Source organism: Pradoshia sp. Z4_20, assembly GCF_058216035.1.
Genome location: NZ_JBZAJD010000002.1, coordinates 173,014 through 230,684 on the forward strand (window position 1 = coordinate 173,014; position 57,671 = coordinate 230,684).

Genomic DNA, 57,671 nt, shown 5'->3' on the forward strand with positions numbered 1-57,671 from the left:
TTTAACAGTAGATGACCTACTGGATTTACTTAATTTCGCAAACGAAGATCATGATGAGCTTTATGCAGAACATATTAAAGATCGCCTTTCTCAAATTTGTTCTTTATTACGATAAAAATTATAAATATGTGGGGATGCTTTTTTAAAAGGCATCCTTTTTAATGCGTACAAATGTTAATTACAATAAAATATCAAAATTGATCAGCAACCATTATAAATAGATTATTTTGCCAAGCGATTACATATAGAAGTATTTCCAACAAAGATGCCATCTAATTACAGGGTATTCCTTCTAATATAGGGAAAATACTACTATATTGTGACAATTGCAATTATTCAGTTCACTACAGTGTAAATCATATAAAGGTATATGTTATTATGGTCCCAACAAAATATTGTGCGATTATTATTTTTTGAGGGGGATTTAAATGAAATCAACGACTAAGGAAATCATAGTATCAGAAATCAGGCAGACAAAAACTGTATATGAAAAGCTATTGATATCATTAACAACTCCAGTCCTACTTACTATTTTCAAACAATTATTCGGCAGAAACGGAGAGTTTTCCTTATCCGATAAAGGATTCGATTGTGTTGTAGAAGAACTTGAGTCTCAGAATCGACTACCAGAAACAAATGGGGAAAAAATCACAGATGCCTTATTGGTAGATATTTTCACTGATTTTTATACCAATCAGAATGAAGATAACCCTCTTAAAGATCAAATGCCTTCTGTTGACGAACAATCAACCCCTCATCTAACACTTGATGATTTATTAGATTTACTTAATATAGCTATGAAACATCATGATATCCTATATGCCAATGAATTAAAAAGACGTTTATTGGTACTTAACAGGAATCATAAAAACAGTATAGAAGCCTCCTGAATATCTACCTTCTAAGCGAATGAAGCACCCTGTTCATTCGCTTTTATTATTGCATCACTAAGGAAAGTTCATGGCTAGATGGTTGGTTAAATTTAAAAAGAACTCTCAGCTTTCTTTATTTCGATCTTCGACCATGTCTTCATTGACGAAATACCTCTGTTTTGGGATACTGAAAAGGCTGACTCTAAGGAAAAAAGGTGTATAACATGGAATTTGAGATTAAATTTTTATCTTTCTTTGTTGTGGAAACAGAAGATAAGGAACAGCCTACAGCTAAGCATTATCAAACACTTGATACAGATGAATATGAGGAAAGTGCTCTTAAAGATTTCCTTGATGGCGAATTCAAGAAAATCGTAAAGCGTAAAGTTGATCGTCATCCCAATTCAGAACAAGTACCAACAAAGCTGGGCCATTTTATAATTGAACCAGGTCATACATTGGATTCAAATCCAAACTACAATGCATTTAACCGTACTCGCTTTGCTGATAATAAAGAAGATTTTAAAGCATTCAGTGAGGAATTCGTTCATGCTTATCTTGATACAAGTGCAGTTCGGGGCGGTGTGTTTGTTATGGCTTCAGCCGTACCGCGGAAATTTTTCGAACATCGATTTTTATTTTTAATGAAATGTGATTTTGAACCAAAGGTCGCTTCTATATCTGATGAAAAAACATTAATTCGCAATGTCGAGATGGCCATCACTACTAAAAATATGAAATCCATTCTATACCCTCATATGCCTGAAGAAGGCATGATTGAGGAAAGCGAATTAAAGATTCATCAATCCTCACATGCCCGATATTTCGAAGATTTTTTAAAATTTGTAGAGTATGGTGAATCTAAACAAGAATTAGTGAAGAATCATGTCATTGACATGGTACAGGAGCATATTGGTGAAGTATATGAGCCCGAAAGTGAGGAACGCCGTCAGTTTGAAGAAGCTATTGAAATCTGGGCTGACAGTCCCAAGCGTGAGCTTCAGGAACGATTAACAACTGAACAAGTTGTAGAAGCAGCCGCTCAAATTGTTGAACAAGAACCGGATATTGAACTAAAGATGAAGCTGGATAATACGAATATTAAAGGATTGCTGGCCGATTTCGGTGAAACCATTCATTTAGCCAAAATTAACAATCGTTATGTATTGGTGATTGAAGCAGAGCAAATTTTATTTGAGAAGGGATTCTCCCCCATCGAATTCCACAAACCTGATGACCTGCATAGGGTAATCGATAAAATAAATAAAAAGACCTATGAAAATAATACTTTTTAAATCATAGGTTAAATTCCATGATTTAAAGAAGGGTTCTGATTTTAAAGCTATAAATCCTGATATATGATAACCTTTAGATTAGATGGTTTTTAGGCTGCCGACTTTGTCGACAGCCTATTTTTTTAAACACTATTTAAGATTGGATATTAAGACAATCCATTTTTTTGCCATTATTGCTAGTAAAAAATTTATCTGCATTCTGACAAAACCGGCTATATAAAATAGCCCAGAACCCCTTTCATTGATCCAGCCATTCTTTGCTACTTTTAGATTATCATTTATAAATTTAAAGTTTAGATTAATGTAGCGGTATCCTCCATTCAGAATTCACACCAGCTTTTGCCCCCCTTCTCTTCTGTTTTGTTTACTTATATAACTAGTAATACAGTTGCTATAATCATATTCAAACAAAATATTAATTATATTTATAAAGATGCATTTTTTACAAAATTTAGGGTATTGTGTTATTGTTGATTTGATCATTACCACTATGAATAATCTCCAGATGCTCTCTTCATTAGGTATCATCTCAATCAGTATAAAAAATTCATTTCCTGATATCAGTCCAATTGTCTACTTAGTTAAGCACTTGCAAACTTGCAATTAATTTATACATATATGACTTTGCTTAATATGCTTTAGAATGTACTTCGTTTTCAGTGAATTCAATATCAAGAAGGAACATATGTTGAAGAAGTCAGTATCTTATTTGGGAAGTATTTTTTTCATTTTATTTTTAACTGCTTGTAATGAGGAAGCTTCACCGGTATCTAAAAATGGCAATGAGGTAGCAAAGGCAGAGGAAACAAAAAATGGTGAATCTGAACTAACAGCCAAGGAAGTCTATAAAAAAATGGTTGAGGCTTCTTCTGAAGTTAAAAGTCTTGGTCTTAAATTAGATATAGATCAAGAAATATCAACTGAAGCTGATGGAATCATTTTGACAACAGAAACAAGGACAGACTCTAAAATGATTCAGGAACCTTTGTCCTTATACCAACAGATTGAAATTTATTATAAAAATCCAGCAACCGGAGAACAGGAAGGTAAAATCGATCAATATTTAACAGATGAAGGATTTTTCATGCACGATATCGAGGGAGATCAGTGGGGAAGATATAATGCAGATTATACTGAGGTGGCGAAAGGGCTTAATTTACAGCCGGGAACGAATCAATTAGATTCTCTGAAAGATTTAGAGTCATTTGCAGACGACTTTACCTTTGAGCAGGAAGCTGATCAATATGTTTTAACTTTAGCAGGCAATGATGAAAAATTAAATGAATACGTAAAAGGATCATTACCTGCTAATATACCTGAATTAGAAACAGCTCTGAAATCTATGACACTACAAGAAGTCGAATATGAAATCTTTATAGACAAAAATACTTTTTTACCATCGGTGATGAATGTAGATATGAATATAGGTATCTCGGAAAACGGAAATTCCCTTGTATTAGAACAAAGTATTGAATCTAGCTACTATGACTATAATAAAATTGATAAGATTGTACTTCCTAAGGAAGCATTGGATAATCCAAACGAAATAAATTTAAATGATACAACCAGTATGTAACTATAAAAAACTAAAGCTCCCAGTCGAGGAGCTTTAGTTTCTTTAGTTTTACTATTTATTCACATACCCATGAGACTCCGATTGTTCCTACTCCTGTATGGACTCCAGCAACAGGAACCAATAGCATTCGCTCAGTAGGAATGGAGTTAAATTCTTCATTTATTTGTTTTTCCAATTTACGCGCATTTTCTTCGTCATCAGCATGGATAACTACTATTTTACTAACTTTACAAACTTTCATATCTTCTCTTAATAAGTCTAAAATATAAGTAATGGCTCTCTTTTCAGTTCTAACTTTTTCTCTAATTTTTGCCCCTTCTGTTTCTACAGAAAGAATAGGCTTAATATTAAACAAGTTAGCAATGAGTCTTTGGCTTCCAGAAACTCGGCCGCTTTTATGGAGCTGATTAAGATTGGACGGGATAAGAAATATCCTTGTATTCATTTTGATTTCTTCGATTTGTTTGACAATTTCTTCGGCATCCATACCCTGTTCGAATAACTCTATACCTTTTTTCACTAAATAAGAATGAGGGTAAGATCCAGTACGCGAATCAATTGCAAACAATTTAAAACCGACTTGCTCAGCAGCCATTACAGATGTTGAATACGTACCTGATAGTTTACTTGAGCAATGGAAAGCTATTCCGTAATCATACTCTTCTTTCAGTTTTTCATATAATTCAACAAATTCACCAATTGATGGTTGTGATGATTGGAAAGTGGCATTTTCACTTGCCATTCTTTCGTAAAATTCTTTTTCTGTAATATCAATTGTTTCTTTGTATGAAACTCCATCGATAACTATTTGTAATGGAATAATATTTATTCGGTTCTTTTTTATAAAATCCTCATTTAATGTGCATGTCGTGTCTGTAATCCAAGCAATTCTTGGTGGTTCTTGTTTCATTCCCTCTTCCCCTTTTAAACAAAATGGTATGACCAATTTTATATTAAAAATAGTATGTAGTAATCATTACTACATACTTAATATAATTTAACTACTTACTATAGTCAAACGTTTTCTTGGAAATTCGACTTTATTATTATTTATTCAACAAATTTTGCAATCAAGGCTCAAATTACCTTAACTTTTTCTTCCTCATTTGAAAGATAAGTTAATGTCTCTATGTCGGAATTAGTCGGTAAAAGATACGTATTTTTATACATTTCATTGCCTTTTCCAGTAATAAAAATCCAGTCGCCATCTTTTGCAATTTTCCAGGCATATTCGATTGCCGACGTTCGATCCGGTATGACTTTCCCTTTACCAGCCGGCTTTAGATCATGGAGCGCTTCTATCATCCCCTCAAAAGATTCCGTCCCTAAATCATCCAGCGTTAAAATACATAGATCACTGTACTTTTCCGAGATTTCAACCATACCACGTCTTTTGGTCACATCGCGATTTCCCCTAAATCCAAATATATGAATGATGCGCTTTGCCCCCATTTCTCTTCCGGTTTTAAGACATTGTGCAAAAGCATCGCAAGTATGAGCATAATCTACAATTAACTGTGCACCCGTCGGATGATTTACTACTTCAAATCTCCCCGGCACGCCAGGGAATGATTGTAGTGCATCTATTATTACTTCACCTGGTACACCCATATTTCTTGCTGTTAGAAATGCAAGCGCCGCATTTTGGATATTATGTTTTCCCTTAATAGAAAGCCTTATAGGATAGATTTCTTTATTTTTATATACAAAATGAATATCACCAGTTTTATTTTGTTGGATATATAAATCAGTTCCTTTATTTCCTACACAAGAAATTTGGTCATTAGTACCGCATAACCGTCTTTCTAGTTTACTGCCCCATTTATTATTCGTATTAATTACAGCAGCACCATCTGGCTTTAATTGAGCAAAAAGCTGTGCTTTTACGGAAAAATAATCTTCCATATCCTTATGATAATCTAAATGGTCATGGTCTAAGTTTGTAAAAAGAGCATAATCATAGCTAATCCCTTTCACTCGATATTGTGACAGTGCGTGTGAAGATACTTCCATTATGACAATATCATCTTGACTTCTTGATAATTCTTTTTGTAATTGCAATGCATCCATGGTTGTATTTACAGAGGGTGTAGATTTTTCACCATTTATATAATTATAAACCGAACCAAATAAAGAACAGGATCTACCATAAGCTTCAAGGATATGCTTCAACATAAACGAAGTAGTAGTTTTTCCATTTGTACCTGTTACTCCAATAATTGTTCTATCTGCTTGCACAGGATAAAAACGTTTAGCTAAATCAGCCAGGATAGCGCGGCTATTTTCAACCCTAATATACGGGACCGATAGATCAGTGATTTCTTTTTCGCCGATTATAACTCTCGCTCCAGCTTCAATTGCCTTTTCAATATACATATGACCATCCACCTGAAATCCTGTAATGGCTACAAATATGAATCCCTCTTTTACCTCTAATGAATTATTAGCAATCCCGGTAATATATATTTCTTTATCCTTATCTGACACTTTTGCGACATCACTCAACAAATTTTTAAGCTTCAAGTCTTAGCAACCCCTTTTGTTCTTCTGCTTCTGTGAAAATATTCAAGATTTTTTGTGGTATTCTATGGTAATTCACTATCTTTTCCGATTTACTATCTGTATAAAAGATAGTTAGTTATATGTTTTGTATTAGCTTTCATATTATACAAACAGAACAACACCTATACCTAAATTCCTCTATTTACAAACTTATAAACCCTTTTTACACTTTTTGATTATTTTTTTACTTTAATATATACATTTATTTCAAAATAATCGGCCTATATACCCAAAAAGAAAACTCCCTATTTCACATAAGGAGTTTTCTTTCTCTATACTTTCACTCTTTTCAGAAATAAAGACAATAATAACCCGGTAATTGAAGCAACCATTATAAGGATATACCCTTTTTTCACACCATAAATGAGAGCCTCCGTTAGAACCTCTGAATTAGGATAACTCCCTGCTTCATTTAAATATGAATTTTGCCCCATTGTCATAAAGGTAATCGCCAATGCAGTTCCGATAGCTCCGGCAATTTGCTGAAGCGTGCTCATGACAGCGGTCCCATCAGGATAATATTTTCTGGGTAATTGATTTAAGCCATTTGTCTGTGAAGGCATCATGATAAAAGCAATGCCAATTGATAAGCAAACATGCATTATGATAATTGTCGATAAAGAAGTATCAGCTGTGATTTGTAAAAATAAAATACTCGCTATACTAGTTAATACAAACCCAATAACCACCAACCATCTCGCCCCATATTTATCCATTAATTTTCCGTTAATTGGAGACATAATCCCATTCATTATCCCACCAGGCAAAAGCGTTAAACCAGCTGTAAATGCCGATAATAGTAGCCCTCCTTTTAAATACATCGGTAATAGAATGGCATTCGATAAAATCATTAACATAGCTAAAAAAACCAATGAGACACCCAGGGAAAACATAGGGTAAGTGAATACGCGCAAATTAATCATAGGATTATCAGTATAAATTTGACGGAAGGAGAACAATATCAAGAAAAATAGACCGATTCCAATAGGGAGTAACACATGTGCTTCTCCCCATCCACCTCCGCCCTCTCCGGCAGCACTAAATCCGTAAACAATCCCGCCAAATCCAATTGAGGAAAGTATTACTGACCTTATATCGATCTTTGGTTTTGTTAGTTTTGTAACATTTTTCATAAAAAATATCCCGGCACCCATGGAAAGCAATAATATCGGCAAACATGTCCAAAAAATCCAATGCCAACTTAATTGGTCTACAATGATTCCAGAGAAGGTAGGGCCAAATGCAGGAGCAGACATGATAACAAGCCCCATTAATCCCATCACTACCCCACGTTTATGCGGAGGAAAAATAATAAGTGTGCAATTAGTCATTAAGGGTAAAAGAATAGCGGTTCCAATGGCCTGGATGACTCGCGCCGACACCAATATAGGAAATGAATGCGCAAGGCCACCAATCAATGTGCCAACAATTCCCATCGCCAGAGAGAAAAAAAACAATTGCCTGGTCGTAAACGTTTGAATTAAGATAGCCGAAACAGGTACCAAAATTCCCAATGTCAATAAATATCCTGTGGTCAGCCATTGTGCTGTTGAAGCTTCTATATTAAAGTCATGCATAATATTGATTAAAGCCAAATTTAAGGCTGTTTCACTGAATAAACCAATGAATGCTGCCACTGCCAAAACTGCCATCATTGGTACAGCCCTGAACTCCTTTTTCTCTTCTAAATCCACTTTTCCAGCATTCAATGAAATACCTCCTGTTAGCTTCACATCAAAAAGTTTCTAATACACTTACAATGAGTTAATCTGCTAGATCGTCTATATCATTTTTCTGATATATCATGCCTTATTTAAAGCAGATTATTAGTGGAATTTTTTTCTTAGTTCTTCTTTTAAAGAAGAGTAAATAAAAAGACAATCAGCTATATAGGTTGTCTAGGTTAAGGACCCAACTAAAATCCCAATAAAACAAGGAGTAATTATAAGTAAAAGTATCATTAACACTTTAACCAGGCATCTTCTCCTTACATATCCAAAGATTCACCTATCGCCAGTCCTCTTCATAGGTATGAATACTATAGACCATCTTTAATATCTATTCATTTATAATTACTTTGATAAAAGGAGATAGGAACATGAATAATCCATATGACATGAATAATATGCACCCCGGTTACCATAATAATTACCAAAATTATGATCGCCAGCTTCCTCCAGTTCAACCAGTAATATTTATTAATTCAGCAGGGGTTGCCAAGGAGCTTATAAATGATGCCTACACCATAACTAACCACATTCAAAACAATCCACAGTTTTCAAGACAAATAATGACGTATGCTCAGCATGGGCAAAAAAATGAAATCTTAGGAATGCTTAACAGTTTACCTTTAAAGCATCGCCCAGAGGTAGTCTTTACACCAGGAGCCATATTAATTAAATTATTCCCAGGTAATCCAAATGACTCCAGCAGTGCCTTAACCATAACTATGCTGTGGCATGAAGCTTTTTAAGTCATCAGCAAATATCAAAAAAGCCGAAGAAATGCTGATTAACAACATTTCTTCGGCTTTTTTGTTATTCATTATCATACTCATAGTAGTTCTATGCTACTATTATTTTATTCCTAAAGGAGAAAGTTTGTATGTTCACTTTTTTCAATAAATGTTCTATTTGCAAAAAGAAAGATAAAGATTTACGCAAATATCAAAATGGTCACGGCAAAAAAAATAAAATATGCAAAGCTTGCACCTTGTATGCCGAAAGAAGGGCGTTCCGCAGAATCTGAAATCATGTATTACAGCTTTTTACGAAATGAGTAACACCATTTATCGTAGCCTAACTTTTCTTCATAGAAGCGGTGAGCATCCGTGCGTGAAAGAGCAGATTCTAATGCTACATAATTCGCACCATTTTCCTTAGCCCATTCATGAATAAAAACAAGCAGCTTTTCTCCATATCCTCTCGAACGTTTACTTTCAGTTGTTACCAAATCATGAACAATGATATGACGTTTATTATAGAAATTCACACGAGAACTAACACCAATTACAGCTACCACTTCTTCACCTAAAAACAATGCAAAAAGCCTGTACCCTTCTTTATGCATTTGATTCATTAATTCTAAATACGAATGCTTATCCAAATCAGTACGTAATTGCTTCATTATTGAATATGCATCATCCCATTGGTCAACCGTAATCAATTCCATAATATTTTCTGTGCTTATCGTCATGTTTTTCCTCCTGAGGCTATAATTAGATCAATTATAACCCTGCAAAATTTTACGGAGTCAGCTCCGTTACCATTATACACCAATCATTCTATTTCGCTATTGTTTTACATATTTATATAAACAAAATGAATGTATATACGGATGTTAACAACTGAAAATTTATAAACATATCACGTTAGAATCAGCAGAAAATCATATATCATATATAAAGTTTGAGTTTTGTTAGAATTAGACTTGATGAAATATATTATTAGCAATCTCATTTAGAATTGACTTAAGCTGTAATCATACTAACTACCTTAAACTTGACGTATTGCAAGGACTTCTTCAATCGCACAGGCAACACCATGTTCTACATTCGTTTTAGTATGATATTGGCAGAGTTCTTTCACCTCATCGGAAGCATTTCCCATAGCTACTCCACGTCCAGCCAGCTGAAGCATGGAAACATCATTTAAATGGTCACCAAGTGCCATAACTTCTTTCATCTCGATATTAAATTGATCAGCCAACATCTTTAATGATGTTCCTTTCTGAGCTTTTGGATGATTAAATTCTATGTTTCCGCGCTCAGAAGAGGTAATGATATACTCGGTTTCACCGGCTAATTCGCTATTTATACGTGCCAATTCATCCATATCAGCTGATAATACTAAAATCTTATAGATAATCAATTCTTCATCCAGGTATATACCTTCAAAGTTATCTACAAAATGGCAGTGTTCGAATTTAAATCGTTCCTCCGCTCTTCTTCTAACATCCTCTAGCATTAGAGCTTCATCAGCGTATGGGAATCTCTCCATTTTTAATTGCATTCTAATGTCAATATACTGTTCCATACTTTTAGAAAAAACTCCAACGTTAGTAAAAAACTCAATATATACGTTTTTATTTTCCAGTACTTTTTGAATTGAGCGGCACCATTCTTTTTTTAGTGGGAGTTTATTTAATACTTCTCCCTGCTCGTCTCTTATTTCAGCTCCGTTTAATGCAATTACAGGACAACACAATCCAGCCAGTTCCAATGGCATCAAGGCATAACTGTATGGTCTTCCTGTAACAATAACTACCTGAATCCCTTCCGCCTGTGCTTTTTCAATTGCGATTATATTCTCCTTACTGATACGACCTTTACCATTCAACAAAGTCCCATCCATGTCTGTTGCAATTAATCTCAACGTCAATCATTCCTTTTACTGTAACTTAAATAAATACCATACTAGTATACTACTATATTCATTAAATTCGTAGAAGCCATTCATTATTTATAATGGTTAAAATAATGATTCTTATTGAATAGTTAAACAACACGCCTCAGAAGAACTAATGCGAGTCTTGGTATAGTTAAATCTTTCATATAACAGACCTGCGTAAACCACAAAAAAACTGATAACCAGTTTCCTTTTCTTAATTAAGATGAATTCAAAAATATCTCATTTAACATGCATACTATAAAAAGGGTGATAAGTAGTTATTAAAACTATATAATGAATTGTCGAAGCAATAATATAGAGTATTAATATTTACATATTAATGATATTGCATTATACTAATGATAATAATTCATATTGTACTAGAAAGAAGGAAATTTAATGAAGGACATTCATGTTTATAGCAAAGGTGAAGAAATCGCAAATGCAGTTACCCATGGCCTGGGTGTTATATTAAGTATAGTAGCGCTGATTTTGCTGGTTTTCCATTCCTCTATATATGGGACCGCTTGGCACATCGTTAGTTTTACTATATTTGGAATAACAATGCTTCTTATGTATCTGTGCTCCACTCTTTTGCACAGCTTACCCCAGGGCAAAGCTAAGAATGTATTTGAAATATTCGACCATTCAGCTATCTATTTTTTTATCGCAGGTACGTACACGCCATTTTGTTTTATTGTATTGGACGGTTGGACACGTTGGACTTTATTCGGTATTGTCTGGGGAATAGCTTTTGGGGGAACAGTTTTTAAATCATTTTTTGTTAAAAAATATATGATCGTATCAACACTTCTTTACATAGTAATGGGTTGGATGATTGTCTTCGCATGGAAACCATTGGTCAACTTCCTTGAGCCAAATGGAATGATTTTATTAGTTACTGGAGGTATTCTATACACGGTAGGTGCTATCTTTTATGTATGGAGAGGCTTCAAATTCCATCATGCCATTTGGCATCTTTTCGTTATCGCCGGAAGTGTTATGCATTTCTTCTGTATTCTCTTCTACTTACTTCCATGGGATAAATAATAACATATTCTTATTACAATTTAAGGCAGCTCTCCCTATCCGGAAGCTGTCTTTTTTATCTTTAACGAATGTTTTATTTAGCCTTTAGTCTCTTCAATTATCCAAATTTACCTCGAAGTTTTTTTAAAACTCTAATGGCCTCATGATTCATTTTACTGATCCTTAATGCCTTATTGCCCAAAACTGTGTACCTTCTGTTTTTTCCTAATTGTTTAGTTACATTCTTAGATGTCATATTTTATGCTCCTAACATGTGCATTTTGTTATAGCTTATGCTATAACACAAAAAAGCAATACAAAAAAAATAACAAAGTCCCATCACTTTGTTATTTTACAGAGTATATATAAGCCAATGCTTTTTTATTCATTTCTTTTACTTTCTTTGTCTGCTTACTGACTGATTTATCAGAGAGATGGGTGATTTTGGGACCTGACTGGGAGTTTTTTGCCATTGCCTCAGCGGAATCGTCAGACTGAATGTTATTTCTCCTACGCCTCATAGCCATCTTACTCCTCTCTTCCTTAACTTTTATACCCTTATTATACCAAAGTTTTACATAAACGAATCATAAATGTGAACTAAATTAGCAATATGAACACCATCCACTTCAATGGGAATGCCCTTATCTTTCTTTAAAACTATAATAAAGTTATACATTTGTAAATGGATAGGAATTAACAAAGCATCGTGGTCTTCAAGGGTGATAACCTCTAAATTGAAAATCGAATCGGTAAAGCTTTGTAAAAGCTGCTGATTAAAATCGAAATTATGTATATGATCAATCCTGATAAGCTTTTGTTTAATTCTCTCCCTGACGGATATATCTAAGTCAATCGAATCGTCAGCTTCGTACTGATTGATATCAACTGACAAACCAAATTCCTCACAATACAGGACAAGATATTTCTTTAACTCTCTCTCATATTCTTCTCCGTTTTCAGGAACAGGCTTTTGCTCAAAATAATAGATAGCATCCTGTACTAATAAGGACATATGCTCTACCTTTGTCACCGTCGCTCGTTGAATTTTTTCATTTTCCTTTATGGTAGCTTCAAGAAATTCAGAACCTGTTATAAACTCTGCCTGCCATATCTTTAAAATGCTTGGTGTTAAAAGAACGGATAAATCGATAAAAACAACGATTGCAGTTAAACTCAATATATATGTCCAGTTGGTTATATTTATTCCGCCTGCAATAATGCCGATTCCGAGGCAAAGCACAAATAACGTATAAAGGCTTCGGCGAAAATTTTTTAAATGCAAGTCAAATATGGAAGGTTTTACGATGGCCATCATACAAGAAACGAGAGAAAAACATACTAGAATAGCAATATAAATTTTTCCAAACATTTCATCCTCCATCGATAATCATTTATATGAATAATCATACCATTTAATTCCAAATTACCATATAGGTATATCTTCTGAATTGTCAGATGACTGTTTGTAATCTATTTCACCTTAAGTTTATAGTGATAGGCAATCTCCTTACCGTTATACATTAGTGCTTTATGATTATTCGTATTTAACGTAACCTTCACCTTGTACACCCCTGGTTTGAGTGTGCCTAAATCATAATATTGACCATAAATTCTATTCTTTTTATCTCCATTCATATATAGATGGGCATGACCTTCATTAATTCGTTGCTCATTCGAACCCAGCTTTTCTGGTTTAAACGAAAAGTTTTTTGTGTTGATTTTCAGCATCCAACACCCTGTTTGATCCTGCTTGATCCATCCATTAATTTCCGGAATTTTCACTTCACTTATATTGCTTATTTCTAATCCATCATGTTGTCCCGTATGCCCAGCATGAGCATCATTGCTGAAATGGCTGCTTTGTTGATGAAAATATAGCATGATGGATACAAACCCAGCGATAACAATAAAGCTAAGTATTCTATACACGAATCTCTTCGCCACCCTTATGCCTGGACGCACTATTTTTCAAATACAAACCAATCAAAAATAAAATAGCTCCAACTATCAGAAACGCTATATCATAGAATAAAGCATTGGGATCACCTGGTTTTACCCTATGAATCTGCAGGATATGATGATTAACAATCCCTTCCAACATATTGAATAAACCTGAGCCAATTAAAAACCAACTAATAATCTGTTTGACACCCTGCTTTTGGTCTGTTGGGTTACCAGCAAGCCATAAAATAAAGCCCCCTGCCACCAAAGCAATCGTCACCGCAAAATGAAAAATCCCATCACTCATGATTTGACCTGAGCGACTCGTTTCCATCACGACACTATGCCATTGTAAAAGCTGATGAAAAATAATCCCATCCATAGCACCCATAAAGCCGAATCCCAACAGAAAGCTTCCTATTACTAATAATTTCTTTTTAGTTTGACTCCTCAATCGAATTCCCCTCCAGCCCCCATTTTTTTACTTAATATCCAATCGGTCTTCATTATAAACAATCCGTTTATCATAATTAGCTGATTTTTTTAACAAAACATGGGTAACTATATACTATATTGGAAAAACCGGAGGGGTTAAAATGAATCAATTACCTAATCAATCGAGTTCATATTGGACGAAGTTCATGCAGAATCAAGAAGAACTGAAATTTAATAAGCTACAAAATGATTTAGAAACAGATGTTGTTATAGTTGGAGCTGGAATAGTCGGTATTTTAACGGCTTATCAATTGGTCAGCAAAGGAGTAAAGGTTGCATTAGTTGAGGCAAGCGAAGTGATGAATGGGACAACAGGCCATACAACAGCAAAAATAACCGCCCAGCATGGATTAATTTATGACAAATTAATTAATTCGGTAGGTGAAGAAAAAGCGAAACTATACTATCAGGCAAATATGGATGGCCTTGAATTTATCCATTCTCTCTACAAAGAAGAAGAGATCGATTGTGATTATGAAGAACAGGAAGCCATCCTTTACGCAGAGACTGAAAAATTTGAAAAGAAAATCAAGTCAGAGTTCGAAGCTTATCAAAAACTGGGCATTCCAGGTAAACTTGTCGAACACCTGCCTTTGCCTTATCCAATCAAAAATGCCATTATTATGCCTAATCAAGCACAATTTCATCCAGTTAAATACTTAGGCCATATTTTAAACCTGATTATAAAAAAAGGCGGACAAGTATTTGAACAATCGCCAGTAGAAGCTATTGAAGATGACGATAAAGGACCTGTTCAAGTTAAAGTGAAGAATGGACATACCATTTATTGCAATAAAGTTGTGATTGCTTCCCACTATCCATTCTATGATATGCAGGGACTCTACTTCTCTCGCCTGAGCCCGAAACGCTCTTACATTGTTGCCGCTGAAATCAAGGAAGACCTACCAGATGGAATGTACATTAGCGCCGAGCAGCCTACCCGCTCAATCCGCCATACAAAAGACGGGGATAAAACCCTGGTATTATTTGGAGGAGAAAGTCATAAAACCGGTCAAAGCGAAAATCCATTTAAGCATTATGAAGCACTAAAGGATTTTGCCGAAAAGTATTACACAGTTAATGACCTTCCATACAGATGGTCAGCACAGGATTTAGAAACATTGGATTATGTCCCTTATATTGGTCCATATTCTTCTATGAAGGATCATATTTTTGTTGCAACTGGTTTTGGGAAATGGGGAATGTCGAACGGAGCTGTCGCTGCTCTAATTTTAAGTGATTTAGTACGTGGAAAAGAAAATCCATATTTTGATCTGTTTACCCCCACTCGTTCAGAAACACATATACAATCTGCCGGTAAATTCATAAAAGAAAATATAAATGTAGCAAAAGAATTAATTAAAGGAAAACTTGCTGATAAAGATATCAGTCCAGATGAACTTAAACCCGATGAAGGCAGTATCGTTACCTTTAATGGTAAAAGAGCCGGTGCCTATCGCGACCATACAGGTAACGTTTGTGTAGTAGATACTACCTGTACCCATATGGGGTGTGAAGTGAAATGGAATAATGGAGAACGTTCCTGGGATTGCCCATGTCATGGATCCCGCTTTGCACCTAACGGGGAAGTCATCGAAGGCCCAGCAGTTAAACCGTTGGAACGTTTGAATTAACAGCTTGAAATGAGATTCCCATATCCCTACTATATATCCTTTGAATCCTAAAACTAAAATACACTTTTTATGCCGGGTAGATAATCTATGTGACATAAGGAGTGTATTTTTTCTTCATGTAAATACAACTCAAGAATCAAGTATTTAAACTTATATGAAACCAAATACCTTTTTAAATGGAATTGAGTTATAGTTAAAGTTAGAAAAAACCAGAGGAACAAACCGATTCTAAGTACATAAATAAGCGAGGATTTTCATGAGCATACTGTTAGCTTTACTGGCTGCTTTATTTGCAGCATTAACGTCAATATTAGCAAAAATCGGGATTAATAATGTGAATTCAAATTTGGCCACTGCGATTCGAACGTTTGTAGTCCTAATTATGGCTTATGCCGTTGTTCGAATAACCGGGCAATGGGATGAGCTGTATACTATCCATCCTAAGGCATGGATTTTCATTATCTTATCAGGTATAACCACTGGCCTATCGTGGCTATGTTTTTTTAAGGCCATACAAATTGGTGATGTATCAAAAGTAGTTCCTATTGATAAATCAAGCGTCATAATTACAATTATTTTATCCTTTATCATCCTTCAGGAACCGTTGACTCCGTTAGTGATTGCAGGAGGGGTCGTTATTACGATTGGTACTTTTATTCTTATCGGTAAGAGAGAAAAAAAGAAGAAAGAAGGCTATCTTCAGTCGTATATTTTCCTGGCTGTCTTATCAGCCGTTTTTGCAGCACTAACCAGTATATTGGCGAAAATCGGTATCGAGGATGTCGATTCAAATGTCGCCACCTTCATTCGTACTGTAGTGATCTTAATTTTTGCCTGGAGCATTGTATTTTTCCAAAGAACGCAAAAAGATCTTAAAACGATCTCTAATAGGTCCTATGTCTTTTTAATCCTATCGGGTATCGCAACTGGCTTATCTTGGTTGTGCTACTTTGCTGCCATTCAAATCGGAAAGGTGTCTATCGTAGCTCCCATCGATAAATTCAGCGTAGTCATTACAATGGTGTTAAGCTTTATTATTTTAAAAGAAAAACCTAATAAAAACACGATTATTGGTGGTATTGCGATTACAATTGGTACTATTCTGCTTATTTTTTAACAAACGCGTCATTTATCGTCCTTTATATATAAAAACAGTGGGAATTCTTAATCGAATCCCACTGTTTTTATTGTTTTCTATATTAATGGTAAATCCAACGATATAGTATTGATGTTTCTTAATTAGAAGCGGGCAGCAAGTTTAGCTGTTTTCTCAAGCCCTTCTGCAACAATTTCAACCGTACGGTCTGGGTATTGATTATGTCCTTCAATAACCATAACTTCTGGGTTAGTAATTCCCCAAAGGCTAATAGCAGATTTAACTAAATTAACTGCCATTTCCGCTCCTGGTATAGCTGAGTAATCAGAACCTCTTGCAGACAATAGTGCTACCTTTTTATCAGCTGCATATCCTATCGGACCTTCAGCAGTATACTTAAACATTTTTCCGGCTTGAGCCAAATACGAAATATACGTAATTAATGGCGCAGGAACAGTTGAATTCCAAAGAGGGAAGGCAAAAACAATTTTATCCATGGATAAGAATTGATCGATATATTGATTTGCTAAATTAACATATTTAGTTTCTTCTTCTGTTAATTCGATTCCTTGATTGTTTTTATAAAGAGCGGTAATCGCCGCATTTCCATAGTAAGGGAGTTCTACTTGGAATAAATCCAGCTCTGTAATTTGATCAGTTGGATTTGCTTCTTTATATGCATGTAAAAATGCATTGTACATTTGAACAGAAACAGCTTGGTCTGCCGGTCGATCATTTACTTTAACAAATAAAACTTTAGTCATATGTATACCTCCATGTACGATATATGATTTGTAAATTTATTTTAATATAGTTTGAATTCAAAGCAAAATAATATGCCTATCTTTTACCATTATAAAAAGACTGGACATCTTCTCCTCTTCTCTGCCATAATAAAAAAATTGGATTAGTTAACTAAAGTAACTAATTTATAAGGAGGTAAAATGGATAGATATCAACAGTTATTTCACGAGTTGTCTATGGTGCATAAACCTTATATTGACCAGTTAAATGAAATTCTAGGTAGATATGCTTTGAACAGACCACAATGGACAATTATGTATATCCTTTTTAATTATGGGCCACATACCCTTGTTGAGATATCTAAATATCAAAGTATCGAAAAGCCAGCGATAACCCGCACAGTCAACAGCCTCGAGCAGCAAGGGTATATTCAGTCATTTTCAAGCTCAGATAAAAGGAAGAAAAATATTCAACTGACTGCTAAAGGAGAGAAACAATATAAAGTTGTAAGAAGTGAGATTGATGAATTTCAGATTGGAAAGTTAATAGGTATTACGACAGATGAACAAGAACAATTCCTAAATATCCTAGAAAGGATTAAGCAAAATTTTAATGAGTAAGGAGATAACTATGCAAACGGAACGAGCAAAATTATGGACAAAAGATTTTATCATTGTATCCACCATTAATTTTTTATTAACACTTGTTTTTTATTTATTAATGGTGTCAATTTCGGTCTATGCTGTTGAACAATTTAGTGCTTCAACGAGTGAAGCAGGACTGGTTACCGGAATTTTTATTATTGGAGCACTTATTGGCCGACTTCTGACAGGTAGAATTATCGATAAATACGGCAGAAAAAGAATATTATTATTCGGACTTATCGTTTTTACATTAACAACTATTTTATATTTTGGGATTAATAGCTTGTCTTTTTTGATGGTTAACCGCTTATTACATGGAATCGGATTAGGAATTGCAAGTACGGCTACCGGTACCATTGTAGCGCAAATCATACCAGCAGAACGACGTGGTGAAGGCGTTGGATATTTTAGCCTTAGTGCCACTCTTGCTACTGCGATTGGTCCTTTTTTAGGTATTTATTTAAAACAGCATACAACATTTGAAGTCATTTTCAGCTTTTGTATAGCATTGGGAGCTGTTAGCTTTTTAACTGCCTTTCTATTAAAAATACAAAATGAACAATCTCACACTTCTGTTGAATCAGAAAACAATAGAGTTAAGCTTTCCAGTTTTATTGAACCAAAGGCTATCCCCATTGCTATCGTTATGATGCTGGGAGCCCTATGCTATTCAAGCGTCTTATCATTTATTACTTTCTATTCAGAAGAGATTCAATTAGTTGAAGCAGCAAGTTTCTTTTTTGTCGTTTATGCAGCAGCGGTTTTAGTGTCAAGACCTTTTACTGGCCGCTTGTTAGACTTAAAAGGATCTAATATTATTATGTATCCCTGCTTACTTGTATTTGCCCTTGGACTTCTTCTATTAAGCTATGCTAATAACGGATTTATTTTGCTTTTAGCCGGCGCAATTATTGGACTCGGTTTTGGGAATATCCAATCTACAACTCAGGCTATTGCCGTAAAAGTGACTCCTCCTCACCGAATCGGTTTAGCAACAGCAACCTTTTTTATCTTTTTGGATGTAGGCTTCGGAATTGGCCCATATGTACTTGGAATGATTATTCCTTTCACAGGCTATCGAAATCTCTATCTAATCATGTCGATTCTCGTATTGGCATTAATCGTAGTCTATTATTTTATGCATGGAAAAAAGGATTCTTTAGAGATGCGCAATAAATTAACAAAGCTAGAGGAAACAAAATCAAATTAAAATCACCATTAAGGAAAAAAAGCGGAATGTCCGATTTTGGATATTCCGCTTTTTTCTATTAATTCGATTTTCATTCAGCATAATAGCATTCTCATTCTATTTTAACCGCTATGATAAATGCTCTATAGCAGCTAAAACTTCAAGTAATAAAACGTATTCTCCAAGAAATATTCAGTAATGTAAAAAAGAGTGAGGCATGCATTAAATTGTTGCCCCACTCTTCCCTGCGCTATTCTTCAATATTTTCCTGTTTAATATGCTTGAACTTCAGCGAAAAGGTTGCTGATTGATTTGTACTATTTACATCAATATTCACATCATAAATTTCAGAAACCCTTTTAACAATCCATAACCCAATACCCGATCCAGACGTTATCTGCTTAGCCATACTTAGACGTACATACTTATCAAAGATCTTATTGATATTAGAATAATGGATAGATGAGCCAGTGTTGGTTACGTCAATATTAATAGTATTATCAAGCTTATTCTCTCTAATTCCCACAAAAATGGTTGATTCCTTTGTAGAATATTTCACTGCATTGCTCAATAAATTCTGCATGACTAATTCAAATGAATACTCATCAATCCAGATTTTGGTGGTTTTACTTACATTATCATTAAAAATAAATGTGTAGGAGGGGTAATTCCTCATATAGGCAGCCATTAATGGTTCAATACAGCTTTTTGGTTCTATCCAGCTATCTGGAGGATTTCCTCCTAAATAATAAAGTTCATGCGATAGTTTAATACCCTTTAATAATGAATCTATATTACTAGATTCATTTTTAATATGAAATAATCCTTCCTTTATCTCAGGAAGGGTATCCGTTTCAATCAGGTCCTCCAAATATTCGATGGTATTCTTAATATTATGAGCAGGATTCCGAACCTCATGGACAATCTCTTCTAGGAAAGCATGTGTCTCGTCGGTTACAGCGAGCATTTTTTCAACACTACTATTGGTAACATTGTTTAACTCTTCCATTTCCCTTAACATATAGTCATTCATAAAATGGGGTGTAATATTAAACTTGTTTTTCAGCTTATAATGATTGGTCATCTTCGATAAAGGTTTAAAAATAGTTTCAAATAATAAGGCCTGAAACAAAAAGAAAAAAATGAATATAATCAAATATAAATAACCATTCGTGATGAGTATTTCTTTAAAATCTTCAATAAGCAGAACCGAGAGATTTATTTTCGTATATAACTGACCATTGAATGCTTCCGTATGAATGGCATGCTCAATTTCAGCTATTACAGATCCATTAACTTCATAAAACTCAACCTTAATTTTTTTATCACTTAAACCATCTTTTACATAGATGTCTTCTCGACTCTGACCTAATAACCACTTAATTATTGGTAAATATTTTTTATCTTTTCCTTCATAAATATTGATATTCTTTGATGTTTGGTTATAAGCAATATTTTGATAACTTGAGTCATTATCCAAAATCATCATATACTCATAAGCACCAGGTAGCTTACCGAATTTATCATTTAGAAAGTCTTCCTGTAAACCGTATTCAGCTAAATGAGTTTCAACCAAATAGAAGTTCGGCAATACTTCATTGATTCGATGTTTTGCATAATCGTTTACCCGATTAATATTTTGCAGTAAGACTATGCCTGTAAATATCAAGAACATGAGAATATTGGATAAAATGGTAAACCGTTTAACAGTAAGCCAATTTTTAGTCATTGATTTCATATCCAACATTTTTAATCGTATTAATGCTATTCTTACCTATCTTTCGTCTAATCCGATTTATCGTTGTATTAATAATGTCATCACTCATATCCCCATGCTCAGTCCATATTTTTTCCCATAATTCTTGTTTACTGACAACTTGATTTTTATGTTCTAATAAATACGTATACACCTGCATTGGAATTTTCGATAGCGTTTCAACACTGCCATCTTCTTTCGTAATCGTACCACGAAGAGGCTCAATTTTTAATCCTCTATGTATATAATACGAATTATTTTTTACTGCTGTACTTTCCATAATATTTTTTATGTTAAGGACAAGTTCTTTGTAGCTGAAAGGCTTTGTAAAATACAAAAGCGCACCTTCCTGTAATCCTCGCAATCTTGCATCTGACGAATCTGCTCCGGTAACGAGGACAAAGGGAATATTATGTTTTTTCCTTATAATAGAAGCAGCTTCCAAACCATCAATAATTGCACCATGAATGGTAATATCAAAAATTAATAAATCGTATTTCACTTTATCACAAGCTATAATTGCATCCTCTGGATCGTCAAAATCATCTACTGTATATCCTTGTAATTCAAGCCTTTTCCTTAGTACTTTTCTCGCAACAGGCTCATCTTCTAAAATTAACATTCTAATGGGAATCACCCTCTTTAAAAAAGTAAATAAATTATATCACCATAATTTTTTGAGGTAAATACTTACTTGTATTTTTATGCATAAAGATGCCATCATTATTTCATATAACTATTAAATCTAAAGGGATGTGTAGTTTAAGCAAAAAAAAGAGTGATTCCATTAATAGCGGAGATCACTCTGTGTTTATATTGACTTTAAAGGACGACCAATGAGTATACGTTTTATTGATGAAACCACTCTGCTCACCCGCTTTTATTATTAAGAAATTAATAAATTAATAGCTTGATCAACAAAAAACGCCTGCAAGCCATCAATAAATAGACCTGCAGACGTTATATTAGTTTCGTCTCACAAGTTCCACCTTCCTTCTCATAAAACGCTGAGGAGTTAGCTGTCGGATTCGTGCCTACTGAGTAGCCCTACCATAATGGATTCACCCCAGAACACAATGTGTCCCCCGCGCAATTATGCTTAAGCGATTTAGAAATTAGAAACTTTGATAATAATACTCCCGATATGAAAAATGTAAATATTTTCATCTACTAATTTTTGTATATTTTTAATTTATTCACATAAATTTCTTTTTGTTTTTTGGTCACAGTCTACTTTGTATTTCAACCTATACAGAAGTCACAAAAGTAACATCAACCATTTACAAATCAAAGTCCTGAAATGTTGAAGCACTATTCATAATGACTTCTAATACTAACAATCAGTTTTAGTATGATAATGTTTTAAATATCAACCTCATAACTAGGATAAAGCCTCTCTTTAATCCTCATATTATAAGTAGTTATTGCAAATAATTAATATAATTATTAATTTGTGGTTGAAAAATAACCTAAAAGCGAATATTATATTAAATGTCGTCAAAAACGTTCGCTTTTTTAAAGGTGAATAGATGGAGGTATACGAATTGTTAGACAAATTTTTCTCAATTAGCCAAAACGGGTCTACTGTTAAAACGGAAGTTTTAGCTGGTATAACTACTTTCTTTACAATGGTGTACATTGTAATAGTTAACCCGGCAATCCTTTCCGCTTCAGGAATTCCCTTTAATCAGGTATTTATTGCTACCATTATCTCGGCAGTAATTGGTACTTTAATTATGGGCTTGTATGCAAAATACCCAATCGCCGTTGCGCCAGGTATGGGAATAAACGCTTACTTTACGAGTGTTGTTGCGACACAAGGACTTAGCTATCAAGTGGTTTTAGGCGCAGTATTTATCGCCGGACTTTTATTTATGTTATTAAGTTTTAGTAATTTACGTGAAAAGATCATTAATTCCATCCCTCTTTCTATTAAATATGGAATTACATCCGGTATTGGTTTATTCATAGCGTTTCTTGGTTTTAAACAAGCACAAATCTTTGTCGCAAACGAAAGCAATCTTGTTGGTTTAGGTGATTTAACTGCTCCTGTTCCATTATTAACAATTGCCGGTTTATTCATTACCCTTATTCTTATGGTAAGAAAAGTACCTGGTGCTTTGTTTATTGGAATGATTATTACAGCAATTATTGGCTATTTTACAGGCATGCTGGACATTACAGCCAAGCAATTACTCCCTTCACTTCCAGAAGGAATAGCATTTTTTGATTTAGATCTCGGTGGTGTATTCACTAACAGCTTATACGCCGTTGTATTTTCATTCCTACTCGTAACGATTTTTGACACAACAGGTACAATGGTGGCTGTATCCGAACAGGCCGGATTATTAAAAGACGGTAAGTTTCCTAGGGCAAAGCAAGCTTTCCTTGGTGATTCTATCGCTACTACTGTTGGTGCTGCTTTTGGTACAAGTCCTTCAACAGCATATGTAGAATCAAGTACAGGTGTTGCTGCCGGTGGTCGTACTGGTTTAACAGCAGTAGTTGTTGCTATATTGTTCAGCTTAGCATTATTCTTCTCACCATTTATTGGAGCCATCTCAAACTTAGCTTCCATTACAGCTCCTGTTTTAATTATTGTTGGGTGCTTTATGATGGAAGGTATATCAAAGATTAGATGGTCTGAGTTTGATGAAGCTTTTACAGCATTTGTTATTATTCTTGCGATGCCTTTAACTTCAAGTATCTCTACTGGAATCGCATTTGGATTTATTATTTATCCAATCTTGAAATTAGTTGGTGGCAAAGCGAAAGAAGTTCCACCTCTTGTTTACATCTTTGGTGTACTATTCCTTATTCAATTGGTCTTCTTAGGAGGACATTAATAAAAATGCTATATAGAGCTGGATTTCTTATAGATCCAGCTCTATATTTTTATCCCAATAAATTTTTGATATTTTCTGATATCTAGATGATATACTTTTATAGTAAATAATATTGTATGGGGAGGATTAATCCATGAATAATTTTGAAGAAAAATTAGATCGTTATGCTGACTTGACTGTTAAGAAAGCTGCTAATGTACAAAAGGATCAAATTGTATTCATCATATCCACTATTGAAACTGCACCATTTACACGTAAACTTGTTAAAAAAGCCTATGAAGCAGGTGCAAAGCAGGTTTTTGTGGAATGGAGTGATGAAGAAATTAACCGAACGAAATATTTGCTGGCACCTGACGAGGCATTTACTGAATTTCCTTCATGGATGGCTGCCTCCAGAAACGAAATGGTTGAAAGAGGTGCAACTTTTATAACGATTGTCTCTCAAGATCCGGATTTACTGAATGGGATCGACTCAAATCGGATCGCTAATTTTCAAAAGGCTGCAGGTAAGGCTCTCAATAATTTACGTGAAGCAATGCAGTCCAATAAGATCAGTTGGACAGTCGTTGCTGCTGCAGGTGAGGGTTGGTCCAAAAAAATATTCCCTGGACAAGAAAACAGCTTAGATTTACTTTGGGATGCCATCTTTTCTTCAGTCCGTGTTGATCAGGAAAATGTTATCCAAGCATGGGAGGAGCATCTTGATACATTAATCAGTAAAGCTGATTATTTAAATAACAAAAAATATAAATACATACACTATAAAGCACCTGGTACGGATTTAAGAATTGAACTTTCCGAGAAACATAAGTGGTGCGCAGCAGGAGCTAAAGACTCAACCGGCAAAGAATTCGTAGCCAATATGCCTACTGAAGAAGTATTTACGATTCCTTTAAAAAATGGAGTAAATGGCACGGTTTCAAGCACAAAACCGTTAGCTTATGGCGGCAATGTAATTGATGAATTTACGTTAACATTTGAAGAAGGAAGAATCGTAAATGCCGTGGCAAAAAAAGGAAATAAAATTTTAAATCATCTTATCAATGTTGATGAAGGAGCTAAATACCTGGGTGAAATTGCGCTGGTACCTCACCATTCACCGATCTCTGAATCAAATATCTTATTCTATAATACGTTATTTGATGAAAATGCTTCTAACCACCTCGCCATTGGAGCTGGATATCCATTTTGCCTCGAAGGTGGAGAAGAAATGAATATCGAACAATTGCATAAGTATGGGGTAAATATCAGCCAAGTGCATGAGGACTTTATGATTGGTTCAGCTGATATGGACATTGATGGAGAATTGCCTGATGGTACACGTGAGGCCATATTCCGAAATGGGAATTGGGCGTTTTGATTCTATTTACAGGTTTATAACCCTTAAATAATAGTAAAATTGCTTTTAAAAAAACCAAAACGCGCTTAGTAAAATATTTCTAAGCGCGTTTTGGTTTCGTTTAGCTAGTTGTTCATTCTTAAATATCAAAAAAAATTGTTATGCTTTGTGCAATTTATGCCTTCTCTTTTAAATTCTCATTAATTTTTAATTGCTGTGTTGCGAATTCATGGTAGAGCTTGTGAGTTTGCATTAATTCTTCATGTGTTCCTCTACCTGTAATTTCACCTTTTTCAATAAATAACAACTGATCGGCATTGACGACGGTTGATAATCGATGGGCAATAACGATTGTCGTCCTCCCTACCATTAGTTTATTTAATGCAGCCTGCACGATTTGTTCAGACTGGCTGTCTAAACTTGATGTGGCCTCGTCTAGCATTAGAATACTTGGATTTCTCAATAACGCTCTTGCTATCGCAATTCGTTGGCGCTGTCCTCCTGACAGCTTCAATCCCCTCTCCCCTACATCCGTTTGGAATCCTTCTGGAAGCTGCTGAATGAATTCAAGTGCATGAGCCATTTCAGCTGCTTGCTCCAGTTCAGCGGAGGTGACTTCCCTTTCCAAACCATAACATATATTATCCTGGATCGTACCTGCCAACAGCGGGCTTTCTTGAGATACATACCCAATATGCTTCCGCCACGATTGCAAATTGTATTCACCGATAGGAATTTCACCTATCCTGATTGATCCCTCACTTGGTTCGTAAAAGCGTTCAAGCAATTTAAACAGAGTCGTCTTCCCTCCACCGCTTGGTCCAACAATCGCTGTTACTTTTCCCGCTTCAATCTTTGCATTTAAATGACGAAGAATTAAAGACTCCTCTGCATATCCAAATGATAAATCATCGAGAACGATATCGACATTTGCTTTTACTAGTTCTTTCCCTTTGAGTAAATCCTCTTCTTTTTCATTCAGGATTTCAATTATTCTCATGGTTGCTCCCATCGAACGCTGCAATTGAGTAAAAAATGTCGTAATTTGCCCCATAGGCATAATAATTTGAAAAATGTAAAGAATAAAAGCTACAAGCGAACCTGCTGTAATAATTCCGCTCGCTACCTGCATACCGCCATACCCAATAATTCCTACTAGAGCAGCCATTAGCACTAATGTGATAATTGGTGAAACAAGAGACTGTGTCTTCGCTTCTTTTAAACCAAGAGCGAACAACCGGTTTACACCTGACATTCCCCTATTATATTCAATTTCTTCTGCATTGGATGCCTTGACTAAGCGGATTTCAGGTAGGACCTGATTTAATACCCCTGTAAATCTACCAGTTTCAGCTTGGGTCTCCTTCGAGATATTAAGCATAATTCGGCCAATTGGTATTAAAATCATGGCTGCTATTGGGAAAACAATAAATATTAACAGGGTTAATTTCCAGTTCATGATAAATAATATCGTTATAGACCCAATAACTGAAATCATTCCAGTAATAGCCCCAACTAAATGGGTAGTTATCAATTCTTTGACGACCATTGTGTCATTTGTTAATCTGCTAATCATTTCCCCTGAACCATATTTGTCAGAGTACGATACAGGCAGCTTAATCAACTTTTTCCATAATAAATCCCGCAAGCCTGCAATGATTTTTTGACCATTATATCCAAGTGCATAGGTCGCGTATGCACTTAAACCAGCTTGAGCAATAAACACCAATACAATTATGAGAATCTGACTTTTAGATAATGAAGACATACTGAAGCCGTCTACCAATTCCTTTGTTAACAATGGAATGAGCAACCCAATAAGGGTAGTAATAATACTCAGACCGAGTGCAAAACCAAGTCTTCCATATGAAGGGTTCGTTGCATGCAATAACCGAAAAAAGCGTTTATAACTCCCCTTCTGTTTTCTTTCTTTCATAAACTTTCTTCCTCCTGAGTTTAGCTTCTATATATAACGTTACCGAAGAACTGATATAAAGACAATCCCAATTATGTAAAACATTGGGATTTTAAGCTGAATTTAATATGTTTTATACATTATACATTTTTTCATTTCCTATTTCTTTTATTTAACAGACCTACAAAACCATCGTATTTAATTTGTCATATTTTACACTTTCTGAAACTGTATAGCTATATTGACTTGTATATATTATATAAATATAATTTTATTTGCTTTTAATTTGGTTACTTAACTATTAGGAAGACTTTGTTTTAGAGGTGGAGGTATGACAGTTAACAAAGACCGATCAGTTGAAAAATTGATCAGGGCTTTTACACAGTTTGACAAATTGGATTGGGAAAAGAAAACAATAAAAGGATATAAACCAAGTGAAATAAGAGTTTTGACATGTATCAAAGAAAAAACTCAACATATTACCGAGATTAAGGTATCCGAGATCAGCAAGCAGTTAAATGTTAAAATGCCATCTGTTACCCCCATTTTAAATAAGCTGGAACAGCATAACCTAATTACCCGCAGAATTGATAAAAATGATCGCAGGGTGGTACTGGTTACATTAACATGTGAGGGAGATTCTGTAGCAGATGCAGCACTTGCTAAATTACATCAAACTTTTACCCTTCTAGAGGAATATATCGGATTAGATGATAGTAAGGAACTCACCCGATTATTAACCAAAGTGTATGAGTTTTTTAATGAAAATCAGTATTAAGGAGTTGTTAATTTTTGAGGAAATTGTTTCGCTATTTAGCACCGTATAAATTACCGATTGTTTTTATATTCGCATTGGTATTTATACAGTCATTATCAGAATTATTCTTACCCACATTGATGTCTGACATCATCGACAAAGGTGTCATTAATCAGAACATACCATACATATGGAAAATTGGCGGATTTATGCTTTTGGTTGCTGCAGTTGGTACGCTTTGCTCTATTACGGCAAGTTACTTCAGCGCCAAAGTATCCATGTCATTTGGCAAAAATCTTCGCTCCAGAGTATTCTCCCATGTTGAGAATTTTTCACTTCATGAATTTGAACAAGTTGGTACTGCTTCCTTAATTACAAGAACAACCAATGATATAACACAGGTACAATTGGTCCTTAACATGATCCTTAGAATGATGATAATGGCACCTTTAATGGCTATTGGTGGCATTATTATGGCCTTTTCAAAAGATCCCGAACTATCCTGGGTTATCATCCTTGCGATTCCGGTCTTAGTGGGCGTTATTCTTTTTGTCATCTGGAAAGGCGTCCCTCTATTTAAACTGGTTCAACGCAGATTGGATGCTGTAAACCGTGTCATTCGCGAAAATTTGACTGGTGTCCGTGTCATTCGTTCCTTTAATCGGATCAATTTTGAAAAGGAACGTTTTAAGAAGGCCAACAAAGACTTAAGAGACACTACTATCAAAGTGAATAAATTAATGGCTACACTTATGCCGCTCATGATGCTGATTATGAACTATACAACCATTGCGGTTGTTTGGTTTGGTGCAATCAGGATTGATCATGGAGATATGCAGGTCGGTGATTTAATGGCCTTTATTCAATATGCCATGCAAATTATGTTCTCCATGGTTATGCTTTCCATGATGTTTGTCATGATTCCTCGTGCTTCTGCTTCCGCAGCTCGTATTAATGAAGTATTGGCGATTAAGCCCACTATTAAAGATGAGCCAATTAAACATGAAGCTAAACCAACTAAAACTGGCTACCTGGAATTTAAGAATGTTACATTCAGCTATCCAGGTGCCGAAGAACCTGCCTTAAAAGGCCTTTCATTTAGCGCTGGTCCTGGTGAGGTTACAGCCATTATCGGCGGAACTGGTTCTGGGAAATCAACATTATTAAAGCTGATTCCTCGTTTTTATGAACCGACTGAAGGCAGTATTTATCTAAATGGAATCAATATTAAGGAACTGGAATTAGTGGATTTACGTAACCGAATTGGTCTAGTTCCTCAGAAAGCTGTTTTATTCACCGGTACCGTAAAGGAAAATATCCTCTACGGAAATGAGAATGCCAGTGATGAGGAAGTCATCCATGCTGCAAAAGTCGCACAAGCCTATGATTTTGTTTCTAATATGAAGGAAGGCTTTGACTCTCCTATTTCTCAGGGCGGTACAAATATTTCCGGAGGACAAAAGCAACGTCTGTCCATTGCGAGAGCCTTGGTTCGAAAACCGGAAATCTATATGTTTGATGACAGCTTTTCTGCACTGGATTTCAAAACGGACGCTAAGCTGCGGAAAGCTTTAAAAAGTGAAACCACGGAAGGAACGGTTTTATTGGTTGCCCAACGTGTATCTACGGTTATGGATGCCGATCGTATCATTGTATTGGATGAAGGAAATGTTATGGGAATTGGTACACATGAAGAATTACTAAAATCATGTGATACCTATCAAGAAATTGTGAAGTCACAGCTTTCTGAGGAGGAGATTGCATGAGCAGAATGACAAGAAGACAATCAAATCCGGGATTTGGTCCTCCAGGTGGTCCAGGAGCACCGATACAAAAAGCAAAAGATTTTAAGGGTACGTTAAAACGATTAATTCGTTATTTAGCACCTTATAAATTTCGCCTTTTAACTGTATTGCTGGCTGCAATCCTCAGTACGGTTTTCACCATTGTCGGCCCAAAAGTATTAGGTAAAGCGACAACCAAAATATTTGAAGGCATTATGGAAAAAATGTCAGGTATTCCTGGCGCAGGCATCGATTTTGAGTATATCATTCGAATTCTCTTCCTACTCGGCGCCTTATATTTGTTTAGCTCAATCTTCGCCTTTATCCAGCAATATATTATGGCAAGCGTTGCTCAAAATACGGTATTTACATTAAGAGAAGAAGCTGAAGCTAAGGTATCTCGGCTGCCTTTAAAGTATTTTGATGGAACAACTACAGGTGAAACTTTAAGCCGGATTGTGAATGATATTGATAATATCAGCACTACCTTACAACAAAGCTTAACACAGCTTATTACCAGTGTAGTAACGATTATTGGTGTTATTATTATGATGCTGTCGATCAGCCCGGTTATGACAGGAATTCTTCTTTTAACATTACCTTTAAGCGGAGTAGTCGCTGTATTTGTAGCCAAAAAATCTCAAACCTACTTTGCTGGCCAACAAAAATCACTTGGAAATTTAAGTGGCCATGTTGAAGAAATCTATACTGGACATGAGGTCGTGAAAGCCTTTGGCCAAGAGGAAAAAGCTTTGGAAGAGTTTGAGGCAATAAATGAAAAATTATACGAATCATCCTGGAAAGCACAGTTTATTTCAGGTGTAATTATGCCCTTCATGCAATTTATCGGAAACATCGGATATGTACTCATATGTGTAGTTGGCGGTATTTTTGTTACAAACGGAAGAATAACAGTTGGTGATATACAGGCTTTTATACAATATGCACGCCAATTCACACAACCGATTACTCAAACGGCGAATATCGCTAACATTATTCAATCTACTGTTGCTTCTGCAGAACGTGTATTTGAACTGCTAGATGAGGAGGAGGAGGAAGCAGAAACAACGAATCCACAAATGATTTCTCATCCAAAAGGACATGTGGTTTTTGATCATGTTGCATTCGGATATAAGCAGGATCAGCTATTGATTGAAGATATGAATCTTGATGTCAAACCAGGGCAAAAAGTAGCCATAGTAGGTCCGACCGGTGCAGGTAAAACAACAATGATTAACCTGTTAATGCGTTTTTATGAATTAAATGGCGGAAGCATAAAAATTGATGGTGTCGATATTAAAGAAATGAAACGCGGAGATCTCCATGGATTATTCGGTATGGTTCTTCAGGATACATGGCTCTTTAATGGTACCATTGCAGATAATATTGGCTATGGTCGTGAAGGTGCCACTCGTGAAGAAATTATTGAAGCAGCCCAAGCAGCTCATGCCGATCATTTTATTCGTACATTGCCAGAAGGATATGAAACTGAATTAAATGAAGAAGCATCCAATATATCACAGGGTCAAAAACAATTGCTTACAATAGCTCGTGCCATTTTAGCAAACCCTTCTATTCTAATCTTGGATGAAGCAACAAGCAGTGTTGATACAAGAACTGAAATCTTTATTCAGAAAGCGATGAATCGCTTAATGGAAAATCGTACAAGCTTTGTGATCGCTCACCGTTTATCCACGATTAAAGATGCAGATTTAATTCTAGTAATGAATAAAGGAACCGTCATTGAACAAGGTACTCATGATGAGTTGCTGAGACAAAATGGTTTCTATGCGGATCTTTATAACAGCCAGTTTGCAGATGAAGCCGTATAAAACAAATGTGCCGGGAAGAAAACTTCCCGGCACATTTGATAATATTAAATATTATTTCCGCAGCGCCAAAGTTTGACCAATCACCCCTCTCATGTCCTAATCGTTTCTAGATGTTTTCGTTGACTTTAATCTTTTAATTCAGACTAAAATCCCCTGTAATAAGTCTTTGTCTGATGTTTCAAAAAAATTACTTAGGGATAAATGATAAGAAAGTCACAAAGCCTGAGGTGTATGATATGGAAATAACAAAAGCCGAAAAAGACATTAGCAGTTATATAGGAAGAATGATAAGAGAAACCTTCGGACGGGGCCCCAGCCACGTTATTTGTACGTTATCGTCTCCTACTCTTGCTGTGCATCTTGCCGATTTCCTTTCCCCTATGGAGAAATCCTTATTGGCTAATCAAGATGGTGAAGTTTACGTGCAAAAGAACCGGGACCTTCTCATGGAAACCATAATCAAAGACATCACCTCCTATATTGAAGCAGCATTAGGAACAAAAGTTGATGAATTCTTTTATGATTGGAATTTGCAAACTTCGACTGGCATGTTTATTATTACGCTATCAAAAACAGCAACGAGCATCAGTGATTATAGAAATAGAGAGAAAGTCGAACGAGAATTAGCGAAGGTTACCAAGCTTGCTCAAAAAGAACCAGTGGAAATCTATTCAACTATGCTCAATAAGCGGCAGCTGATGATTGTCCGAAAAGGTATAATGGTTCCGATCGAAAAGGAATTGATCAAGTTCGGCTTTACTGAACAATTAACGATCGCGAAGCGGGATTTGGAGAAACGTTTGATAATAGAGCATAAAAGAAACTTCGAGAACTATTTAAACACCAAAATAATCGATAAATTTACTTTTTGGAATTTCGAGAAAGATACTAGCTATATTATTTTCATTTTGCAAAGTTGATTGGTTGATTGACAATAACCCCCATCTGCGATAAAGTTATCTGTAACATCTTAATAAAATAACTGATAGCAATGAGTGGGCATAGAACCATACATAAGTCAGGAAAGGATTAATAAATTTGTCCTTTTCTGGCTTTTTTTATGAATAAATTCAAAAAAAACAGGGGATGATTACCTATAAATATGGAAGATTGTATACTAATAAAGAAGGAACTATTAGACAGATTAGATTCGTTTAAGAAACAGAAATTATTAGGCAGCCACATAATTAAACGGATGGAAATGGAACATTATATAGAAAATGTTGCAAGCTCTTTATCAATTAATTATAAAAAAGAGTCAAATTCGACTAACACTGTTTATTATTTCTGTATCAATGAGAGTCAATTACAATTGAAATTCTTGTTTCGCTACGGTACATATTATACACGACACCAAATTATTAACCGATATGAATAGAGACTGATTTTATCGGGTGATCCTTTTATTAAGTATACTGACTATCTAGCCATTCAATCAGCTACCTTTATGAAATGTCAATGCAAACATATGAAATGTACATATAGACTAAAAGAAACCTGGTTTTTGTGTACAGCTGCAGATTAATCATTTAGGGTTAACCAGCTGAGATAGTTGTGTCTCTGAACATACCGATTTAAGGCAAGAAGTATTAGATTAATCCTTAGGCACTTCATTTGAATGTCTTTCACTAAACAAATGACGGTAATTAATACCTGATCAACAAACGCACTAAAGGTGCTTGAGGAATTCTTCTTATTGTTTTTTATAATCTTTATCTCTGTATATTCCTTTACCATCCTCCCCTCTTTTAATCTATTAAACCAATCAATTCAGCGCACACTTTTAGTAATGTTTGGGATCGTTATAGAATAATAAAATCATGGTGAGTTACGGAGACAAAACATATTCTCTGCTGATTTTCACAACAAAGAGTTTAACAGACGAGGAATTTATAAAAAATATGCCAGGAATAAACTTCCCAGCATGTTTTTTTCACACTTTTTCTGTTACTGTTTCGATTTTCATGGAAGGTCCAAAAAATTCAAACCGTACTTTTTCTTGCGGTACGCCTAGTTTATAAAGCATTTGAATGACACCTTGCATAAATTCGACTGGCCCACAAACATAGAAAATTCCATTCTGATCTAATTGCCTCAATACCTCTTCATTGATTCTGCCTATTTTATAATTCTCCTCGATTACATCAGCTTCTTCATTATAAAAGTTGATTGTCATATCATGCATTTGCCTGTTTAACATGGAGAGCTCATCAGCAAATGCTTGAACCTTCCTGTTTTTAAACGCGTGTATCAAAGTAATTTTTCTTAATGATTCCTGTTTATAAAGTGTATTCAACATACTAATAAATGGCGTTATCCCTACTCCGGCAGCTATAAAGGTAATTGGCTCGGTGTCCTCTTCTAAAGTAAAATCTCCCGCTGGTACCGTTAGTTGTACTATATCACCCGTACAAACTTCCTTATGCAGGTAATTAGATACTTTACCATCAGGATTGTCATGCATACTTTCACTTTTTACAGAAATTCGATAGTATTCACCATTGGATACATTCGTTAAGCTATATTGGCGATTCATCATAAACTGTTCTCCTGGAATTTGAACCCGAACAGTTATATATTGGCCCGGTTCAAATTCGGGTATTGCCAGCCCATCGGTTGGTTTTAAATAGAAGGAAGTAATACCGTCACTTTCCCTCACTTTCTTTATGACTTCAAATTCTCGATAGTCTCTCCAACCACCAACCTTATTTTCCGCTTCTTCATACATTTCACGTTCAACCCCTATGAAGATATCAGCGATTGCCCCATAGGCCTCTTCCCACGCTTTTAAAATATCATCTGTAGCCGCATCACCTAATACTTTTTTAATAGCCAACAATAAATATTTTCCTACAATCGGATAATGCTCAGGTTTAATCATTAAACTACGGTGTTTATGTGCAATTTGTTTTACAACCGGCAGAAGCACTTCCAATTGATCGATATAATAGGCCGCAGCTGTTACCGTATTTGCTAATGCAGTCTGCTGCCTGCCTCTTTTTTGATTTGCATGATTAAAAATATTCAAAAGCTCAGGATGTGCTTCAAACATCGTTTTATAAAATACCGTAGTTATTTCCTTACCCCTTGTTTCCAATATTGGTGCAGTTGATTTCACAATTTCGATTGTTTGAGTAGACAACATATAAAAATCCCCTTTTAAAGATGTATTTGAAATACATCTTTAATTTTACTCTATTGGAAAGTAAAAGCAATATTTCAGATACATCTTTTCTGTGAACTTTCTTTGGAAGCCTATTTATGTATGGTAGTATTAAAGATGAGTAGATAATCTGAAGCGGGGCGTGACTATGCGATTAACAAATTTCAGTGACTATTCCATCAGGGTGCTTATGTACTTGGCAAGTCATCCCGATCGATTAGTAAATATAAAAGAAATTGCTGATGCCTATGGCATATCCAAAAATCATTTAATGAAAATCATATACCAGCTGGGCAAGTTAGGTTATATAGAAACAATACGTGGGCGTAATGGCGGCATGAGACTGGCAATGAAACCTCATGAAATCAATATCGGGGGTTTAGTAAGAAAAACTGAAGAAGATTTTAACATAGTTGAGTGTTTTTCTGATCATAATACATGTCCCATCTCTCCTGTTTGTACGTTGAGAGGTATTTTAAATAAAGCATTGTATGCTTTTTTAAACGTATTAGATGGCTATACACTCGCAGATATATCTCAAAACAAAGAAGTGTTAGCTCAATTTCTAGGAGCTTATTCCGAAGTAAACAATGATTCGTAAAATCCACTTTAGAAATAACATTTATGATACAAATCTATTTAAAAGGCAGTGCGGCAGTCATTTATGGCCTGTTGCACTGCCTTTTTAGACAAATTATATTTACGTACCACATTAAATCGTTGAAGAGAACCGTCCTATATTAAATCTTCATTCTTCTATCATCTAAATTCCAATAATCATAATCGTTCGCTGTGAGAGTATTATAGATAAGCAAATAAAAAAACGAGGCTGGGAAATAACTTGAAAACAATCCAGTAGACGAACGATATCTAAATTAATCTTACTAGACTTTGTTGCTTATTAAAGAGTTAAGTTTGAGAAAAAAGTCTGTTCCATTGGGCGCTTCCTCGGCTGAGCCTGCTGGGTCTTAAGCCTCCTCTACTTCCCAAGGAGTCGAGTGGCTTCCGTTCCATTCCACTTGATATGAATAATCGTATGCAGAATGAACCTTTCTATTGAAGACAATTAAAACGCAACCTAGCCGGCGAATATCCAATTGAAATATCACCTAATAGTTTGGGTTTATCATTAACTGAAATACTTGTCCCAGCCTCGCCTCTCTTTAAAAGGCAGTAAGTTTTTCTCTTTGATATCATGGTCTATTTTAGACCATTTATCATTACCTGAAGCTTTTTTGAATGTCATTCTATGCGAAGGTTGGAACCTACGAAAGGAAATTCGTCGTGATACAATTTTTACTATAAACAATCTCGGTCTAATTCTATACCTTTAACAGGAACTTGATACTAACCATTAGTCTTAAGGGTTATAATTTACATAATATTTTGAATGTGGAAAAATTTTAACGATGAATTAACAGAATCTTTTGTGATATTATTTAAATATAACATCATGAGGAAAGAAGGTGATATAGTGTGCGCTCAAAAAAAATATAATGAATTATTAAATGAATTGAGAAAAAATTATCAAATGTACTATGATAACCGGTCCATATCACACAAAGATTTTTATAAACGACGCGTACATTTAATTATGAAACTTCGTACATTGGATATCAATGAAGATAAATCATTAATAAGCGATATTTCAAACTATTCATCTGATTTTAATAAACACAATTAACCCTTTCATATAAATTGAATGAAAAAGAGATTGAGCAGTTTAAAAATCAATTCAATCTCTTCATCCAATTCTCTGTAGGAAGAAAATCTCTTACTTTTTTATGTCTTAGTAAGTCGTCTACTCCTATCTTTATCTTGAATGCTCTATATTCTATTGAAATGCTAGGAATGCAGATACCATTTTTCTCATTCACATTTAGTTAGAGGATCTGATAAAATTTTAGTGAATCTCCTTTAAATCAATAACTTCCTGAGCCAATGCTTGGATCCTATTATTCTCCTCTTCATTTACAATTTTATTGCCAGGTCCAAAGCAGCTTGTATGTAAAAATACATTATTAAATGGTATTATCGCTTTGAAATAAGATAATATCGGTTTTAATTGGTACTCAGTTACTAAAAAGTGTTTTTCAGATCCTCCATTCGTAACAATTCCTACCACTTTTCCTTTAAAACAATCCGGAGCTAAATGATCAAATAGATTTTTTAGAACACCCGGTATCGACGCCTGATAAATGGGTGTACCAATTATTATAATATCCGCATCGTTTAGTTTATTGACTACCGTTCGGGTATCCTGATTATAGGATGAAAAAGGAATGCCTCTTACAAATTCCACATTATAATTTCTAAGATCTATTAATTCTGTATCTAATTGATTATCTATTTTGTTTACAGCTGCCAATACCTCTTCCACTGATTTAGGTGTTTTTTCACCAATTATGGAACCTGATAATCCTATTACTTTCATTACCTATTCACACTCCCACTCCATGCATCGCCATATTTTGTTATTTCTATACTTTTATCATACTTTTTGGAGGACGGAATATCTACTATTTCTGCTTTTCGTAAAAATCTGTATTCGAAATAACAAATCATTAACATAAAGGGGTGAAAGCCTCTTTAATGTCAGCAAAACAAGAAGTACCTCGGCCCAAACAGATTTTGTATATCCATATTTTAAAAACAAAAATCCTTACTTTTGCAAATAAGGAAGTGAAATAGGTGTGTACATTTTAGATTATTGGATTACATTAAAACATCCTGATATTCTTTTTTATTTTCAAGCATCATTTTTGCAAATGGACAAACGGGCTTAATATATTTATTTTCATTTCTTGCATGCAATACTACACGGTTTACTAATGCCTTGCCCAAACCTTTCCCCCTGTAGCTATTTGCAACTAATGTATGATTAATGATGATACTCCCTTGTTCAGATACCTCTTGCTCATCTGCCACAAATTCTATCTGAGCAACAATATTACCGCCAATTGCTATATAAAAATCGTTACTACAGCCAGGCACAATAACCCTCTCCCATCTTTTATTATTTATGACACCTGTAAAGTATATGAATAGACTGGTTGATTATCGGTATATAACATTTTAGAAGCTAATCCTCATAAGGACTATTGAAGATATAATTGAATACAAATTTTATATTAAAGTCTTAAACTTCGAGACAGTTAAAGTTTCTTTGTCTCATTAAAAGTATATGAATAGCATCTTTTTTATGGCTGTTGTTTTTCACGTAATAATTCCATTTGCATGTTCGGAATTTTCTGTTAAAATAATTAAAACTGAAAATAAGGGTGTAAAGAAGAATGAATTTGGAGTATTTTATAGGGATTGTTCCACCTGAAGAATATTTGGAACGTATTGAGCATTTTCAAAGTAAATGGATTAAACAATCGGGTGTAGAACCACACATAACATTGAAAGCACAAGGAGGACTAACTCCAGATAAACAATGGATTGATAAGGTACAAACCGTATGCGATACCTTCAAACCTTTTCAAGTATCATTAGATAAGCCCAACTATTTTGGAGATAGCGTTTTATATTTGAGTGTTAACTCAACTAACTTACACAAATTGCATCAAAAAATCATTAATGAGATTTCACCGTCAGAAGACTTAATAAAACAGTATTTTGAACTTGATGCCTTTGTACCTCACTTAACTCTGGGGAAAGAAAAATACGGTGGAAATATTTCTACTGGGCTCTCTAAAAAAGAACTAATAGAAATGGAAAAAATAGCAGATAGAGAGTTGAAACCGTACCCTAATTTTACAGTAGATTTTATTAGAATATATGAACTGAACATTGAAAAGCAAAGATATGAAAAATATTTAGATATCTCTTTAAGGTGATCACACATATCAAGGTCTTTTTATGCATTTCTCAACATTCCAACTGTTTTATAATTAGATTTTTTTGAAATAAACATTTGTTTCACGCGTTTATTAAATCCTAAATCTTTTCCTGATTCAAGCCAATGGAACCAATAGAGATAATTTCCAATATTATCCTTAAATCAATTATACCCATTTATACAGGGCACAAACTATACAAAACAGCCTTATTATTAATAAAATCCATCATTCATGTATATATATCCATTTAATAACATTATTATGAACTTTTTTAATAAATATGTTTAAGGATATGTGCTTATAAAAAGAAGCAGTCCAACTCTAAATGAATTGAACCGCCATTGTTTTTCGATTTATTTATATAGATTTATCAAAAATCATCAGGACAGCGTAAGCCCAGCATTAATCTAGGAAAAGGCCTCTTTTAATTCATCACTAATTAAGTGCCATGCCTCTTCAGCCTGTTTCAATTCACCTGTATGAGTAAATGCATGTGCAGCTTCCATGTACCTCTTCTTCTTGACTGTCACCCCAGCTTCTTCAAGCTGGCTTGCATAGTAGTCGGCTTCATCTGCAAGAGAGTCAAATTCAGCAGTGATGATTAAAGCAGGCGGCAAGTCTTCCAAATCCTCTGCATATACAGGAGAGACCAATGGGTTTTCCGCATCTTTCATTGATTTTAAATAGGATTCATTAAACAGTTTTGCCAGTCTGGGTGGTATGGCTTTTTTATGCTTGAATTTCAGGTCCGGATCAGTAGCAAGGTCCAGCGGTGGATAATTAAGGATTTGCTTCACTAAAGGAATCTGCTCTCTCTCCTTGTTCAGCAAACAAAGAGCAGCTGCTAAATTCCCACCTGCACTATGTCCCCCAACTGCTATTCGCTTATTGTCTACCTGAAGGACATTGGGGTTCTCATAAAGCCATTTCAGAATATCATAGCATTCATATATTGCAGCAGGAAATTTGTATTCTGGTGCCAGATGATAATCAATATTCACTACTAAACAACTGGCTCGGTCCGCTATCACAGGACACCACGCATCATCCAATTCAGCACTTCCCATCACAAATCCACCGCCATGCATATTCACAAAAACGGGTAATGGTCCCTCTGTATTACGGTTTGGCCGATATGTAATGACGCGAGTATTTCCTAAATTTGTTTCAATCAACCGCTCCTCCCTTTCAACGTTAGGTTTTATACTAGGTTTCAGGAAGGAGGCCTGTACCATCTTACGTTCCATCATCCGAATGGTCTTTGCGAGTATTTTTTGATTTAGAACAAGCAATATACACACTCCTTTTATCTGGGACTGTAACAATTGAGTCAAATAGTACGTTTTTGTACAAAAAGTTTTTGTAATATAAATTATATATATATTAAAATAATAATAACAATATTATTATACGGCAGGAGAATGGATATGGAAAAGACAGCTATTCTTTTAGTTAACTTGGGTACACCTGATCAACCAACCACGTCCTCTGTACGTTCGTATTTAAAAGAATTTCTAAGTGACAGTAGAGTAATTGATTTACCTAGGTGGAAATGGATGCCTGTCCTGCACGGAATTATTCTGAGAACACGGCCGCCGAAAACCGCAAAGCTCTACCAATCTATATGGACGAATGAAGGATCACCTTTATTAACCATCTCTATTAAACAAAAACAAGAATTAGAGAAACAATTCGCACATTCTAATATTAAAGTCTCACTTGCTATGAATTATGGTAAACCATCTATAAAGGATGAATTAGAAAAGCTGCATAGATGGGGAATGCGCCGATTAATTGTCGTGCCTTTATTTCCGCAATATTCCTCCACTACTACAGGATCTGTATGGGATCATTTGAACCAAACATTATCTAAATGGAGAGATATCCCGGAAGTAATATTTATACGTGACTACCCTGATCATCCAATATGGATTAAATTATTAAAAACGCGTATTGAACTATGCACAAAAGAACATGGCCACCCTGATGCGGTAGTCCTGTCCTATCATGGCATACCTAAAAGATATGTATCTGATGGTGACGATTATCCATACCAATGCTTAAAAACCACTCAAGCTCTAAAAAAAGAATTGCCAGATCACACTATCATTACATGCTATCAATCTAAATTTGGTAAGGAACCTTGGCTTGAACCTTCAACCAGTGAAACGTTACGTCATCTTGCCAAAAGCGGTTCTAAACATATTCACATTCTCGCTCCCAGTTTTACAGTAGATTGCCTGGAAACACTGGAAGAACTTCAGGTTGAGAATCATACTATTTTTATGGAAAACGGCGGTGAAAAATATCATTATATAGAAGCTGCCAATGACGATCCTTTATTTATTGAATGCCTGATGGATATCATTAAGCCTTATTTGGCTCCAATAAAAATCATTTAGCATAGCAATATTGGAAAATATTCCAATTTAATTTTATCATAACCAGCAAAAAAATAAACAATAAAGAACCAACCCTTTTTCTGGAACGTCCTTTATTGTTTATTTAGCTCGGTTCATGAATTTCTAATCTAGCAACATTTCTTCCATTTTTATCATATATTCATTTAAAGGAACCTATTCCACTAGATAATTTTCTCTCCTAATTAACTCCACTAAAAAACAGTATGATTATTATCTTACTGCCTTAACGAACTATCTTGAAATTTTTAATCATATATAAACTGCTCTTAAATAGGATATCTGATAAAACCAGTCCAATTGCAATCCCAACTGCACAGTAACCAACATTTAAAAATCCGATTAGCGCACCATCATAGTCCTGTAGTGTTAATAAACGAAATGCCTGAAAAGCTGTTATTCCCGGAACGATTGGCACCAGTCCCGGTACATAAAAGACAGTCAGCGGCATCTTAAAAATTCGTGCAGAGATTTGTCCGGCAAAGGCTAATAACAACGAACACACTATACTGGATAGAAATACGCCGTACCCTTCCGTGCTTAAAATCCAGTATCCCATCCAACCGCACATCCCTACAAGTCCTCCTATTGGTATAGACTTGCGCGGAACATTACAAATAACTGCGAAGGATATCGATGATAGAAAGCTAAAAACCATATGAATAAGGATCTGATTCACTATTTCCGCCTCCTAATTGATAAATAAATAATAGACGGTAGCAATACCCGTACCAATCGCACCCGCAATGAAGACAGCCTCCACTAACCGGATTGTTCCTGAGAGATAATGCTTTGCCATCATATCGCGAATAGCATTGGTCATCGCAATTCCAGGTACAAGCGGTGCAACCGTCCCTATCATGACGGAATTTAAATGACTTCCCATTATACTGTTAATATAATAGGCAACAATCCCACCCAAAAAAGCAGCTATGTATTCCACTATGAATGGTGTTTTCATTATTTTAAAGCCAATTAAATAGGTTATATAACACAAAAGGCCACCAATCATACTAGCCGGTAAATCCACAAATGTGCCATTCATAATCAGCATAACGCTTCCGCTCAATACAGCTGTACAAATAAGTCTGAACCATAAGGGGTAGTCAAGCGGGTCCTGATCCACTGCTTTCAGTTCCGAAAGAACTTCCTCAATTGTCAGACGGCCTTCTGAATACATTCTTGATATTTGATTGACCTTCGTTACCTTTTCAAGATTATGATCCCGATTATCGATTCTAACGAAATTCGTATTGTCCAAGCCTATATTCACAAAAATTCCATTAACTGTCACATATGTAAATGCATTTGTTCCATGCTTTATTCCTAGTGAAGTACTAATCATTCTTTCCATTGTATCCTCTACCCGGCTCGTTTCCGCTCCGTTTTCCAGCATAATACGCCCGGCCAGAAGACTGGCATCAATAATAATCTTATTTTTGTCTACTGCCACTTTCGTCAACTCACTTCACATTTAATATCAATCAATGCCTATATATTGTACAATAATTTTTCTGAAAAGATAGAGGTAAAATGAGCGAAAACTAAAACTTTGTTAATAGAGAGGATAAGACTAATAATCTAACCCTATAATTCACTATTTCGCAATGATTAAGTCGATATTCTTGTTATGAATTATCCAATTATCAGGAAATCCATAAATTAGACTAAATTACTTCAAATATTATACTACTGTAATTCAGCTTAAATAACAGGGCTCTGTCCAGACATTTGTTGCTAATAAATCAATAATGGAGACAGCCGACTATAGCTGTCTCCATTATTGATCTAACGCCCCAATTTATATTATTAGGATTATTCATTTGAATTTAGTTCATCTATTGTCTTGAAAATCCTGGAATATACATCTTTTATATGTTCATCATTTTTTTCATCATTATATAAACCATATCCCCACTTTTTTAATGTATCATCATCTTGTGTTGTAAAAATTCCAACAGCATAACTATTACCTGAAGTCCAATTCATTATCCTATCGTATTCCAAATCTTTTTCAGTAAAAGAGGCATAATGATTTGTTCTCATAAAAAAGTAAGGGATAGCAGAATTTAAGTAAACATCTGCATATTGACTTTCAGCAGCTTCAAAAAGGTTATTTTCCGAAATAATGACAGCATCATAAGAGTTCATATCTTTGTTTGTCATTTCTCCAAATGAAATTTCTGTAAATTCCACTTGTTCTTCTTTCACTTCCGGTTTTTCTCCAACAACAGCTATCCGTAAGGCATTTCCTTCGTATAACTCGAAATCGGGATTTGAAACACAAGCTGATAGGACAGATATTATCAGTATTAAAAATGCAATATTTAAAGATTTCGTTCCGTTTATTTTCTTCAGTTACTCCTTATATTCTCGTTTATTTACATTATATAGTGATAGATATTTTTCATTTGAATGCTAAGGTCCTTCTCTAGGGAGCGAACAGCTTAGCGGATCGAATCCCTCTCCACTCGCTACTGAGTGATTATATTCAAAAAGTTTAATCAGAACGTTCTCACTGGCTATAGAATCCATTCCCATTCAATGAGAAGCATCCATATTAGACCAACCTAGTTTGAGACGTACTATACATATCTACTTCTCTTATAAAGCAAACTATGTAAAATAGGTGCAAAAGCAATAATATATACGAATAAAGCCAATAATAAAGAGCATAACAGATATGATATTCTAATCTGTTATGCTCTTTATTTAATCTACTTTATGCCTGGATAATTTTTCTCAGCAATAGAGATGATTGGTTAACCTCTTTTTTAGAAATTGCTTAAAAAATCTCTTACTTGATCAGGCGTTTTAGCATTAGCGCTATGTAAATGAGCTATTTTTTCTCCATTTTTATAAACTAATAAGGACGGAATTCCCATAACATTTTCTTTTTCTGCCAATTCGGGTAATTCATCTTTATCAATTGTAAACCATTGTTTATCTTGATGCTCCGTAATAATTTCGTCAATAAATAAATCAAGTCGTTTACAATCTGGACACCAAGTAGTCGTAAATATATTTACTGTTAGTTTATCGCTTTTTATTTGATTATCAAATTCTTCTATAGATGTAACTTGTTGCATTCTCTAAATCTCCCTTCTCTTTCTCTATTACTATAGTAAACATTTTAAATACTTTACACATTTTAAATGCTTATTATGATGTTTACAATAATAACTATTCTCTTCAAAAATTGGTACAATAGGCTTATATAAGGAGATTACTGTAATGGAGGTTTTTTATGCTATAGTTACATCTAATGTCTATAGAATAAACAGAAGAAGCGATTGATTTATTAAAAAACACACTGCAAGAATCAGTAGAGATGTCCTCATTTGGGTCTCTCGTTCGAATGGGTGTAGTTCTATTCGAATGCAGAAAACAATTTTTACATATAAGCTTACCTTTGCTTCTGCTATTTCAATAAATCCTTTTTCTATTAATCGATATGGTCATTCCCAACAGATCCTTTATTATAGTGTGAATCCGTAAAAGCTAGGTTTGTTCTTTTTCTAAGATATTCATCTATTACTACATACAAAATCGCTGCAACAATCCCAAGATAAGCAAAAAATTTAGTCTCCATTGCTACAAATAAAAATCCTGAAAGAAACATTCCATATACTGTAATTTTTATTAGAAGTCGTGCTTTTTTATGCTGTACTAGACCAGCGATTATTTCTCCAATGATTGATGCTATAAATCCATAAAGAAAAACAAACAGGAATGAATATGGAAATGCCAAGAATTAAAAAAAATTAATTACATTATCACTTTGTTCTCCTAAGATATATGAAGTACCTGTAAGAAATAAGGATGTTAATACAGAAACAATAATAACCGATAGTAAATTTCTTATGATTATCCTAATGTTTGCTCCCCCAGTGCGTTAAACTTTACCGTTACATTGTAGATACTAATTTCTTAATCCATCTTGAATTATCACTTATAAAATTTCCCTTAGCTCTCGAAGTATAAATTAAACGCCTACCATCAAAATAAAATTAGCATATTCGTTATATATTTTCCGCTTTTTACCAAATATTTCTGTAAGTGGGGATTAAATCCTCATATCCTACCCATTCTTAACCCAATCATTTATTTTCACTGAAGCTAATAGGATATTCTTATGCCCTTTATCTATTATCCGAGTCTTCTCTCCATTTCAATTTTAATAATTTTATAGAATCTCAATTACAAGAATGTTGACATACTTCTAAATTAATGACCATAATATGGGATATGAATTTTTATGAGGAGTAATAGGATGATCACGAAAAGCACACAAAAAGCAACGCCTTTAAGCCCGGATTATGACCCATGGGAAACCTATATGGATATAGAACAATATGGAAAGCTAACCCTTTCTAATATAGAATTTACAACCACAACTCTATGTAATATGCGTTGTGAGCATTGTGCTGTTGGATATACCCTGCAACCGAAAGATCCTGATGCTCTGCCTTTGGAACTAATCTTACACCGTCTGGAAGAAATCCCTGCTTTACGTTCCATCAGTATAACCGGCGGTGAACCTATGCTCTCAAAAAAGAGTGTTGAAAATTATGTTCAGCCTCTATTAAAATATGCACACTCACGTGGGGTGCGAACACAAATAAATTCTAATTTAACACTTCCGTTAGAGAGATATGAAACAATTATTCCTTATTTGGATGTTTTACATATTTCACATAACTGGGGAACCATCGATGATTTTATAGATGGCGGTTTTGCTATGATGGAAAGAAAACCAACTCGTGAACAGCGAGAAGTCTTATTTAATAGAATTATTACCAATTCCCAGGCATTAACGAAAGCGGGAGTACTCGTATCTGCTGAAACCATGCTCAATAAAAGAACGCTCCCCCATTTAGAACATATTCACAAACAAATTGTTGAAGAAATGGGCTGCCAAAGGCATGAGGTGCATCCTATGTACCCTAGTTCTTTTGCATCTACTTTAGAAACACTTTCATTGGATGAAACAAGAAAAGCCATTCACCATCTTCTGGATATTCGTAATGAAAACATTTGGATGCTGTTTGGTACACTGCCTTTTTACCCATGCAGCCAAAACAGTGAAGATCTCGAATTACTGCAAAGATTATATTCAAGTAAAAACGTGACTGTTCGGAACGACCCTGACGGACGATCTCGTTTAAATGTAAATATCTTTAGTGGTGATGTAATCGTAACTGACTTTGGAGATACTCCGCCACTTGGCAATATTAAGGAGCAGTCATTGCCTGTCGCCTATAATAATTGGATGAAATCAAGCCTGGCCGATTCATTAAATTGCCATTGCCCGACAGTAAAATGCCTAGGTCCAAATGTATTGGTTAAAAACGCTTATTATCCAGAAATGAATTTCAAATTAAATAAAACCAATTTATAACGGTTCCATCTTTTAAATACGAACAGACCGCTATTTAAAAAAAGAATGGTCGATTTTTAGAAATCGGCCATTTTTTATGTCTATATAGATAGGAAAGGATCGATTAAACCACCAAACACTTTGTTCAATCCCCGACATCCCTCATTTCTTCTCCATTCTTTTTTATCTTTTGATCAATCTGGTTTATCTAATTTAGTTTGGTGATATTATGGAATTTTAAGGTAAAATTAAATTTAATACCGATAGTTATTAAAGACTGATGATCGAGGTGAATTAGGTGGAACTGGAGCAATCTATTCATTACAAATTTTGGACTGTTTGTTTGGTTCAGAATGGAGATTATGTCCTGTTATTAAATAGACAACACGATCATTTCAAGGGATTTATACCACCAGGAGGAAAAGTAGAGTTTCCAGAAAGTTTTACGGATTCCGCTATTAGAGAAGTGAAAGAAGAGACAGGGTTAAATGTAAGTAATCTTGTCTACAAAGGGCTTTATGAGTATGTCAATCCCGAAAAACATGACAGACATATTATTTTTAACTATTTAGCTACTAGTTTTAGCGGCACATTGTTGCAAAACTCAACCGAGGGTAAACCTGTATGGGTTCATATAGATGAAGCTTCTAATCTCCCTATGCAAGAATCTATAAGAAGAAGATTTCCATTGTTTTTTGAAGAAGGAACATTTGAGATTCAGGTCGAATGGGATAATGAGAGAAATCAAGAAGGTAAAGTTTCTATAAAGAAGACCTAAGCTACTGGTACACGAGATTCTAGATACTTCTTTTTAATTGCTGTTTAAATAAAATTCTTCCGATAAACCTTAATCATTATAGTACTGTTCCTTATAATTATAGATATTTATGCACTTTCATTAATCAAATAACAACAGCGTCCGATAAACGAACGCTGTTGTTAATTAGTGTTAATTAGAACCATTTTTTAACTTTCGCTAGACATTGGTTATGCTTTTTTATGTAGGCTTTGGCTTTTCCATACTTCTTAAATCCACCTTCACCTTTGTTATAAGCACTCAAGGTAGCTTCTTTTAAAGCAGTACCCTTATAACCTTTTTTCTTATATTTCTTTTGTAAATCGGATAACATGTATGTTCCCCAATTCATATTTACGTATGGATCATAGGGTTTGTTCTTTGTCTTTGTAATTTTAGCTAAATTTTTATGGTTAATTTTATTAATTTGGAAATATCCGTAATTACTTCCACCTTTTGCTTTTACTTTCATATTGCTTTCATGCAGCATCACTGCCAGCGTTTCTTTATAATCCAATCCTCTTTGTTTAGTCATTTTATAGAGATATTGTTGTTGAGCTTTAGGCAAAGGAACTTTTTTTGAATACTTAAATCCAGCTAAACTGCTACTTGCTGCATCAGCTTTTTGTCCCGGTATAGTCGTACTTGCGATTAACGCAAAAATGAATAGTAAACTGATAGCAATTTTCCCAAATAGTTTAGGTTGTAATTTAATCATATAAACTCCTTTTCATTAGCAACTTTTTTACTACTTTTTGTTACTCTTGTACTATATCAAAAGTCTTTGCCAGAAATGTATGAATTCATCAGATTATAACGTTATTGTAAGGATGATGTCTTCTATGTAATCTGTTTGTAAAATAAGTAGTACAATTTCAATATAAAAATGGAGTGAACTGATTTAGAAATCAATATTCTTCTATATAAAAAGGTTTTACTTTTTATAGGAAAATCTATCATTTCAGTATGGTTGCAATAGCAGCAATTCTCTTAGGGGGGTTGGAAAATAAATAAAAAAGAACCGCACACGCACACCCTTTTTTTAGCCACAAAGCTCTGTACTTCAATTTAATAATCCACGAATAGAAGGTGAATCTATGTTTTTGAACGAGTTAGAAAGATACAGAGAAACAGAAATTCTTCAAGCTGCTACTTTTGCCGCCAGTCTTAAACTACAAAAAGAAGAAGCAAAATTGATAGATAATTGGGTGGAATCATTGATCGAAATCAATACAAAGAAAGAAATAGGGAGCAAACAAACGGAGGGTTTTTTTTCGATTTATAATACTCTGCAGGGAGCATCAGATTCTTTAGATAGTAGTTCTTTAAAATATATTTTAGGTCGGCTTCTTAAGATTTACGACTCTATGTGGGGCAATGTTTTTTCATCCGTTATAGATCGTACTACATGGAAGATTAAAGAGTATATAGATGAAGCATTTTCTTTAATAGGTTTGATTATATTTGGAAAATAGAAAAACTAAGTAAATTCTTTCATTCTGCTGATTTTTTTATGCGCAATAAAGCTCTTAAATACCTACTGGACCTAAATGAGATAAGAGGATTCCATCATACTATCAAGGATTTCAAGAAAATTATAGGATTTATAAAACCAGATAATACGGATATCATACATTACCTTGTTCATTACAAAGTAAATAATAATCAGGGGTGCTATCAAATTATAAGCTTCATTTTTAATGATCTCAAAACTAATAGTTACAGGACATTCGAAATTAAAAGAGATTGTATAATTTGGTTAGATAATGCTGTTGGCAGTTCACCAAAAAAGCCTTGGTTGGACAAATTAACAGCTATTCAGAAAGTGCTTAAAGATGAGGAACTACTAAAAATAGCTCGTTGGATTTTGAATCATGGAGATTTCGAAAAGGAACAAAGTACAGGATGGACTGATGGAGTTTATAAAAAATTACAAAAATCTTCATTATGGTATTTGGATATTCGAAGTAATGATATTTAAGGAGGTCAGCCATTTAACAGTACCATTAAAACATTTCCGTTTCTTAAAAAAACATATCCATTGGGAATTGCGAGGCTTTTAGATATATTATATATTACAGTTTCTGATCACTTTATGGATTCCATATGCACTTTAAGTGCACTTCTTCATATTTTTCCAAGAAAATCATTACAAATAATTATTATTTAGAGTTATATAATTTAATTGATTTAGCACAAGGGATATATGGCTACTAATTAAAGAGGAAAACAAATAAATGGAGTTGAATGTTTTTTTATTCTATCATGCATATAAAATAGGGATTCATTCAGCTTTTTTTACTTGTCTTCCTATAAGGATTAAATTATTTTAACTTAATACCTCTTGAGATGTAACAAGCTTTTTCAATGCAAGAATATTCCCCAAATGTATTCCTTCATGAAAAATAGTTCTAACGAGGACTTGTTCCACTGTAAACATTCCAGATTCCGTTACAGAATATTCTTCTTCCAGTCTTTCTCCATATAAATCTCGAATCATAAAAGGCTGTACAGCAAGCAGTCTTTTTAAATAATCAAGTTTAGGAACCTCTCCCCTCCAATCTTCCGGGCTCGTACCATAACCAAACCATTCATTAAAATGATTAGGCAGGATGATTGGTTCCTTTGTCAAATGTTGAATCCACAAATATTGATCCAGGTATACATGTCCCAGGTTCCATCGTATATTATTTCGAAATCCCTCAGGTACAATATTCACCTCATCCTCATTCATCGAATCCACCGCCACTAACAATTCATGCCGATAATCAGCCAATTGCTTAAAGAGTACTTCATGTCTTTTTAACATATTCAACCCTCCTAAATTGTGGTATATCCATTTATTTCGGGCTGTGATTGACAATTCCCTTCCTACTTTGTAACCAATTAGAATAACTATTTAAATGAAGCTAAAAATCAACTAAATTACCATTCCATAGTACGAAACCTCTAAAGATAAGAAATTCAATTCAATCAAAAAAACATCCAATCTTGGTTGGATGTTTTCTTCTTTATCAGGAGGACTTTAGACACTTAAGTATAGTAAGCTGCATCGATATACCGTCTGTTATGATTTTTTTCCGTTCCTTTATCTTGTAATTCATTCCATCAACGATAAAATGTCCATTGCCAGAGTAGGCAACATATTTCCCTTGTTTCTCCAACTCATATTTAATGGCAACTACATATTCATTCGCATTTGGATACGTTTCATTCATCCTGAGTATAATTGTATTTCTCTCATCCCGTTTATATTTAATAAACAATAAAAAAGCAATCATAACAATGAATAAAGTTAATATATACACCACGCAGACTACCTCCGCCTCCATATATTAACTTTATTTTATAACAAAAAATGACAATACACCACATACTTTACTATTATTAAGAAATTCACTTTTTATAAACTATTAATATGTACTTGAAATAGAATTATTTTTCATTGATTTAAGAAGACTCCTCAGTCCAGTTTTCTTAAATCGGTAAATGGATAAAAGACATATTTACCTTGTCCTATAACCTGATCCTGTTTAATTAACCCTAATCCATTGCGACTATCCATACTTACAAGACGATTATCACCCATAACAAAATATTCATTTTCAGGAATAAGAATCGCTTCGAAATCTCCATTTGATTTTTCGCCTTCTTCATGGGTTTCTTGTCGATTTTTATCCAGATATCTTTCCTTTTTCTGAACATCATTAATATAAAGGATATTATTTTTTACTTCAATCTTATCCCCTGCTACACCGATTATTCTCTTAATGAACATTTCACTGTTATCACCCTTAATGATGACAATATCTCCTCTATTATATTTCTTTTCTACTAATGATTTACTGACCAGTATTCTCTCTTGATTGCGGAGAGTAGGTTCCATCGATACTCCTTCCACTTTATACGGAGTAAATAGGAAAGTCCTGATTAACATAATGACAGCAACAATGATCAGAATGGACTTTAACCAGCTAAATGTTTCATTTTTCATATTTCTATCAGGAATCAAATAATTCACCTCATCTTTCTAAAAGGGCTGGAACTCAAGTAATAAAACTTTTCAATCCTCCAAGCATATAAGGCATTATTTAAGTTCTTATGTATCCAGTCAATTCTTTATTACATACTATCCAGATATGGCATCAGTTACTCTCTTTCGTTCCGATATCTGACTAAAAACAATCTCCTCATCTTTATAAGCTCGACATACGGTAATTTAGCGTTTCATTAGCAGATTTCTAACAAATTGTTATCGTGTTTCTTCTATTATATTGATTCTTTCAAGAACTGATTAATTATCTTTTTGACGAATTAAGTCCGTTAACCTAATTTATTTAAAAAAACCTTAGAACTATGTCATATTTTAGGGTATAATAGGAATAGATTATTTTATTACAACAAAAGAATGAAAATCGACCAGCTAATATGCTTCCTTACATACAGGAAAATGAATTTACTAAAGTTTCTTTTAATTACTAATTAGTTATCAACATCCATTCTCTTAAAAACTAAATTTACATCTATTCTTATAACTACGAACTATAATTTTTGATATTTTCATTTTTTACTTTATAGCAATCACACCCATTCATTACCCTTTTCTTCCAATTTTAAGCATTGTTTTTCATAAGTTTAATATTTTTTCTCAGTTTTTTTAATCTCTTTTTTTACCATTAATTCAAAATAATGGATATTTTTGTGACAATTATGACAAAAACTCCTCTATCTAAATTTACTAGAAAAATATATTAATACCATGGTTTTATTAAGTTTTTTTACCTAAAGTTTTCTGAATATTCAAATTATTAGATATGTATTTGACATATTCCCGTTATATCAGTAATGAATTTATCATCTCCTCGTTATTACTTCTTTCTCGTAAACCTGATAAGATTGTCACTGTTAGCTCAAAACAAACAATTTTAGGAGGTTCAAACTACATGAAGAAAACTTTGTTATCATTCGTAGCGGTAGCTTCCATCGCCGTTGCTATGGGCGGACCCCAAGCATCTGCCCAAGAAATCACAATCAAAAAAGGTGATACACTATGGGGTATCTCAAATAAATACGACACTTCTGTTGATCATATTAAAGAACTCAATAATTTAGATTCCGATATCATTATTGAGAATACTAAATTGATCGTAAAGGAAGACCAACCAAAAACTTATACCGTTAAAAAAGGTGATAGTCTTTGGAAGATAGCTGTTAAAAATAAAATCTCTATTAATCAGCTAAAAAGTTGGAATAGCTTAAATTCAGAAATTATTCAACCAGGTCAAGTCCTTAATTTGTCTGGTGTAGGCCAACCGGCAAAAAATAATACTGAAGCTGTTCAACAAAAAACAACAACTACATCAACAACTACTAAAACTGAAACAAAAACAGAGACAACAACTACTACTGCAAAGTCTACTGGGCAAAAAGCAGGAAAAACTCTCTCTGTTTCAGCCACAGCTTATACAGCTAGTTGTAACGGTTGTTCTGGCGTCACTGCTACCGGAGTCGATTTAAATGCGAATCCAAATGCTAAAGTAATCGCAGTTGACCCTAGTGTAATTCCATTAGGTTCAAAAGTTTATGTTGAAGGTTATGGATATGCTACTGCTGCTGATACCGGTGGTGCTATTAAAGGGAACAAAATAGATGTTTTCATCCCTACACAAGATGCTGCTCTTAATTGGGGACGTAAACAAGTTAACATTCAAATTTTAAACTAACACATTTCGCTTTAAACGACACCTTCGAGTTTACATCCAGTTCTCGAAGGTGTTTTATATATATTTTTCTTTTTCAATCTACTATTTCTCCTTAAAAACAACTGAAATACATTCTTACTCACCCTGTCTAAACCTACGTACAACACTATAAATATATCAAGAACAATTACAATCAATTAATTTTATTTATGATCTATTCATCCTCATGACTTCTTAAGGGTATCGGGGATTTAAATAGCATGACCTCTTTAAAGTCAGGTTCCGCTCATCTTCCATTTATAATGATAAAGATAGAACTTTGTGATGCTACTGACAAAACAATAAGCCAATCTTTTTTAATCTAATTTTGTTTATTAAAAGCTGTTTCTCGTATTTTTATTGGCTTATTAAATCTTGAAAAATCACATATTTATTTCTTATGAATTATGAATTGAGAATCATCGGTTACTTCAATAAATCATCTATGTCCATTCAATGAACCACTTCCTGTAAAGTAATTCCTATATAGGAATTTAAATAGCTACTCGAATATACTTATTCTACATCTCCAAATCATTATTTATCATTTCTTTAAGTATTATGATTTACTAATTAACTTTGTGGGTCGCTTCTATAAAATGCTGTTTTCTAATAGATTTTGATTTATAAGAAGAATAAAATTACTATTTTGTGGTGCCATTATATATGAAGTTAGCTACTTCAACAAACCAAAAAAGAGTATGTCATAGTGGAAAATAAACATTTTGAGGATGTTTATACAGGGGATTATCTAAAATTATTCGTGATAATGAGACAGGAGTCCTATATTTTCATGATAGCTTTCCAGCTTCCGAATTGACTGTCATGGGCGATAAAGGATGGAAAGCCTTTAATTGATAATAATCTCCCATTCCGCAGTCGGGGACTTAGTTGAATAATCCGTTGTCCGTTTCCTAATGAAGCTGGCTTTTTCACACTTCCATAAATATTTTTCCGTGATAAACTTTATATCTTTGTTAAAGGTATTTGATTCACTCGTTCTTTGGTCGCAAAGAGTTGATCAAATTCGTAACAAATCCCCTATACAAAGAGCATACCTCCATTAACAGTTATGCTTGTTCATTAATCTATTAATCATGTACTACTTGTATTTATTCATTTTTTTCGACTTTATGGCCGCCAAACTCATTTCTTAAAGCAGCTACAACCTTACCGTTAAATGTGTCATTTTCCTGTGAGCGAAAACGCATTAATAGGGCCAATGCCATTACTGGTGTCGAGGCTTGAAGGTCTAAAGCAGTTTCTAGTGCCCATTTTCCTTCACCAGACGAATGCATAACTCCCTTAATTTCTTCCAAACGGGCATCTTTAGCAAAAGCTTGCTCCGTTAATTCCATTAACCAGGAGCGCACAACCGATCCATTATTCCAGACTCTTGCTACTTGTTCATAATCAAAATTAAACTCACTTTTTTCGAGGATTTCAAATCCCTCACCAATAGCTGCCATCATCCCATACTCAATTCCGTTATGAACCATTTTTAAATAATGTCCGCTCCCCGAATCACCTGCATATAAGTACCCATTTGGTACGGAAGTGGCTGCAAATAATGGTTCAATTACTTTCCATGCGTTTTGATTGCCACCAATCATATAACATGCCCCATTTCTTGCTCCTTCCATTCCCCCGGAAGTACCGACATCCATAAAATAGATTCCAGCTTCTTTTAATACCCTGCTTCGTCTCATCGATTCCTTATAATTTGAATTTCCCCCATCTATTAAAATATCTCCAGGCCTTAACAGTGGAAAAAGCTCTTCTATAACATTATCAACCACAGTATGTGGTACCATCAGCCATATGACTCTGGGTTGCTCCAGTTTATCCACTATGTCTTTCATATTAGGACTGCCAATGGCTCCATATTTTTGAAGGCTCTCAACCGAAGCTGAATTTACATCATAAGCATGCACAATAATTTGGTGGTCTATTAAATTTTTAGCCAAATTCATCCCCATCTTGCCAAGACCGATTAAACCTACCTTCATCAAGTCTCCTCCTTATTAATATCTTTATTAGTTACATACCGTTATTTTCAACAAATAAACATTTCAATCCGTTACATCTTGCCAATAGTCTAATACTAAACTTTCGAATTCTTAATTGTGTAGTGAGGTTTCCATTTCTTTGCCTATTCAACAAAAATTAGTTAAAATTCTATATAGATAAATAATAAAGGAGAGTAATAAGATGGAAATTTGCAAAGAATGCTTTGATGGGAATATAGTTGATGAACAACATGAGCAATATGAAAATCTAGATCGTGAGTTAGTTCGCCTTATTGAAGTAAGCCATTTTTCCTATGACGAAGCCTTTAAAAGGGCAACCAGATTATATCCTGCCATAAAGAAATGTCCTGAGTGCAATGACTGAAACTAAATTTAATAGCTTAAATTTAGTTTCAGTCATTGATCAAACCATCATTCAATCGTGTAAATAAAAATGAGGTATTTTTATGGTTAAATTAAAAGATTCTCAGCAGGAAAAACAAGATATAAAAGTATATATCGGCGATCACTATCATTCATTTTTAAATGAGAATCATAGAATTAAAAGATGGAATTTTTTCGGTTTAGTCTTCGGGATGTTCTGGCTTGCGTATCGAAAAAGATATCTGATTGCCGGTATTTTCATCCTGATTGATATTTTAGTATCTCTCCTATTCCGTAACCACCTGTTTTATTGGTTAGTTTTTGCCGCATTAATGCACCTTTATATAGGCAGAAGCGGTAATCTTTTATATTTAGCCGGTACAAAAAAACATGTTGAACAGATAAGACGTAGACATCCACATCTCGATGAAAAGGAGATGAAACGCTTACTAATAAAAAAAGGGCGAACCAGCTGGTGTTTTATTCTGCCTTTACTTATCTATTTTGTTCTTATTCATACCTATGTGTTTATCGACGATATTAAAATTATAGTAGCCTCATATTTTTAAATGATACTTAACAAAAAATTAGAGTGATTATCCAAATCACTCTAACACTATTGACCTATAAGGTTTTCAATTTAGATCAGACGATTCCTATCCTTCGGCAAATATGTACATTTTTTCCCTCTGTCTAGCATAATTAGACCCCAAAATTACTTCAGCGAAAATTCCATAATGGATAACCTTACAGAAGTTGATTATTCTTCGTTCTCCTTTTGTTCTTTTACAGAAATACTTACTGGTTTTTTCGTCACTGGGTTCTACTATTAATTGTTCCTCTTGTTTATTGTCTAAAAGATTTCCTTCAATAACATCCTCTTTTTCAGCCTCAGATTGATTATTATATTCCCCATCTACCTCATACCAGTCTTCAGGAATTTCGTAATAAACCCCTTGCTCATCAGTTGTTTCTCCACCTTCAAAATATCCTCCGTCAATCTCTTCATCTTCTTCCTCAAAATGATAATCACCGATCTCCGTATAAAAAAAGCCAGTTATATCACTCTCCGATAACGGATTTGAAACCCAACCACTGATAAACGAATAAACATCCTTCAGGGGAATGCTAAACCCAATTGATTCATCCTCAATCGATCTCGCTGAATTGATTCCAATTACTTTGCCTGATTTTACAGATACTAATGGACCGCCACTGCTTCCAGGAGATATCCGAGCCGTCATTTGGTAAATATTTTCATATATACGCTCCCCAATATAAAAACTTCGGTTAATGGCTGCAATTGTTCCCAAAGTTGCTGTATTAGTTTTTCCGAGCGGACTCCCCAATGCTATTACTTCCTCACCTATCGAAGCATATTCCTGGGTAGCTAGCCCCAAGGATTGCTGATTCGCCATTTCAGGTATCCTGATAATTGCGACATCATGGATATTCGAATATCCAATGACTTTTCCTGCATAGGATTGACTTGTATAATCGATTGCTGTTATATCAACAGAGCCCTCTACTACATGAGCATTTGTAAGGATATCTCCATGATCATTAATGATAAATCCAGTACCTTGATTATCCTCAGTGAAAATAGTAAAAACTTTTGCAAGTGATTCAGTTATAATCTCAGAAACCTCTTTTTTGGTATCTACTTTTATTTCAGTTGCCGGTTTAGGCGTTGTTTTAATTTCCTCTGCTTGATTCGTTTTTCCATTCTCTTTATGTACCAATTTTATTTCTTTTATGCTTCCATATTCGACCTGCTTATGATTATCCGTTTGATTTGCAGCTAATAAATAGATGCTTGCTGAAAGAATAGCGATGATACTAAAAGAAACCAAGACAACTTTTGATCTCTTTCTTTTTGGTCCATTCTTCAATTTACCACAATGCAAACAGTACTTACTTCGGGTATTTATTTCATTCTGACAATAGCGACATTTCATTCTTTACACCTGCTTCTTCATTGACAGCTAAATGACCATCATCTCTTATACATTATTTCGTCATTCACGCCAGAAAAATGAAGCATGGTCATAAAATATTCTACAATTCAGCGTAGAATAGCCTAATAAGAGCTAAACTGAAAAAGAAAAACGATAGCACACCGTTTACTATAGCTAATCCCTTATGTTTTAAACGTATTTGTTCAATACACGTCACCATAAACATGAATCCTATCGACATATGCAAGTACGGATAAAGCCAAATGCTCTCTTTAACG

Annotated in this window: 54 protein-coding genes and 1 riboswitch (1 of these 55 running past the window's edge); of the genes, 26 read left to right on the plus strand and 28 right to left on the minus strand. The window is 34.4% G+C overall.

What is annotated here, in order from left to right:
* The 4 genes from AC4BHP_RS06820 to AC4BHP_RS06835 all read left to right on the plus strand — a co-directional run.
* A protein-coding gene (locus tag AC4BHP_RS06820; RefSeq protein WP_066100014.1) for a hypothetical protein crosses the window boundary here: on the plus strand, positions 1-115 show its 3' end. Its footprint begins 329 nt before the window's first position; 115 of the gene's 444 nt are visible here — the last part of the coding sequence; its start codon lies beyond the left edge, outside the window; it ends in the stop codon at positions 113-115.
* Positions 116-428: 313 nt separating this feature from the next.
* Positions 429-890 (plus strand): hypothetical protein, encoded by a 462-nt coding sequence (locus AC4BHP_RS06825; RefSeq protein WP_139891175.1) that lies wholly within the window; start codon positions 429-431, stop codon positions 888-890.
* A 206-nt stretch (positions 891-1,096) separates the two neighbouring features.
* Positions 1,097-2,167 carry a DUF3900 domain-containing protein gene (locus AC4BHP_RS06830; protein ID WP_066100020.1) on the plus strand — a complete coding sequence of 357 codons (1,071 nt, stop codon included), beginning with the start codon at positions 1,097-1,099 and terminating at the stop codon, positions 2,165-2,167.
* Positions 2,168-2,852: 685 nt separating this feature from the next.
* The gene (locus AC4BHP_RS06835; RefSeq protein WP_066100023.1) at positions 2,853-3,743 is read left to right on the plus strand and encodes a DUF6612 family protein; all 891 of its coding nucleotides are present in this window, start codon (positions 2,853-2,855) and stop codon (positions 3,741-3,743) included.
* A gap of 55 nt (positions 3,744-3,798) precedes the next feature.
* Here AC4BHP_RS06835 and AC4BHP_RS06840 read toward each other — a convergent pair whose 3' ends face one another.
* The 3 genes from AC4BHP_RS06840 to AC4BHP_RS06850 all read right to left on the minus strand — a co-directional run bounded on the left by AC4BHP_RS06840 (position 3,799) and on the right by AC4BHP_RS06850 (position 7,960).
* Positions 3,799-4,653 (minus strand): DegV family protein, encoded by an 855-nt coding sequence (locus AC4BHP_RS06840; protein ID WP_490551774.1) that lies wholly within the window; start codon positions 4,651-4,653, stop codon positions 3,799-3,801.
* Positions 4,654-4,820: 167 nt separating this feature from the next.
* On the minus strand, positions 4,821-6,266 hold the full coding sequence (locus tag AC4BHP_RS06845; protein WP_490551775.1) for a UDP-N-acetylmuramoyl-L-alanyl-D-glutamate--2,6-diaminopimelate ligase: 1,446 nt from the start codon (positions 6,264-6,266) through the stop codon (positions 4,821-4,823).
* 311 nt (positions 6,267-6,577) lie between these two features.
* Positions 6,578-7,960 carry a DHA2 family efflux MFS transporter permease subunit gene (locus tag AC4BHP_RS06850; protein WP_066102227.1) on the minus strand — a complete coding sequence of 461 codons (1,383 nt, stop codon included), beginning with the start codon at positions 7,958-7,960 and terminating at the stop codon, positions 6,578-6,580.
* A 443-nt stretch (positions 7,961-8,403) separates the two neighbouring features.
* On the opposite strand from AC4BHP_RS06850, the gene AC4BHP_RS06855 reads away from it, so the two are divergent.
* Positions 8,404-8,778 (plus strand): YuzC family spore coat inner layer protein, encoded by a 375-nt coding sequence (locus AC4BHP_RS06855; RefSeq protein WP_066100033.1) that lies wholly within the window; start codon positions 8,404-8,406, stop codon positions 8,776-8,778.
* A gap of 284 nt (positions 8,779-9,062) precedes the next feature.
* Here AC4BHP_RS06855 and AC4BHP_RS06860 read toward each other — a convergent pair whose 3' ends face one another.
* The gene (locus AC4BHP_RS06860; protein WP_077247926.1) at positions 9,063-9,500 is read right to left on the minus strand and encodes a GNAT family N-acetyltransferase; all 438 of its coding nucleotides are present in this window, start codon (positions 9,498-9,500) and stop codon (positions 9,063-9,065) included.
* Positions 9,501-9,799: 299 nt separating this feature from the next.
* Positions 9,800-10,678, minus strand: a complete 879-nt coding sequence (locus tag AC4BHP_RS06865) for a Cof-type HAD-IIB family hydrolase (protein ID WP_066100036.1) — start codon at positions 10,676-10,678, stop codon at positions 9,800-9,802.
* A gap of 414 nt (positions 10,679-11,092) precedes the next feature.
* On the opposite strand from AC4BHP_RS06865, the gene trhA reads away from it, so the two are divergent.
* Positions 11,093-11,743: a PAQR family membrane homeostasis protein TrhA gene (gene trhA, locus AC4BHP_RS06870; protein WP_066100039.1), complete on the plus strand. Its 651-nt coding sequence runs from the start codon at positions 11,093-11,095 to the stop codon at positions 11,741-11,743.
* A 326-nt stretch (positions 11,744-12,069) separates the two neighbouring features.
* Here trhA and AC4BHP_RS06875 read toward each other — a convergent pair whose 3' ends face one another.
* The 4 genes from AC4BHP_RS06875 to AC4BHP_RS06890 form a co-directional block, all read right to left on the minus strand.
* A complete protein-coding gene (locus AC4BHP_RS06875; RefSeq protein WP_139891179.1) occupies positions 12,070-12,249 on the minus strand; it encodes a hypothetical protein in 180 nt (59 codons plus the stop codon).
* A gap of 47 nt (positions 12,250-12,296) precedes the next feature.
* Positions 12,297-13,094: a type II toxin-antitoxin system SpoIISA family toxin gene (locus tag AC4BHP_RS06880; RefSeq protein ID WP_066100042.1), complete on the minus strand. Its 798-nt coding sequence runs from the start codon at positions 13,092-13,094 to the stop codon at positions 12,297-12,299.
* A 101-nt stretch (positions 13,095-13,195) separates the two neighbouring features.
* Positions 13,196-13,654: a hypothetical protein gene (locus AC4BHP_RS06885; RefSeq protein WP_066100045.1), complete on the minus strand. Its 459-nt coding sequence runs from the start codon at positions 13,652-13,654 to the stop codon at positions 13,196-13,198.
* On the minus strand, positions 13,647-14,120 hold the full coding sequence (locus tag AC4BHP_RS06890) for a DUF2243 domain-containing protein (RefSeq protein WP_490551776.1): 474 nt from the start codon (positions 14,118-14,120) through the stop codon (positions 13,647-13,649). The genes AC4BHP_RS06885 and AC4BHP_RS06890 overlap by 8 nt, the downstream gene beginning before the upstream one ends.
* 142 nt (positions 14,121-14,262) lie before the next feature.
* Here AC4BHP_RS06890 and AC4BHP_RS06895 point away from each other — a divergent pair, with 142 nt between their 5' ends.
* Both AC4BHP_RS06895 and AC4BHP_RS06900 read left to right on the plus strand, forming a co-directional pair.
* The gene (locus AC4BHP_RS06895) at positions 14,263-15,795 is read left to right on the plus strand and encodes an FAD-dependent oxidoreductase (protein ID WP_139891181.1); all 1,533 of its coding nucleotides are present in this window, start codon (positions 14,263-14,265) and stop codon (positions 15,793-15,795) included.
* Positions 15,796-16,051: 256 nt separating this feature from the next.
* Complete coding sequence (locus AC4BHP_RS06900) at positions 16,052-16,912, plus strand: EamA family transporter (RefSeq protein ID WP_066100054.1); 861 nt, start codon at positions 16,052-16,054, stop codon at positions 16,910-16,912.
* A 122-nt stretch (positions 16,913-17,034) separates the two neighbouring features.
* On the opposite strand, the gene AC4BHP_RS06905 is transcribed toward AC4BHP_RS06900, so the two are convergent.
* Positions 17,035-17,655, minus strand: coding sequence for an FMN-dependent NADH-azoreductase (locus AC4BHP_RS06905; RefSeq protein ID WP_066100058.1), 621 nt, complete (start codon positions 17,653-17,655; stop codon positions 17,035-17,037).
* A 180-nt stretch (positions 17,656-17,835) separates the two neighbouring features.
* On the opposite strand from AC4BHP_RS06905, the gene AC4BHP_RS06910 reads away from it, so the two are divergent.
* Together AC4BHP_RS06910 and AC4BHP_RS06915 are read left to right on the plus strand one after the other, a co-directional pair.
* A complete protein-coding gene (locus AC4BHP_RS06910) occupies positions 17,836-18,255 on the plus strand; it encodes a MarR family winged helix-turn-helix transcriptional regulator (protein WP_490551777.1) in 420 nt (139 codons plus the stop codon).
* Between the two features lie 10 nt (positions 18,256-18,265).
* Positions 18,266-19,489: an MFS transporter gene (locus AC4BHP_RS06915; RefSeq protein WP_066100066.1), complete on the plus strand. Its 1,224-nt coding sequence runs from the start codon at positions 18,266-18,268 to the stop codon at positions 19,487-19,489.
* Between the two features lie 229 nt (positions 19,490-19,718).
* Here the strand turns inward: AC4BHP_RS06915 and AC4BHP_RS06920 are convergent, their stop codons facing one another.
* Together AC4BHP_RS06920 and AC4BHP_RS06925 are read right to left on the minus strand one after the other, a co-directional pair.
* Positions 19,719-21,197 carry a sensor histidine kinase gene (locus AC4BHP_RS06920; protein WP_181161987.1) on the minus strand — a complete coding sequence of 493 codons (1,479 nt, stop codon included), beginning with the start codon at positions 21,195-21,197 and terminating at the stop codon, positions 19,719-19,721.
* A complete protein-coding gene (locus AC4BHP_RS06925; RefSeq protein WP_066100072.1) occupies positions 21,190-21,846 on the minus strand; it encodes a response regulator transcription factor in 657 nt (218 codons plus the stop codon). The genes AC4BHP_RS06920 and AC4BHP_RS06925 overlap by 8 nt, the downstream gene beginning before the upstream one ends.
* Positions 21,847-22,213: 367 nt before the next feature.
* Positions 22,214-22,340, minus strand: a riboswitch (cyclic di-AMP (ydaO/yuaA leader).
* Positions 22,341-22,768: 428 nt separating this feature from the next.
* Here AC4BHP_RS06925 and AC4BHP_RS06930 point away from each other — a divergent pair.
* Positions 22,769-24,070 (plus strand): NCS2 family permease, encoded by a 1,302-nt coding sequence (locus tag AC4BHP_RS06930; RefSeq protein WP_066100075.1) that lies wholly within the window; start codon positions 22,769-22,771, stop codon positions 24,068-24,070.
* Between the two features lie 133 nt (positions 24,071-24,203).
* A complete protein-coding gene (locus tag AC4BHP_RS06935) occupies positions 24,204-25,430 on the plus strand; it encodes an aminopeptidase (protein WP_066100078.1) in 1,227 nt (408 codons plus the stop codon).
* A 154-nt stretch (positions 25,431-25,584) separates the two neighbouring features.
* Here the strand turns inward: AC4BHP_RS06935 and AC4BHP_RS06940 are convergent, their stop codons facing one another.
* Positions 25,585-27,345, minus strand: a complete 1,761-nt coding sequence (locus AC4BHP_RS06940) for an ABC transporter ATP-binding protein (protein ID WP_139891185.1) — start codon at positions 27,343-27,345, stop codon at positions 25,585-25,587.
* 310 nt (positions 27,346-27,655) lie between these two features.
* On the opposite strand from AC4BHP_RS06940, the gene AC4BHP_RS06945 reads away from it, so the two are divergent.
* The 4 genes from AC4BHP_RS06945 to AC4BHP_RS06960 all read left to right on the plus strand — a co-directional run bounded on the left by AC4BHP_RS06945 (position 27,656) and on the right by AC4BHP_RS06960 (position 32,617).
* Complete coding sequence (locus AC4BHP_RS06945) at positions 27,656-28,102, plus strand: MarR family winged helix-turn-helix transcriptional regulator (protein WP_066100083.1); 447 nt, start codon at positions 27,656-27,658, stop codon at positions 28,100-28,102.
* 14 nt (positions 28,103-28,116) lie between these two features.
* Positions 28,117-29,847 carry an ABC transporter ATP-binding protein gene (locus AC4BHP_RS06950; RefSeq protein ID WP_066100087.1) on the plus strand — a complete coding sequence of 577 codons (1,731 nt, stop codon included), beginning with the start codon at positions 28,117-28,119 and terminating at the stop codon, positions 29,845-29,847.
* Entirely contained in the window at positions 29,844-31,697 is a 1,854-nt protein-coding gene (locus AC4BHP_RS06955; protein ID WP_139891187.1) for an ABC transporter ATP-binding protein, read from the plus strand. The genes AC4BHP_RS06950 and AC4BHP_RS06955 overlap by 4 nt, the downstream gene beginning before the upstream one ends.
* 236 nt (positions 31,698-31,933) lie before the next feature.
* Positions 31,934-32,617 (plus strand): Na-translocating system protein MpsC family protein, encoded by a 684-nt coding sequence (locus tag AC4BHP_RS06960; protein WP_490551778.1) that lies wholly within the window; start codon positions 31,934-31,936, stop codon positions 32,615-32,617.
* A gap of 1,013 nt (positions 32,618-33,630) precedes the next feature.
* Here the strand turns inward: AC4BHP_RS06960 and hmpA are convergent.
* The gene (hmpA, locus tag AC4BHP_RS06965; protein WP_490551779.1) at positions 33,631-34,842 is read right to left on the minus strand and encodes an NO-inducible flavohemoprotein; all 1,212 of its coding nucleotides are present in this window, start codon (positions 34,840-34,842) and stop codon (positions 33,631-33,633) included.
* Between the two features lie 166 nt (positions 34,843-35,008).
* Here hmpA and AC4BHP_RS06970 point away from each other — a divergent pair, with 166 nt between their 5' ends.
* Positions 35,009-35,461 carry an RrF2 family transcriptional regulator gene (locus tag AC4BHP_RS06970; protein WP_066100101.1) on the plus strand — a complete coding sequence of 151 codons (453 nt, stop codon included), beginning with the start codon at positions 35,009-35,011 and terminating at the stop codon, positions 35,459-35,461.
* Positions 35,462-36,763: 1,302 nt separating this feature from the next.
* On the opposite strand, the gene AC4BHP_RS06975 is transcribed toward AC4BHP_RS06970, so the two are convergent.
* Together AC4BHP_RS06975 and AC4BHP_RS06980 are read right to left on the minus strand one after the other, a co-directional pair.
* A complete protein-coding gene (locus tag AC4BHP_RS06975) occupies positions 36,764-37,294 on the minus strand; it encodes an NADPH-dependent FMN reductase (protein WP_066100107.1) in 531 nt (176 codons plus the stop codon).
* A 281-nt stretch (positions 37,295-37,575) separates the two neighbouring features.
* Positions 37,576-37,902, minus strand: a complete 327-nt coding sequence (locus AC4BHP_RS06980; protein ID WP_490551996.1) for a GNAT family N-acetyltransferase — start codon at positions 37,900-37,902, stop codon at positions 37,576-37,578.
* Positions 37,903-38,153: 251 nt separating this feature from the next.
* Between AC4BHP_RS06980 and AC4BHP_RS06985 the strand changes: the two genes are divergently transcribed.
* Positions 38,154-38,702, plus strand: a complete 549-nt coding sequence (locus AC4BHP_RS06985; protein WP_066100113.1) for a 2'-5' RNA ligase family protein — start codon at positions 38,154-38,156, stop codon at positions 38,700-38,702.
* 410 nt (positions 38,703-39,112) lie between these two features.
* Here the strand turns inward: AC4BHP_RS06985 and AC4BHP_RS06990 are convergent, their stop codons facing one another.
* Positions 39,113-40,006 carry an alpha/beta hydrolase gene (locus AC4BHP_RS06990; RefSeq protein ID WP_373925461.1) on the minus strand — a complete coding sequence of 298 codons (894 nt, stop codon included), beginning with the start codon at positions 40,004-40,006 and terminating at the stop codon, positions 39,113-39,115.
* Positions 40,007-40,132: 126 nt separating this feature from the next.
* Between AC4BHP_RS06990 and hemH the strand changes: the two genes are divergently transcribed.
* The gene (gene hemH / locus AC4BHP_RS06995; RefSeq protein ID WP_217491065.1) at positions 40,133-41,107 is read left to right on the plus strand and encodes a ferrochelatase; all 975 of its coding nucleotides are present in this window, start codon (positions 40,133-40,135) and stop codon (positions 41,105-41,107) included.
* Positions 41,108-41,351: 244 nt separating this feature from the next.
* On the opposite strand, the gene AC4BHP_RS07000 is transcribed toward hemH, so the two are convergent.
* The 5 genes from AC4BHP_RS07000 to AC4BHP_RS07020 all read right to left on the minus strand — a co-directional run bounded on the left by AC4BHP_RS07000 (position 41,352) and on the right by AC4BHP_RS07020 (position 44,717).
* Positions 41,352-41,804 carry a threonine/serine exporter family protein gene (locus tag AC4BHP_RS07000; protein WP_490551780.1) on the minus strand — a complete coding sequence of 151 codons (453 nt, stop codon included), beginning with the start codon at positions 41,802-41,804 and terminating at the stop codon, positions 41,352-41,354.
* A gap of 12 nt (positions 41,805-41,816) precedes the next feature.
* A complete protein-coding gene (locus AC4BHP_RS07005) occupies positions 41,817-42,578 on the minus strand; it encodes a threonine/serine exporter family protein (RefSeq protein ID WP_225983679.1) in 762 nt (253 codons plus the stop codon).
* Between the two features lie 362 nt (positions 42,579-42,940).
* Positions 42,941-43,336, minus strand: coding sequence for a hypothetical protein (locus tag AC4BHP_RS07010; RefSeq protein ID WP_490551781.1), 396 nt, complete (start codon positions 43,334-43,336; stop codon positions 42,941-42,943).
* Between the two features lie 563 nt (positions 43,337-43,899).
* Complete coding sequence (locus AC4BHP_RS07015; RefSeq protein ID WP_066100123.1) at positions 43,900-44,214, minus strand: thioredoxin family protein; 315 nt, start codon at positions 44,212-44,214, stop codon at positions 43,900-43,902.
* Positions 44,215-44,570: 356 nt separating this feature from the next.
* Positions 44,571-44,717: a hypothetical protein gene (locus tag AC4BHP_RS07020; protein WP_180349910.1), complete on the minus strand. Its 147-nt coding sequence runs from the start codon at positions 44,715-44,717 to the stop codon at positions 44,571-44,573.
* 681 nt (positions 44,718-45,398) lie between these two features.
* On the opposite strand from AC4BHP_RS07020, the gene yfkAB reads away from it, so the two are divergent.
* Positions 45,399-46,526, plus strand: a complete 1,128-nt coding sequence (gene yfkAB, locus AC4BHP_RS07025) for a radical SAM/CxCxxxxC motif protein YfkAB (protein ID WP_140461303.1) — start codon at positions 45,399-45,401, stop codon at positions 46,524-46,526.
* A gap of 283 nt (positions 46,527-46,809) precedes the next feature.
* Complete coding sequence (locus AC4BHP_RS07030) at positions 46,810-47,283, plus strand: 8-oxo-dGTP diphosphatase (protein ID WP_490551998.1); 474 nt, start codon at positions 46,810-46,812, stop codon at positions 47,281-47,283.
* Between the two features lie 175 nt (positions 47,284-47,458).
* On the opposite strand, the gene AC4BHP_RS07035 is transcribed toward AC4BHP_RS07030, so the two are convergent.
* Positions 47,459-48,019, minus strand: a complete 561-nt coding sequence (locus AC4BHP_RS07035) for a transglycosylase SLT domain-containing protein (protein ID WP_066100133.1) — start codon at positions 48,017-48,019, stop codon at positions 47,459-47,461.
* A gap of 379 nt (positions 48,020-48,398) precedes the next feature.
* Here AC4BHP_RS07035 and AC4BHP_RS07040 point away from each other — a divergent pair, with 379 nt between their 5' ends.
* Entirely contained in the window at positions 48,399-48,776 is a 378-nt protein-coding gene (locus tag AC4BHP_RS07040) for a hypothetical protein (RefSeq protein WP_490551782.1), read from the plus strand.
* Positions 48,777-48,814: 38 nt separating this feature from the next.
* Complete coding sequence (locus AC4BHP_RS07045; protein ID WP_490551783.1) at positions 48,815-49,282, plus strand: hypothetical protein; 468 nt, start codon at positions 48,815-48,817, stop codon at positions 49,280-49,282.
* Positions 49,283-49,630: 348 nt separating this feature from the next.
* On the opposite strand, the gene AC4BHP_RS07050 is transcribed toward AC4BHP_RS07045, so the two are convergent.
* The 3 genes from AC4BHP_RS07050 to lepB all read right to left on the minus strand — a co-directional run bounded on the left by AC4BHP_RS07050 (position 49,631) and on the right by lepB (position 51,295).
* Complete coding sequence (locus tag AC4BHP_RS07050; RefSeq protein WP_066100145.1) at positions 49,631-50,110, minus strand: DinB family protein; 480 nt, start codon at positions 50,108-50,110, stop codon at positions 49,631-49,633.
* 205 nt (positions 50,111-50,315) lie between these two features.
* Positions 50,316-50,612, minus strand: coding sequence for a hypothetical protein (locus AC4BHP_RS07055; RefSeq protein ID WP_066100150.1), 297 nt, complete (start codon positions 50,610-50,612; stop codon positions 50,316-50,318).
* Between the two features lie 152 nt (positions 50,613-50,764).
* Complete coding sequence (lepB, locus tag AC4BHP_RS07060) at positions 50,765-51,295, minus strand: signal peptidase I (RefSeq protein WP_066102238.1); 531 nt, start codon at positions 51,293-51,295, stop codon at positions 50,765-50,767.
* Between the two features lie 949 nt (positions 51,296-52,244).
* On the opposite strand from lepB, the gene AC4BHP_RS07065 reads away from it, so the two are divergent.
* Entirely contained in the window at positions 52,245-53,024 is a 780-nt protein-coding gene (locus AC4BHP_RS07065; RefSeq protein WP_066100154.1) for a 3D domain-containing protein, read from the plus strand.
* Positions 53,025-54,154: 1,130 nt separating this feature from the next.
* Here the strand turns inward: AC4BHP_RS07065 and gnd are convergent.
* Complete coding sequence (gene gnd, locus AC4BHP_RS07070) at positions 54,155-55,051, minus strand: phosphogluconate dehydrogenase (NAD(+)-dependent, decarboxylating) (RefSeq protein ID WP_490551784.1); 897 nt, start codon at positions 55,049-55,051, stop codon at positions 54,155-54,157.
* Positions 55,052-55,253: 202 nt separating this feature from the next.
* Between gnd and AC4BHP_RS07075 the strand changes: the two genes are divergently transcribed.
* A complete protein-coding gene (locus AC4BHP_RS07075; RefSeq protein WP_139891195.1) occupies positions 55,254-55,436 on the plus strand; it encodes a hypothetical protein in 183 nt (60 codons plus the stop codon).
* Between the two features lie 82 nt (positions 55,437-55,518).
* On the plus strand, positions 55,519-56,004 hold the full coding sequence (locus tag AC4BHP_RS07080) for a hypothetical protein (protein WP_490551785.1): 486 nt from the start codon (positions 55,519-55,521) through the stop codon (positions 56,002-56,004).
* A gap of 87 nt (positions 56,005-56,091) precedes the next feature.
* Here AC4BHP_RS07080 and AC4BHP_RS07085 read toward each other — a convergent pair whose 3' ends face one another.
* A complete protein-coding gene (locus tag AC4BHP_RS07085; RefSeq protein ID WP_490551786.1) occupies positions 56,092-57,393 on the minus strand; it encodes a S1C family serine protease in 1,302 nt (433 codons plus the stop codon).
* Positions 57,394-57,671 lie beyond the last annotated feature (278 nt).

Coding starts and splice junctions, on each gene's coding strand:
- AC4BHP_RS06925 (WP_066100072.1), bottom strand. CDS start 21,846: ATGTTAATTTTAGAAGATGAGCCTGTTGCGAGAAAAGTACTAAGGAAA.
- AC4BHP_RS06915 (WP_066100066.1), top strand. CDS start 18,266: ATGCAAACGGAACGAGCAAAATTATGGACAAAAGATTTTATCATTGTA.
- AC4BHP_RS06955 (WP_139891187.1), top strand. CDS start 29,844: ATGAGCAGAATGACAAGAAGACAATCAAATCCGGGATTTGGTCCTCCA.
- AC4BHP_RS06900 (WP_066100054.1), top strand. CDS start 16,052: ATGAGCATACTGTTAGCTTTACTGGCTGCTTTATTTGCAGCATTAACG.
- AC4BHP_RS07040 (WP_490551782.1), top strand. CDS start 48,399: ATGTTTTTGAACGAGTTAGAAAGATACAGAGAAACAGAAATTCTTCAA.
- AC4BHP_RS07075 (WP_139891195.1), top strand. CDS start 55,254: ATGGAAATTTGCAAAGAATGCTTTGATGGGAATATAGTTGATGAACAA.
- gnd (WP_490551784.1), bottom strand. CDS start 55,051: ATGAAGGTAGGTTTAATCGGTCTTGGCAAGATGGGGATGAATTTGGCT.
- AC4BHP_RS06840 (WP_490551774.1), bottom strand. CDS start 4,653: ATGAAACAAGAACCACCAAGAATTGCTTGGATTACAGACACGACATGC.
- AC4BHP_RS06985 (WP_066100113.1), top strand. CDS start 38,154: ATGAATTTGGAGTATTTTATAGGGATTGTTCCACCTGAAGAATATTTG.
- AC4BHP_RS06855 (WP_066100033.1), top strand. CDS start 8,404: ATGAATAATCCATATGACATGAATAATATGCACCCCGGTTACCATAAT.
- AC4BHP_RS06875 (WP_139891179.1), bottom strand. CDS start 12,249: ATGGCTATGAGGCGTAGGAGAAATAACATTCAGTCTGACGATTCCGCT.
- AC4BHP_RS07045 (WP_490551783.1), top strand. CDS start 48,815: ATGCGCAATAAAGCTCTTAAATACCTACTGGACCTAAATGAGATAAGA.
- AC4BHP_RS06895 (WP_139891181.1), top strand. CDS start 14,263: ATGAATCAATTACCTAATCAATCGAGTTCATATTGGACGAAGTTCATG.
- AC4BHP_RS06945 (WP_066100083.1), top strand. CDS start 27,656: ATGACAGTTAACAAAGACCGATCAGTTGAAAAATTGATCAGGGCTTTT.
- hemH (WP_217491065.1), top strand. CDS start 40,133: ATGGAAAAGACAGCTATTCTTTTAGTTAACTTGGGTACACCTGATCAA.
- AC4BHP_RS07015 (WP_066100123.1), bottom strand. CDS start 44,214: ATGCAACAAGTTACATCTATAGAAGAATTTGATAATCAAATAAAAAGC.
- trhA (WP_066100039.1), top strand. CDS start 11,093: ATGAAGGACATTCATGTTTATAGCAAAGGTGAAGAAATCGCAAATGCA.
- AC4BHP_RS06960 (WP_490551778.1), top strand. CDS start 31,934: ATGGAAATAACAAAAGCCGAAAAAGACATTAGCAGTTATATAGGAAGA.
- AC4BHP_RS06835 (WP_066100023.1), top strand. CDS start 2,853: ATGTTGAAGAAGTCAGTATCTTATTTGGGAAGTATTTTTTTCATTTTA.
- AC4BHP_RS07065 (WP_066100154.1), top strand. CDS start 52,245: ATGAAGAAAACTTTGTTATCATTCGTAGCGGTAGCTTCCATCGCCGTT.
- AC4BHP_RS06935 (WP_066100078.1), top strand. CDS start 24,204: ATGAATAATTTTGAAGAAAAATTAGATCGTTATGCTGACTTGACTGTT.
- AC4BHP_RS06975 (WP_066100107.1), bottom strand. CDS start 37,294: ATGAAAGTAATAGGATTATCAGGTTCCATAATTGGTGAAAAAACACCT.
- AC4BHP_RS07085 (WP_490551786.1), bottom strand. CDS start 57,393: ATGAAATGTCGCTATTGTCAGAATGAAATAAATACCCGAAGTAAGTAC.
- AC4BHP_RS06910 (WP_490551777.1), top strand. CDS start 17,836: ATGGATAGATATCAACAGTTATTTCACGAGTTGTCTATGGTGCATAAA.
- AC4BHP_RS07020 (WP_180349910.1), bottom strand. CDS start 44,717: ATGGAGACTAAATTTTTTGCTTATCTTGGGATTGTTGCAGCGATTTTG.
- AC4BHP_RS07050 (WP_066100145.1), bottom strand. CDS start 50,110: ATGTTAAAAAGACATGAAGTACTCTTTAAGCAATTGGCTGATTATCGG.
- AC4BHP_RS06860 (WP_077247926.1), bottom strand. CDS start 9,500: ATGACGATAAGCACAGAAAATATTATGGAATTGATTACGGTTGACCAA.
- AC4BHP_RS07035 (WP_066100133.1), bottom strand. CDS start 48,019: ATGATTAAATTACAACCTAAACTATTTGGGAAAATTGCTATCAGTTTA.
- lepB (WP_066102238.1), bottom strand. CDS start 51,295: ATGAAAAATGAAACATTTAGCTGGTTAAAGTCCATTCTGATCATTGTT.
- AC4BHP_RS07080 (WP_490551785.1), top strand. CDS start 55,519: ATGGTTAAATTAAAAGATTCTCAGCAGGAAAAACAAGATATAAAAGTA.
- AC4BHP_RS06940 (WP_139891185.1), bottom strand. CDS start 27,345: ATGAAAGAAAGAAAACAGAAGGGGAGTTATAAACGCTTTTTTCGGTTA.
- AC4BHP_RS06850 (WP_066102227.1), bottom strand. CDS start 7,960: ATGATGGCAGTTTTGGCAGTGGCAGCATTCATTGGTTTATTCAGTGAA.
- AC4BHP_RS06830 (WP_066100020.1), top strand. CDS start 1,097: ATGGAATTTGAGATTAAATTTTTATCTTTCTTTGTTGTGGAAACAGAA.
- AC4BHP_RS06905 (WP_066100058.1), bottom strand. CDS start 17,655: ATGACTAAAGTTTTATTTGTTAAAGTAAATGATCGACCGGCAGACCAA.
- AC4BHP_RS06825 (WP_139891175.1), top strand. CDS start 429: ATGAAATCAACGACTAAGGAAATCATAGTATCAGAAATCAGGCAGACA.
- AC4BHP_RS06920 (WP_181161987.1), bottom strand. CDS start 21,197: ATGACTAAAAATTGGCTTACTGTTAAACGGTTTACCATTTTATCCAAT.
- AC4BHP_RS06880 (WP_066100042.1), bottom strand. CDS start 13,094: ATGTTTGGAAAAATTTATATTGCTATTCTAGTATGTTTTTCTCTCGTT.
- AC4BHP_RS06970 (WP_066100101.1), top strand. CDS start 35,009: ATGCGATTAACAAATTTCAGTGACTATTCCATCAGGGTGCTTATGTAC.
- yfkAB (WP_140461303.1), top strand. CDS start 45,399: ATGATCACGAAAAGCACACAAAAAGCAACGCCTTTAAGCCCGGATTAT.
- hmpA (WP_490551779.1), bottom strand. CDS start 34,842: ATGTTGTCTACTCAAACAATCGAAATTGTGAAATCAACTGCACCAATA.